This is a genomic window from Pantoea sp. UBA6567 (genome assembly GCF_002434165.1).
GTDB lineage: Bacteria > Pseudomonadota > Gammaproteobacteria > Enterobacterales > Enterobacteriaceae > Pantoea > Pantoea eucrina.
The window spans coordinates 772,719-830,389 of record NZ_DJJN01000006.1 but is presented as its reverse complement, the minus strand read 5'-3'; the positions used below and the strand labels follow the sequence as shown (position 1 = coordinate 830,389).

55 protein-coding genes, 1 tRNA gene and 1 pseudogene (2 of these 57 cut by a window edge) are annotated in these 57,671 nt (G+C 55.2%); 28 read left to right on the top strand and 29 right to left on the bottom strand.

The window, feature by feature from the left end; all coding sequences use genetic code 11:
• The 5 genes from oppA to oppF all read left to right on the top strand — a co-directional run.
• Positions 1-314 carry the 3' portion of an oligopeptide ABC transporter substrate-binding protein OppA gene (gene oppA, locus B4M48_RS09880; RefSeq protein ID WP_039384646.1) on the top strand. The gene continues 1,327 nt to the left of window position 1, outside the view, so only the last 314 of its 1,641 coding nucleotides appear in the window; its start codon lies off the left edge, out of view; it ends in the stop codon at positions 312-314.
• Between the two features lie 81 nt (positions 315-395).
• Positions 396-1,316, top strand: coding sequence for an oligopeptide ABC transporter permease OppB (oppB, locus tag B4M48_RS09875; RefSeq protein ID WP_039384644.1), 921 nt, complete (start codon positions 396-398; stop codon positions 1,314-1,316).
• A 15-nt stretch (positions 1,317-1,331) separates the two neighbouring features.
• Positions 1,332-2,240 carry an oligopeptide ABC transporter permease OppC gene (oppC, locus tag B4M48_RS09870; RefSeq protein ID WP_039384641.1) on the top strand — a complete coding sequence of 303 codons (909 nt, stop codon included), beginning with the start codon at positions 1,332-1,334 and terminating at the stop codon, positions 2,238-2,240.
• A gap of 11 nt (positions 2,241-2,251) precedes the next feature.
• The gene (locus B4M48_RS09865; RefSeq protein ID WP_039384639.1) at positions 2,252-3,268 is read left to right on the top strand and encodes an ABC transporter ATP-binding protein; all 1,017 of its coding nucleotides are present in this window, start codon (positions 2,252-2,254) and stop codon (positions 3,266-3,268) included.
• Positions 3,265-4,269: a murein tripeptide/oligopeptide ABC transporter ATP binding protein OppF gene (gene oppF, locus B4M48_RS09860; protein WP_039384638.1), complete on the top strand. Its 1,005-nt coding sequence runs from the start codon at positions 3,265-3,267 to the stop codon at positions 4,267-4,269. Before B4M48_RS09865 ends, oppF begins: the two co-directional genes overlap by 4 nt.
• Before the next feature lie 63 nt (positions 4,270-4,332).
• Here the strand turns inward: oppF and B4M48_RS09855 are convergent, their stop codons facing one another.
• Positions 4,333-4,662 carry an HI1450 family dsDNA-mimic protein gene (locus B4M48_RS09855; protein WP_199181676.1) on the bottom strand — a complete coding sequence of 110 codons (330 nt, stop codon included), beginning with the start codon at positions 4,660-4,662 and terminating at the stop codon, positions 4,333-4,335.
• Between the two features lie 35 nt (positions 4,663-4,697).
• Entirely contained in the window at positions 4,698-6,158 is a 1,461-nt protein-coding gene (gene cls, locus B4M48_RS09850) for a cardiolipin synthase (protein WP_039384637.1), read from the bottom strand.
• A gap of 163 nt (positions 6,159-6,321) precedes the next feature.
• Here cls and B4M48_RS09845 point away from each other — a divergent pair, with 163 nt between their 5' ends.
• Positions 6,322-6,495 (top strand): YciY family protein, encoded by a 174-nt coding sequence (locus tag B4M48_RS09845; RefSeq protein ID WP_128083772.1) that lies wholly within the window; start codon positions 6,322-6,324, stop codon positions 6,493-6,495.
• 20 nt (positions 6,496-6,515) lie between these two features.
• Here B4M48_RS09845 and B4M48_RS09840 read toward each other — a convergent pair whose 3' ends face one another.
• Entirely contained in the window at positions 6,516-6,686 is a 171-nt protein-coding gene (locus tag B4M48_RS09840; protein WP_158086426.1) for a hypothetical protein, read from the bottom strand.
• Positions 6,687-6,689: 3 nt separating this feature from the next.
• Positions 6,690-6,986, bottom strand: coding sequence for a YciI family protein (locus B4M48_RS09835; RefSeq protein ID WP_039384635.1), 297 nt, complete (start codon positions 6,984-6,986; stop codon positions 6,690-6,692).
• Positions 6,987-7,190: 204 nt separating this feature from the next.
• Here B4M48_RS09835 and B4M48_RS09830 point away from each other — a divergent pair, with 204 nt between their 5' ends.
• Positions 7,191-7,922 carry an energy transducer TonB gene (locus tag B4M48_RS09830; protein ID WP_108569366.1) on the top strand — a complete coding sequence of 244 codons (732 nt, stop codon included), beginning with the start codon at positions 7,191-7,193 and terminating at the stop codon, positions 7,920-7,922.
• 45 nt (positions 7,923-7,967) lie between these two features.
• Here the strand turns inward: B4M48_RS09830 and yciA are convergent, their stop codons facing one another.
• From yciA to B4M48_RS09810, 4 genes are read right to left on the bottom strand one after another with little or no spacing between them, the layout of a single operon-like run.
• Positions 7,968-8,384: an acyl-CoA thioester hydrolase YciA gene (gene yciA, locus B4M48_RS09825; RefSeq protein ID WP_039384631.1), complete on the bottom strand. Its 417-nt coding sequence runs from the start codon at positions 8,382-8,384 to the stop codon at positions 7,968-7,970.
• 54 nt (positions 8,385-8,438) lie between these two features.
• Complete coding sequence (locus tag B4M48_RS09820) at positions 8,439-8,978, bottom strand: septation protein A (protein ID WP_288656504.1); 540 nt, start codon at positions 8,976-8,978, stop codon at positions 8,439-8,441.
• 59 nt (positions 8,979-9,037) lie between these two features.
• The gene (locus B4M48_RS09815) at positions 9,038-9,772 is read right to left on the bottom strand and encodes a YciC family protein (protein WP_288656502.1); all 735 of its coding nucleotides are present in this window, start codon (positions 9,770-9,772) and stop codon (positions 9,038-9,040) included.
• A gap of 49 nt (positions 9,773-9,821) precedes the next feature.
• Entirely contained in the window at positions 9,822-10,217 is a 396-nt protein-coding gene (locus tag B4M48_RS09810; protein WP_039384623.1) for a YkgJ family cysteine cluster protein, read from the bottom strand.
• 232 nt (positions 10,218-10,449) lie between these two features.
• On the opposite strand from B4M48_RS09810, the gene ompW reads away from it, so the two are divergent.
• Complete coding sequence (gene ompW / locus B4M48_RS09805) at positions 10,450-11,082, top strand: outer membrane protein OmpW (RefSeq protein WP_039384618.1); 633 nt, start codon at positions 10,450-10,452, stop codon at positions 11,080-11,082.
• A 38-nt stretch (positions 11,083-11,120) separates the two neighbouring features.
• Here ompW and B4M48_RS09800 read toward each other — a convergent pair whose 3' ends face one another.
• From B4M48_RS09800 to B4M48_RS09775, 6 genes and pseudogenes are all read right to left on the bottom strand, one after another.
• Positions 11,121-11,435, bottom strand: coding sequence for a BON domain-containing protein (locus B4M48_RS09800; protein ID WP_039384615.1), 315 nt, complete (start codon positions 11,433-11,435; stop codon positions 11,121-11,123).
• A 186-nt stretch (positions 11,436-11,621) separates the two neighbouring features.
• Positions 11,622-12,425 carry a tryptophan synthase subunit alpha gene (trpA, locus tag B4M48_RS09795; RefSeq protein ID WP_039384612.1) on the bottom strand — a complete coding sequence of 268 codons (804 nt, stop codon included), beginning with the start codon at positions 12,423-12,425 and terminating at the stop codon, positions 11,622-11,624.
• Positions 12,425-13,618 (bottom strand): tryptophan synthase subunit beta, encoded by a 1,194-nt coding sequence (trpB, locus tag B4M48_RS09790; protein WP_039384608.1) that lies wholly within the window; start codon positions 13,616-13,618, stop codon positions 12,425-12,427. The genes trpA and trpB overlap by 1 nt, the downstream gene beginning before the upstream one ends.
• Before the next feature lie 43 nt (positions 13,619-13,661).
• Entirely contained in the window at positions 13,662-15,023 is a 1,362-nt protein-coding gene (gene trpCF / locus B4M48_RS09785) for a bifunctional indole-3-glycerol-phosphate synthase TrpC/phosphoribosylanthranilate isomerase TrpF (RefSeq protein ID WP_175540472.1), read from the bottom strand.
• 7 nt (positions 15,024-15,030) lie between these two features.
• A pseudogene (gene trpD / locus B4M48_RS09780) lies at positions 15,031-16,624 on the bottom strand (bifunctional anthranilate synthase glutamate amidotransferase component TrpG/anthranilate phosphoribosyltransferase TrpD).
• Positions 16,624-18,186 (bottom strand): anthranilate synthase component 1, encoded by a 1,563-nt coding sequence (locus B4M48_RS09775; protein ID WP_039384597.1) that lies wholly within the window; start codon positions 18,184-18,186, stop codon positions 16,624-16,626. Before B4M48_RS09775 ends, trpD begins: the two are co-directional and overlap by 1 nt.
• 280 nt (positions 18,187-18,466) lie before the next feature.
• On the opposite strand from B4M48_RS09775, the gene rnm reads away from it, so the two are divergent.
• Both rnm and B4M48_RS09765 read left to right on the top strand, forming a co-directional pair.
• Complete coding sequence (gene rnm / locus B4M48_RS09770) at positions 18,467-19,342, top strand: RNase RNM (protein WP_039384594.1); 876 nt, start codon at positions 18,467-18,469, stop codon at positions 19,340-19,342.
• A gap of 21 nt (positions 19,343-19,363) precedes the next feature.
• Positions 19,364-19,984 (top strand): L-threonylcarbamoyladenylate synthase, encoded by a 621-nt coding sequence (locus tag B4M48_RS09765; protein WP_039384591.1) that lies wholly within the window; start codon positions 19,364-19,366, stop codon positions 19,982-19,984.
• Positions 19,985-20,007: 23 nt separating this feature from the next.
• On the opposite strand, the gene B4M48_RS09760 is transcribed toward B4M48_RS09765, so the two are convergent.
• Entirely contained in the window at positions 20,008-20,649 is a 642-nt protein-coding gene (locus B4M48_RS09760) for a hypothetical protein (protein ID WP_039384588.1), read from the bottom strand.
• A 777-nt stretch (positions 20,650-21,426) separates the two neighbouring features.
• Between B4M48_RS09760 and rluB the strand changes: the two genes are divergently transcribed.
• Positions 21,427-22,302, top strand: a complete 876-nt coding sequence (gene rluB / locus B4M48_RS09755) for a 23S rRNA pseudouridine(2605) synthase RluB (protein ID WP_071668861.1) — start codon at positions 21,427-21,429, stop codon at positions 22,300-22,302.
• Positions 22,303-22,330: 28 nt separating this feature from the next.
• On the opposite strand, the gene cobO is transcribed toward rluB, so the two are convergent.
• Together cobO and B4M48_RS09745 are read right to left on the bottom strand one after the other, a co-directional pair.
• Positions 22,331-22,918, bottom strand: coding sequence for a cob(I)yrinic acid a,c-diamide adenosyltransferase (cobO, locus tag B4M48_RS09750; protein WP_039384586.1), 588 nt, complete (start codon positions 22,916-22,918; stop codon positions 22,331-22,333).
• Positions 22,915-23,679 carry a YciK family oxidoreductase gene (locus B4M48_RS09745; RefSeq protein WP_039384584.1) on the bottom strand — a complete coding sequence of 255 codons (765 nt, stop codon included), beginning with the start codon at positions 23,677-23,679 and terminating at the stop codon, positions 22,915-22,917. Before B4M48_RS09745 ends, cobO begins: the two co-directional genes overlap by 4 nt.
• Positions 23,680-23,854: 175 nt before the next feature.
• Between B4M48_RS09745 and sohB the strand changes: the two genes are divergently transcribed.
• The 6 genes from sohB to acnA all read left to right on the top strand — a co-directional run bounded on the left by sohB (position 23,855) and on the right by acnA (position 33,060).
• Positions 23,855-24,901 (top strand): protease SohB, encoded by a 1,047-nt coding sequence (sohB, locus tag B4M48_RS09740; protein ID WP_039384581.1) that lies wholly within the window; start codon positions 23,855-23,857, stop codon positions 24,899-24,901.
• A gap of 463 nt (positions 24,902-25,364) precedes the next feature.
• Positions 25,365-27,962: a type I DNA topoisomerase gene (gene topA, locus B4M48_RS09735; RefSeq protein ID WP_071668860.1), complete on the top strand. Its 2,598-nt coding sequence runs from the start codon at positions 25,365-25,367 to the stop codon at positions 27,960-27,962.
• Between the two features lie 184 nt (positions 27,963-28,146).
• Positions 28,147-29,121, top strand: a complete 975-nt coding sequence (gene cysB, locus B4M48_RS09730) for an HTH-type transcriptional regulator CysB (RefSeq protein WP_039384577.1) — start codon at positions 28,147-28,149, stop codon at positions 29,119-29,121.
• 492 nt (positions 29,122-29,613) lie between these two features.
• Complete coding sequence (locus B4M48_RS09725; protein WP_071668859.1) at positions 29,614-29,772, top strand: YmiA family putative membrane protein; 159 nt, start codon at positions 29,614-29,616, stop codon at positions 29,770-29,772.
• A gap of 3 nt (positions 29,773-29,775) precedes the next feature.
• Positions 29,776-29,955 carry a hypothetical protein gene (locus tag B4M48_RS09720; protein WP_039384574.1) on the top strand — a complete coding sequence of 60 codons (180 nt, stop codon included), beginning with the start codon at positions 29,776-29,778 and terminating at the stop codon, positions 29,953-29,955.
• A gap of 423 nt (positions 29,956-30,378) precedes the next feature.
• A complete protein-coding gene (acnA, locus tag B4M48_RS09715) occupies positions 30,379-33,060 on the top strand; it encodes an aconitate hydratase AcnA (protein ID WP_071668858.1) in 2,682 nt (893 codons plus the stop codon).
• A gap of 32 nt (positions 33,061-33,092) precedes the next feature.
• Here the strand turns inward: acnA and ribA are convergent, their stop codons facing one another.
• Positions 33,093-33,686: a GTP cyclohydrolase II gene (ribA, locus tag B4M48_RS09710; RefSeq protein WP_039384570.1), complete on the bottom strand. Its 594-nt coding sequence runs from the start codon at positions 33,684-33,686 to the stop codon at positions 33,093-33,095.
• A gap of 225 nt (positions 33,687-33,911) precedes the next feature.
• Between ribA and pgpB the strand changes: the two genes are divergently transcribed.
• The 5 genes from pgpB (at position 33,912) to yciH (ending at position 37,501) form a co-directional block, all read left to right on the top strand.
• Positions 33,912-34,676 carry a phosphatidylglycerophosphatase B gene (pgpB, locus tag B4M48_RS09705; protein ID WP_039384568.1) on the top strand — a complete coding sequence of 255 codons (765 nt, stop codon included), beginning with the start codon at positions 33,912-33,914 and terminating at the stop codon, positions 34,674-34,676.
• Positions 34,677-34,800: 124 nt separating this feature from the next.
• Positions 34,801-35,106 carry a LapA family protein gene (locus B4M48_RS09700; protein ID WP_039384565.1) on the top strand — a complete coding sequence of 102 codons (306 nt, stop codon included), beginning with the start codon at positions 34,801-34,803 and terminating at the stop codon, positions 35,104-35,106.
• 6 nt (positions 35,107-35,112) lie between these two features.
• Complete coding sequence (gene lapB, locus B4M48_RS09695; protein ID WP_039384563.1) at positions 35,113-36,282, top strand: lipopolysaccharide assembly protein LapB; 1,170 nt, start codon at positions 35,113-35,115, stop codon at positions 36,280-36,282.
• A gap of 188 nt (positions 36,283-36,470) precedes the next feature.
• The gene (pyrF, locus tag B4M48_RS09690; RefSeq protein ID WP_039384561.1) at positions 36,471-37,178 is read left to right on the top strand and encodes an orotidine-5'-phosphate decarboxylase; all 708 of its coding nucleotides are present in this window, start codon (positions 36,471-36,473) and stop codon (positions 37,176-37,178) included.
• Positions 37,178-37,501: a stress response translation initiation inhibitor YciH gene (gene yciH, locus B4M48_RS09685; RefSeq protein WP_039384559.1), complete on the top strand. Its 324-nt coding sequence runs from the start codon at positions 37,178-37,180 to the stop codon at positions 37,499-37,501. Before pyrF ends, yciH begins: the two co-directional genes overlap by 1 nt.
• 62 nt (positions 37,502-37,563) lie before the next feature.
• Here the strand turns inward: yciH and osmB are convergent, their stop codons facing one another.
• A complete protein-coding gene (gene osmB, locus B4M48_RS09680; protein WP_039384556.1) occupies positions 37,564-37,782 on the bottom strand; it encodes an osmotically-inducible lipoprotein OsmB in 219 nt (72 codons plus the stop codon).
• A gap of 316 nt (positions 37,783-38,098) precedes the next feature.
• On the opposite strand from osmB, the gene araD reads away from it, so the two are divergent.
• Both araD and B4M48_RS09670 read left to right on the top strand, forming a co-directional pair.
• Entirely contained in the window at positions 38,099-38,794 is a 696-nt protein-coding gene (gene araD / locus B4M48_RS09675) for an L-ribulose-5-phosphate 4-epimerase (RefSeq protein WP_039385955.1), read from the top strand.
• A gap of 313 nt (positions 38,795-39,107) precedes the next feature.
• The gene (locus B4M48_RS09670; protein WP_039384553.1) at positions 39,108-39,974 is read left to right on the top strand and encodes a crotonase/enoyl-CoA hydratase family protein; all 867 of its coding nucleotides are present in this window, start codon (positions 39,108-39,110) and stop codon (positions 39,972-39,974) included.
• Between the two features lie 15 nt (positions 39,975-39,989).
• On the opposite strand, the gene pdeR is transcribed toward B4M48_RS09670, so the two are convergent.
• From pdeR to B4M48_RS09645, 5 genes are all read right to left on the bottom strand, one after another.
• On the bottom strand, positions 39,990-41,972 hold the full coding sequence (gene pdeR, locus B4M48_RS09665; protein WP_039384551.1) for a cyclic di-GMP phosphodiesterase: 1,983 nt from the start codon (positions 41,970-41,972) through the stop codon (positions 39,990-39,992).
• A 153-nt stretch (positions 41,973-42,125) separates the two neighbouring features.
• On the bottom strand, positions 42,126-42,422 hold the full coding sequence (locus B4M48_RS09660; RefSeq protein ID WP_039384547.1) for a YbdD/YjiX family protein: 297 nt from the start codon (positions 42,420-42,422) through the stop codon (positions 42,126-42,128).
• Positions 42,415-44,481 carry a carbon starvation CstA family protein gene (locus B4M48_RS09655; protein WP_288656495.1) on the bottom strand — a complete coding sequence of 689 codons (2,067 nt, stop codon included), beginning with the start codon at positions 44,479-44,481 and terminating at the stop codon, positions 42,415-42,417. The genes B4M48_RS09660 and B4M48_RS09655 overlap by 8 nt, the downstream gene beginning before the upstream one ends.
• A gap of 180 nt (positions 44,482-44,661) precedes the next feature.
• Positions 44,662-46,596: an exoribonuclease II gene (locus B4M48_RS09650; RefSeq protein ID WP_113655177.1), complete on the bottom strand. Its 1,935-nt coding sequence runs from the start codon at positions 46,594-46,596 to the stop codon at positions 44,662-44,664.
• Between the two features lie 124 nt (positions 46,597-46,720).
• The gene (locus tag B4M48_RS09645; RefSeq protein WP_039384537.1) at positions 46,721-49,030 is read right to left on the bottom strand and encodes an FdhF/YdeP family oxidoreductase; all 2,310 of its coding nucleotides are present in this window, start codon (positions 49,028-49,030) and stop codon (positions 46,721-46,723) included.
• Between the two features lie 242 nt (positions 49,031-49,272).
• Between B4M48_RS09645 and B4M48_RS09640 the strand changes: the two genes are divergently transcribed.
• Both B4M48_RS09640 and B4M48_RS09635 read left to right on the top strand, forming a co-directional pair.
• Entirely contained in the window at positions 49,273-50,862 is a 1,590-nt protein-coding gene (locus tag B4M48_RS09640) for a PTS transporter subunit EIIC (RefSeq protein WP_039384533.1), read from the top strand.
• Between the two features lie 723 nt (positions 50,863-51,585).
• A tRNA-Lys gene (locus tag B4M48_RS09635) sits at positions 51,586-51,660 on the top strand.
• Positions 51,661-52,635: 975 nt separating this feature from the next.
• Here the strand turns inward: B4M48_RS09635 and B4M48_RS09630 are convergent.
• The 3 genes from B4M48_RS09630 to B4M48_RS09620 form a co-directional block, all read right to left on the bottom strand.
• Entirely contained in the window at positions 52,636-53,121 is a 486-nt protein-coding gene (locus B4M48_RS09630) for a hypothetical protein (protein ID WP_224144702.1), read from the bottom strand.
• Between the two features lie 549 nt (positions 53,122-53,670).
• Positions 53,671-53,877 (bottom strand): hypothetical protein, encoded by a 207-nt coding sequence (locus B4M48_RS09625; RefSeq protein WP_288656491.1) that lies wholly within the window; start codon positions 53,875-53,877, stop codon positions 53,671-53,673.
• 24 nt (positions 53,878-53,901) lie between these two features.
• A complete protein-coding gene (locus B4M48_RS09620; protein WP_039384526.1) occupies positions 53,902-54,219 on the bottom strand; it encodes a hypothetical protein in 318 nt (105 codons plus the stop codon).
• Between the two features lie 523 nt (positions 54,220-54,742).
• Between B4M48_RS09620 and B4M48_RS09615 the strand changes: the two genes are divergently transcribed.
• The gene (locus B4M48_RS09615; RefSeq protein WP_158448517.1) at positions 54,743-54,907 is read left to right on the top strand and encodes a hypothetical protein; all 165 of its coding nucleotides are present in this window, start codon (positions 54,743-54,745) and stop codon (positions 54,905-54,907) included.
• A 273-nt stretch (positions 54,908-55,180) separates the two neighbouring features.
• Entirely contained in the window at positions 55,181-56,077 is an 897-nt protein-coding gene (locus B4M48_RS09610; RefSeq protein ID WP_039384523.1) for a LysR family transcriptional regulator, read from the top strand.
• Here the strand turns inward: B4M48_RS09610 and B4M48_RS09605 are convergent.
• Positions 56,068-57,189: a CMD domain-containing protein gene (locus tag B4M48_RS09605; RefSeq protein ID WP_039384520.1), complete on the bottom strand. Its 1,122-nt coding sequence runs from the start codon at positions 57,187-57,189 to the stop codon at positions 56,068-56,070. The two genes, B4M48_RS09610 and B4M48_RS09605, sit on opposite strands and share 10 nt — an antisense overlap.
• 194 nt (positions 57,190-57,383) lie before the next feature.
• On the bottom strand, positions 57,384-57,671 hold the final stretch of the coding sequence (gene fabI, locus B4M48_RS09600) for an enoyl-ACP reductase FabI (protein WP_039384517.1). 501 nt of this gene lie beyond the right edge of the window; only the last 288 of its 789 coding nucleotides appear in the window; its start codon lies off the right edge, out of view; the stop codon is at positions 57,384-57,386.

The following is a 57,671-nucleotide window of genomic DNA, read 5'->3' as shown; positions in this document are numbered from 1 at the left end:
CGGCCTGGTGCGCGGACTATAACGAACCGACCTCCTTCCTGAACACCATGCTGTCCGACAGCAGCAGTAATACAGCGCACTACAAGAGCGCTGATTTTGACAAAGTGATCCACGATGCTGTGAAAGCTGCCGATGAAAAAGCGCGCGTGGCTGACTACCAGCAGGCAGAGCAGATTCTGGATAAAGACAGTGCCATCGTGCCGGTCTATTACTACGTCAACGCCCGTCTGGTTAAGCCTTATGTCGGCGGCTATACCGGTAACGATCCGCTGGATAAAACGCTGGATAAGAACCTATACATCATTAAGCACTAATAGCACACAGGCTATCGACAGTGGCGGTGCTGCGGCACCGCTTTTTTGATTTTGTGAAGCAACAGCCTGGCAGGTACGGCAATGTTAAAATTTATTCTGCGTCGGCTTCTGGAAGCGATTCCGACGCTCTTTATTCTGATCACCATCTCGTTTTTTATGATGCGTTTAGCGCCGGGCAGCCCGTTTACCGGCGAGCGCACGCTCTCCCCTGAGGTGATGGCCAATATTGAAGCCAAATACCATCTCAACGATCCGATTGGCAAACAGTACCTGAGTTATCTGGGGCAGCTGGCGCACGGCGATTTTGGTCCTTCGTTCAAATATAAGGACTATTCGGTTAACTATCTGGTAGGGCACGCCTTCCCGGTCTCCGCGAAGCTGGGACTGGCGGCCTTTTTCCTGGCGGTGATCCTGGGCGTAACCGCTGGCGTTATCGCGGCGCTGAAGCAGAACAGCCTGTGGGACTACGCCGTCATGGGGGTGGCGATGACCGGCATTGTTATCCCGAGCTTTGTTGTGGCGCCGCTGCTGGTATTAATTTTTGCCATTACGCTGCGCTGGCTGCCGGGCGGCGGCTGGAACGGCGGGCAGTGGAACTACATGCTGCTGCCGATGGTGGCGCTCTCGCTGGCTTATATCGCCAGCATCGCCCGTATTACGCGCGGTTCCATGATTGAGGTCATGCACTCAAACTTCATTCGTACGGCTCGGGCAAAAGGGTTGCCGCTGCGCCGTATCGTGCTGCGCCATGCGCTCAAGCCTGCGCTTTTGCCGGTGCTCTCCTATCTGGGGCCTGCCTTTGTCGGCATCATTACCGGTTCGATGGTAATTGAGTCGATCTATGGCCTGCCCGGTATCGGCCAGCTGTTTGTTAACGGTGCGCTAAACCGTGACTATTCGCTGGTAATGAGCCTGACGATTCTGGTCGGCGTGCTGACTATTCTGTTTAATGCGATCGTTGATGTGCTTTACGCCGTTATTGATCCCAAGATTCGCTATTAAGGGTGGAGCACGCTCATGATGTTAAGCAAAAAAAACAGTGACGTGGTGGATGCCTTCAGCGAAAAGCTCGAGGTGGAGGGGCGCAGCCTGTGGCAGGATGCACGCCGCCGCTTTATTCACAACCGTGCGGCGCTGATCAGCCTGCTGGTGCTGCTGCTGATTGCCCTGTTTGTGGTGTTTGCGCCGATGCTGGCGCAGTTTAACTATGATGATACTGACTGGGCGATGATGTCGTCGCCGCCGGATACGGTTTCAGGCCACTGGTTTGGAACGGACTCCTCCGGGCGCGATCTGCTGGTGCGGGTGGCGATTGGCGGACGTATCTCACTGATGGTGGGCATCGCCTCTGCACTGATTGCGGTGCTGGTGGGAACGCTCTATGGCTCGCTGGCGGGCTATCTCGGTGGCAAAATCGACTCGGTGATGATGCGTATTCTGGAGATCCTTAACTCCTTTCCGTTTATGTTTTTTGTGATCCTGCTGGTGACCTTTTTCGGCCGCAATATTCTGCTGATCTTTGTCGCCATCGGCATGGTCTCCTGGCTCGATATGGCGCGTATTGTGCGCGGTCAGACGCTGGGACTAAAACGCAAAGAGTTTATCGAAGCGGCTCAGGTAGGGGGCGTCTCCACGGCCAGTATCGTGCTGCGCCACATTGTGCCTAACGTACTGGGCGTCGTAGTGGTCTACGCCTCGCTGCTGGTGCCCAGCATGATTCTGTTTGAATCTTTCCTGAGCTTCCTGGGTCTGGGGACGCAGGAGCCGCTCAGTAGCTGGGGCGCGCTGCTGAGTGACGGAGCGAACTCGATGGAGGTTTCTCCGTGGCTCCTGATGTTCCCGGCCGGCTTTCTGGTGGTCACGCTATTCTGCTTTAACTTTATCGGCGATGGTCTGCGTGATGCCCTCGATCCGAAAGATCGCTAAGGAGTTTCCCGATGAGTTTTGAAACCACAACGCCAGCGCGTGCTGTGCCGGCGGGAAGCCCGGAGCTGCTGCTGAATGTGCAGGATCTGCGCGTAACCTTTACCACGCACGACGGCGACGTTACCGCCGTCAACGATCTCAATTTTTCACTGCGTGCCGGGGAAACCCTTGGCATTGTAGGTGAGTCAGGCTCCGGCAAATCGCAGACGGCGTTTGCGCTGATGGGGCTGCTGGCAAAGAACGGCCGCATTGACGGATCGGCACGTTTTAACGGGCAGGAGATCCTGAACCTGCCCGAAGGCAAGCTGAACAAGCTGCGTGCGGAGCAGATTGCCATGATATTTCAGGACCCCATGACCTCGCTCAATCCCTATATGCGGGTAGGGGAGCAGCTGATGGAAGTTCTGCAACTGCACAAAGGCATGAACAGCGCGCAGGCTTTTGAAGAGTCGGTACGCATGCTGGATGCGGTAAAGATGCCGGAAGCGCGGAAGCGGATGAAGATGTATCCGCATGAATTTTCGGGCGGGATGCGCCAGCGCGTGATGATTGCCATGGCGCTGCTGTGTCGTCCTAAGCTGCTGATTGCCGATGAGCCCACCACTGCACTGGATGTAACGGTTCAGGCGCAGATCATGACGCTGCTTAATGAGCTGAAACGCGAATTTAACACCGCCATCATTATGATCACGCACGATCTTGGCGTCGTAGCCGGGATCTGCGACAAAGTACTGGTGATGTATGCCGGGCGCACCATGGAGTATGGCCGTGCCCGCGATGTGTTTTATCAGCCGGCGCATCCATACTCTATCGGGCTGCTGAATGCGGTACCGCGACTCGATGCAGAGGGTGAGTCTCTGACGACCATTCCCGGCAATCCGCCAAACCTGCTGCGGTTGCCGCAGGGCTGTCCGTTCCAGCCACGCTGCGCTTATGCAATGGAGATATGTGCCGCTTCGCCGCCGCTGGAGCCGTTTGCCGACGGACGCCTGCGCGCCTGCTTCAAACCGGTGGAGGAGTTAGTATGAGCACCGTTGTGGAAGAGAAAAAAGTACTGCTGGAGATAGCCGATCTTAAAGTGCATTTTGAGATCAAAGATGGCAAACAGTGGTTCTGGCAGCCGCCGAAGACGCTGAAAGCGGTGGATGGTGTCAGCCTGCGGCTGTATGAGGGCGAGACGCTGGGTGTAGTAGGCGAATCGGGCTGCGGTAAATCGACGCTGGCGCGCGCTATCATCGGGCTGGTGAAAGCGACCGAAGGGCGTGTCGCCTGGCTGGGACGCGATCTGCTGGGGCAGAGCGCGGAAGAGTGGCGTCAGGCCCGCAGCGATATTCAGATGATTTTTCAGGACCCGCTGGCGTCACTGAACCCGCGTATGACCATTGGCGACATTATTGCTGAACCGCTGCGCACCTATTATCCAAAAATGCCGCGTCAGGAAGTCAGAGACAAGGTCAAAGCGATGATGATGAAAGTCGGCCTGCTGCCGAATCTTATCAACCGCTATCCGCACGAGTTCTCTGGCGGCCAGTGTCAGCGTATCGGTATTGCGCGCGCGCTGATCCTGGAGCCGAAGCTGATTATCTGTGATGAGCCAGTCTCGGCTCTGGATGTCTCTATCCAGGCGCAGGTGGTGAATCTGCTGCAGAAACTGCAGCGCGAGATGGGGCTGTCGCTGATATTTATTGCGCACGATCTGGCGGTGGTGAAACATATCTCCGATCGCGTGCTGGTGATGTATCTGGGCCATGCCGTTGAGCTGGGTACTTATGATGCGGTGTACAACGATCCGCAGCATCCCTATACCCGGGCGCTGATGTCGGCGGTGCCGATCCCCGATCCTGACCTGGAGAAGAATAAACAGATCCAGCTGCTGGACGGAGAGCTGCCTTCGCCAATCAATCCGCCTTCAGGCTGCGTGTTTCGTACCCGCTGTCCGATTGCCGGGCCGGAATGTGCCAAAACCCGTCCGCTGCTGGAGGGCAGTTTCCGCCATGCGGTATCCTGCCTGAAGGTAGATCCGCTCTGACGTCAGTCAGCAGGCTCTGAATAGCAAAACGCCGGGCAAAGGCCCGGCGTTTTTATGGCTGACTTATTCGCGCCAGAGAATATGGCAGAGCTTATGATCCTTCTCACGGCAGAGCAGCACGCGGGCAAACACATCCGTGATAGGTTCGCCATCGGCCTCACCCAGACCAATCACAACCTCTGAGAAAAAGTCGGGATTTAAGTCAAAATCAACATGTTCCTGCCAGTCTTCCGACGGGTCAAACAGCTCTGCGCCGCCACGCTCTTCAAACTGCAGGTTAAACAGAATAATATCAGCCGGATCGAGGTTATCGCCCGCCAGCTCCAGAAAAATATCGTAGGCCTGCTCCAGCGTTTCATCATCGGTCAGGCGGTTGTCTAAATCCATGGTCATGTGCTTATCCTGCGGCGGTAATCTTTCCGCTCGTTTTACAGTAATGGACTAAAGAAGTAAAACAGTCGTTCAACGATGCGCTGCCACCAGGCACGTTTCGCCCAGCGGGCGTTGTCCAGCAGGCGCGAACGGGCAATATAGTCATCCTGCACGGTAGCGAGATCGCTGCCAAAACCATCATCATCTACCACCAGGGTGATCTCAAAATTGAGCCACAGGCTGCGCATATCAAGGTTCACCGTGCCCACCAGGCTGAGCTGCCCGTCAACCAGCACGCTTTTGGTATGCAGCAGGCCATCTTCAAACTGGTAGATTTTTACGCCCGCTTCCAGCAGTTCCGTAAAGAATGCCCGGCTGGCCCAGCCAACCAGCAGTGAATCGTTGTGACGCGGGACAATAATACTGACCTCTACGCCGCGCAGCGCAGCCGTGCAGATAGCGTGCAGCAGATCGTCGCTGGGAACAAAATAGGGGGTAGTCATGATCAGCTGCTCGCGCGCGGAGTAAACCGCGGTCAGCAGCGCCTGATGGATCATATCCTCGGGGAAACCCGGCCCGGAAGCGATAACCTGAATAGTGTGGCCGCTCTCCTGTTCAAACGGCATGATGTTGCCGTCTGGTGCCGGAGGCAGAATACGCTTACCGGTCTCAATCTCCCAGTCGCAGGCGTAAACGATCCCCATTGTGGTAGCAACAGGCCCCTCCATCCGCGCCATCAGATCGATCCACTGCCCGACACCGGCATCCTGCTTAAAGAAACGCGGATCGACCAGGTTCATGCTGCCGGTGTAGGCGATGTAGTTGTCGATGAGCACGACTTTGCGGTGCTGCCGCAGATCCATACGCCGCAGGAAGACACGCAGCAGGCTGACCTGCAGCGCCTCAACCACATCGATCCCGGCGTTACGCATCATATTTGCCCATGGGCTACGGAAAAAGGCGACGCTGCCGGCAGAATCGAGCATCAGACGACAGTGCACGCCCCGGCGTGAGGCTGCCATCAGCGACTCCGCCACATCGTCAGCCAGGCCGCCTGGCTGCCAGATATAGAACACCATCTCGATATTATGACGCGCCAGCTGAATATCACGGATTAGCGCCTGCATCACCTCATCGCTGCTGGTCAGCAGCTGCAGCTGATTGCCTTTGACGCCAGCGATCCCCTGCCGGTGCCGGCAGAGATCAAAAAGCGAGCGTGCAACGTCGCTGTGCTCGGTGGCAAAGATATGCCGGCACTGCCTGAGGTCGGTGAGCCACTTAGCCGTAGAGGGCCACATGGTGCGGGCGCGCTCGGCCCGGCGCTTGCCAAGATGCAGCTCCCCGAACGAGAGATAGGCGATAATCCCTACCAGCGGCAGAATATAGATGATCAGCAGCCAGGCCATAGCTGAGGTCACTGCGCGACGTTTCATCAGAATACGCAGCGTTACACCCGCAATCAGCAGCCAGTAGCCAAACAGCAGTAACCAACTGATCAGGGTATAAAAGGTGGTCATTGAGTGGACATCCTGTTCGCGCATTTATAGGCAAAGTTTACGTGCTGATGCGCTGTAGCGAAACCTTAATCTGCCCTGAGATTTATCGATAAAGGTTTCGAATTGGCATTTCTGTGCAGATCACTATAATGCGTGCCGAAATATGCCGGACTGAGAGAGTGTCATGAGACGAAGCAGAAATGAAGTGGCCCGCTGGAGAATGTTACGCCAGGTGCATCGCCGTCGTGCCCGCTGGCTGGAGGGCCAGTCGCGTCGCTATAAGCGCATCCATGCCATTCGTCACCAGGTTGCGCAGCAGCAGCGCCGTTCAATTCTGTTTATTACGCAGAATATGTGAGACCGGCGCGGCTGGGTTCGTTAATGGCCGCGCAGCATCAGCGTAATGTTGACGATCTGCGCCGCCGCCGCCAGGACTATCAGCATGACAATCTGCTGGCGCGCCTGAAGCCAGCCCTGACGGCGCCAGATCCAGAGCGCACGACCGGTAAGCAGCAGTGCCACCAGTAGCAGCAGCAGTGATAACATCACGAATTAAAATACCCGCTTAAACGGCTTAACGGTAACTTTTTCGTAAACGCCAGCGGCGATATAGGGATCGTCCTGAGCCCAGGATTGCGCCGCCTCCAGCGAATCAAACTCTGCGACAATTGCCGAGCCGCTAAAGCCAGCGGGGCCTGGATCGTTGCTGTCGACCACCGGTAGCGGGCCGGCAACAATCAGTCGTCCCTCATCCTGCAGCAGCTGCAGACGAGCAAGGTGCGCAGGGCGCACGCTGTTGCGTTTTTCCAGTGAATCTGCGGTATCTTCCGCGTAGATGAGGTAAAGCACGATGGGATACTCCCGTTAGACTGGCCGAAATTGCGAGACACGTTAAGGGATCGCCCGGCAGAGTGCAAACGAAACCTCAGGGCAATCGGCGCCAGCGCAAGCGGGGTTAAAAAAAAGAGGAAACGGAGCACTTTTACGCTGCTTATTGAAACTGATTGCTATTTGCATTTAAAATCATCTTCTCACTCAATGACCACAGCCGCTATGACGACATTGACTACGCCTTTTCCGACCCGTACGCCTGTTTCACTGATCCTCTCCGTGGTACTGCACGGGTCCGTTATTGCCGGCATTCTCTATGCCTCGTGGCATCAGTCCCGTGAGCTGCCTGCCGCGTCTCAGCCTATCGCCATCACCATGGTCGCGCCTGAGGTGCAGCCGGAACCTGCGCCGGCTGTGGTAGCACCGGCACCGCAACCTGAGCCTGAACCCGAGCCGCAGGCCGCCCCGGAGCCGCCAAAAACGGAGCCGGTTCCTATTGCAAAACCGGAGCCAAAGCCGAAACCTAAGCCGAAGCCAAAACCAAAAGCAGAAAAAAAACCGGCGCCAGCCCCCCGTCAGCCGGCACCGGACCGGGCCGATCCGTTCAGGCAGGAGACCGCAGCAGCTCAGCCCCGGCCCGCCACTGCACCAAAAGCGGCCACTGCTCCGGCACCGGTTAAAGCGAGCGGACCGAAAGCGCTCAGCATCAGCAAACCAGCCTATCCGGCACGCGCGGCCGCGCTGCGTATTGAGGGTAATGTACGGGTGAAATTTGATGTCGACAGTGACGGCCGGGTTGGCAACGTCACTATTCTTTCGGCACAGCCGCGCAATATGTTCGAGCGCAGCGTCAGGGATCAGGTTAAAAAGTGGCGCTACCAGCCGGGCCAGCCGGGCCAGGGCATCACCATGAATATTGTTTTCCGTATTAACGGCGGCGCGAAGATCGAGTAGGGCGCAGAGCAGAGCGGCCGAAAAAGCCGCTCTGCTTTTCATCACTCAGTGGCTGCGGTTAGCGCGATCTGCCGGCAGCGGACGCGACTTGCCGCTGTTGTCTACTGCGACGTAAACGAACACCGCTTCGGTGGCGCAGTAGGTCTGGCCTATCGGCTCAGATGAAACCTTTTTAATCCACACCTCAACGTTGATAGTCATTGAGCTGTTTCCGGTGCGCAGGCAGTGCGCATGGCAGCTGACCACATCGCCTACCGCGACCGGCTTCAGAAAACTCATGCCGTCGACCCGAACCGTGACCACGCGACCTTCAGCGATCTCTTTTGCCAGAATTGCACCGCCCATGTCCATCTGCGACATCAGCCAGCCGCCAAAAATATCGCCGTTGGCATTGGTGTCGGCTGGCATAGCCAGCGTACGCAAAACCATTTCGCCCGTGGGCTGCTTATGCTTCTCGTTCATTGCTCAGTTCTTCTGCAGGTGAAAAAAAGCCCGGCTGGCCGGGCGATGGAAAGACTATTTTGATTCCTGCTGGGGCATCTGCCGCCAGATGTAGAGCCCGCTCAGCAGGGTAAACAGCAGCGTCAGCCCTGTCAGGCCAAACACTTTAAAGTTCACCCATACCGGCTGTGGCAACCAGAACGCAACATAGATGTTGGCAAGGCCGCATAGCAGAAAGAACAGCGCCCAGGCGATGTTGAGCCGGCGCCAGACCGTGGCAGGCAGCTGCAGCTCTTTTCCCAGCATGGTCTGGATCAGGGACTGCTGCATGAACCACTGGCTGTAGAGCAGTGCGAGCGCAAACAGCGAATAGATTACGGTGACCTTCCACTTGATGAATTCATCATTATGAAACACCAGCGTCAGGGTGCCGAACACCGCCACCAGGACAAAGGTAAACAGGGTCATCTTTTCCAGCTTGCGATAGAGCACCCAGCTCACTACCAGCGCCAGGCCGGTAGCCACCACCAGCGCGCCCGATGCAACGTAGATGTCGTAGAGTTTGTAAAAAACAAAGAAAACGACCAGGGGGAGAAAGTCGAGTAACTGCTTCATAGCGTTTCCAGTCCGGACAGTAGCCTGTGGTTATAGCGCTCAGCGGAGCGCCGTAACCCTTAACGTAACAGCATATAGAGCCGATACAAATAAATAATCAAAACGGCAGAAACCAGATTGCCCAGCGCGTTAAGCACCACGGAGGCAATATTGGCGGGCAATACCGTCAGCGAAGAGAAAAAGAACATCAGAATAATTTTTGCCAGCAGCCACAGCAGAATAGCGGGTGCAATCAGGCGAATATTTTTCCACGCCAGGCGCAGGCTGGCGCGCATGGCACCGATTACGCCCATTTTTTCACTGACCAGCATCACCGGCGCCAGAGAGAGCAAGATAGCGAGCACGATGCCAGGCACCATCAGCACCATAAAGCCAAGCTGCACCAGCAGCGTGATCAAAAAGGTCTGCAGCAGCAGCTTAGGCAGCAGCGGTGCAGCGGTACCGATAGCGCGCAGGGCACTGACGCGCTGACCGCTGGAGACCAGCGGGATCAGGCAAAGCATGCCGCCGAGCAGCAGCGTATTACCAATCAGCGCCGCCAGGGTTCCTGCTGCGGAAGCGCGCAGCAGTATACGCTGCTGATCCGGAGACATATTCTGTACCAGTTCAAACAGGGAGGATGCGCTGCTGTCACTCTGACTCAGCAGCGACAGCTGCTCATTATCAGGCGTTAACGCATGCCCGATAATCACGGTAATGAATGAGGTCAGCAGCGCCATCAGCATTATAGTGACCAGCTGATGGCGCAAAAAATTTCCTGTGTCACGGTATAACGAGCTTGCCGTGATAGACATGTACACTCCTTGAAAAAAACCGGGTTAATTAACCCGGCGATTGTACATGCTAAGCGGTCAGGCTGGCACCCGGAATACCATAACTTTCTGTCATGTCAGGTAAAGAAGGGTGAAAAAGGGCAGGTAATCCATGGCGGGCGCGGGCACGGTCGCAGGCTTCGTTAACGACGCCATTTTCCCCGGACATCGCAAATTCACGGCAGGGAGAGGGGCGCTGCTCATAGATACCGCAGGAGACGCAGCTACCGGGCTCGCCCTGCAGAGCAACGCAGCGCGGTGTGCGATCGCCGGTGCCGCGCATATTGCGCATCAGCAGGTTTAGCGGCTCGGTGAGTTCGGCTGGCACTGCGCCACCGGCATCATCGGCTTCAGCCCAGTAAAAGGAAACGCGAAAATAGGCGCAGCAGGCGCCACATGTCATACAAGGGTTAGTTATATCGCTCATCTGATCGCCCGCCACTCCTGAGGCATCGAACCAAAATCACTCGGGATCAGCAAAGTAATCACGTTATGAAACTTCAGCAACCTGTTTTTGATCTTTTTTCGCGCTGGCAAATTTGATCTGTGTCAATTCATTGTTAACTAAGCATTTATTCTGCCAGCCAGTTAATGAAATCTGCGCTGAAAACCGTTACATCTGTGCCGCGAAAAATTTTAATTCAGGCAAAGGAGTGATGATGAAACTGGCAAAATGCGCACTGTTCCTGGCGATGGCGATACCACAGCTGGCGCTGGCTCATCAGGCGGGTGACTTTTTTATGCGCGCCGGTACGGCAACGGTCCGTCCGACAGAGGGGTCAGATAATGTGCTGAACATGGGTGAATTCAGCGTCGATAATGATACGCAGCTGGGGCTGACATTCACCTGGATGGCAACCGACCATATCGGAATTGAGCTGCTGGCTGCCACGCCGTTTCGTCATAAAGTCGGTCTTGGTCCGACCGGTAACCTGGCCACGGTGCGTCAGCTGCCGCCCACGCTGATGGCGCAATACTATTTCCTCGACAGTAACAGTGCGGTACGTCCTTATGCGGGCGTTGGCATCAATTACACCACCTTTTTTGACGCAAAGCTGAATCAGACCGCCAGGGATGCACAGCTCAGCGATTTGAGCGTTAAAGACTCCTGGGGCATTGCGGGTCAGGTGGGGCTCGATTATCAGATTAACCGTGACTGGATGCTGAATGCTTCGCTGTGGTACATGGATATTGATACTGAAGTGAAATTCAGACATCAGGGCGTACAGCAGAATATTAATACGCGTATCGATCCGTTTGTCTTTTTCTTTGGTGCAGGCTATCGCTTCTGAGGCAGAAGAAGGGCGACCTGCCGGCCGCCCTTTTGGTATTACTTGATCTGCATATTATTAACAACAGACTTCACGCCTGCCACGCTGCGCGTAACGGAAACGGCGCGGTTAGCCATCTGTGGCGAGCTGACAAACCCGCTCAGCTGAACCTTACCTTTGAACGTTTCAACATTGATTTCTGTAGATTTCAGCGCTTCATCATTCAGCAGCTGCGCTTTTACTTTCGTGGTGATGACGGTGTCATCAATATAACCGCCGGTGCCTTCTTTGGTTGGCGTTGGCGCACAGGCGCTCAGTGTCAGTGCCACAAATGCAGCCATAAAAATTCCCGCAACGACCTTGAACAATTTCATTTGGTTATCTCCCTGTCATAGATGGATTCACACCGTAACGCAACGGCGCATTTAAGTGTGGGTCGGCCCTGAATAATCGGCAACCTGCTGGCAGAGAAAAAGTGAAAAAAGCTGGCGCTCAGGCAGAAAGGATGGGGGTGGCGGAAAAAAGAGTGTGGCCCCGTCGGAGTGACGGAGCCACAGCGATTAGCGGGTGGCCGCTTTCAGGCCGCTGACAAAGGCTTTCAGCTCACGCAGCAGCGTTGCCGGGTCGCGCTGATTTTTCTCAATGATGCGTACAATGGCGGAACCGGAGATCGCTCCCGCTGCGCCTGCAGCAATCGCTTCACGTACCTGCTCCGGCTCGGAGATGCCGAACCCCTGCAGGGCAGGCGGCGCCTGAAACTCACGCAGTTTATCAATCAGATGGTGAAGCGGCTGACTGGCGCGGTTTTCAGCACCGGTCACCCCTGCGCGCGACAGCAGATAAGTGTAACCGCGGCCATGCTGAGCCAGTTCACGCAGCAGGTCATCGCTGGCATTAGGCGGGCAGATAAAAATCGGCGCAATGTTGTGACGCAGCGCAGCCTGGCGGAAGGGGGCTGACTCTTCAACTGGCACATCAGCGACCAGTACCGAGTCGACGCCCGCGGCGGCACACTGCGCATAGAACGTATCGATGCCGCGGCTGAACACCAGATTAGCGTACATCAGTAAACCAATGGGCAGATCGGGGTATTTCTGCCGCACTACCTGCAGCATTTCAAAGCATTGCGCCACCGTGGTGCCGGCCGCAAAAGCCCGCAGCGTGGCGCTCTGAATGGTGGGTCCATCTGCCAGCGGATCGGAGAAAGGGATCCCCAGCTCCAGCGCATCAGCGCCGCCTTCAACCAGCGTATCGATAATCTGCAGTGAGAGCTCCGGAGAGGGATCGCCCAGCGTAACAAAAGGGACAAACGCGCCTTCCTGACGCGCTGACAGGCGTGAAAACAGCTGATTATAACGCTCCATCAAATCTCTCCTTTCGCTTTAAGCAGATCGTGAACCGTGAAAATATCTTTATCGCCGCGACCGGAAAGGTTAACCACCAGCAGCTGCTCTTTTTCCGGATTTGCCCGCATCATTTTCAGCGCATGGGCCAGCGCATGAGACGATTCCAGGGCCGGAATAATCCCTTCTGCGCGGCACAGCGTTTTAAACGCGTCGAGCGCTTCATCATCGGTAATGGAGACATACTCTGCGCGCCCGATGCTGTTCAGATGCGCGTGCTGCGGACCAACTGACGGAAAGTCGAGGCCGGCGGAGATAGAATAAGACTCTTCAATCTGGCCCTCTTCGGTCTGCATCATTGGCGCTTTCATACCAAAATAGATACCAACCCGGCCGTGCTTCAGTGGCGCGCCGTGCTCGCCGCTTTCAATACCGTGGCCAGCGGGTTCAATACCAATCAGGCCCACGCTGCTCTCTTCAATGAAATCAGCAAACATGCCAATCGCATTGGAGCCGCCGCCTACGCACGCCAGCACGGCATCGGGCAGGCGGCCTTCCGCTTCGAGGATCTGCGCTTTGGTCTCTTCGCCGATCATACGCTGGAATTCGCGCACGATGGTCGGGAAGGGGTGCGGACCTGCTGCGGTTCCCAGCATATAGTGTGCGGTCTCATAGCTGCCTGACCAGTCGCGCAGCGCCTCGTTACAGGCATCTTTCAGCGTAGCTGAGCCGCTGTGAACCGGGATCACTTCCGCGCCCATCAACCGCATCCGGAACACATTGGGAGACTGACGCTCAACATCTTTCGCCCCCATATAAATACGGCACTTCATGCCGAGCAGCGCGCAGGCGAGCGCGGAGGCGACACCATGCTGGCCGGCGCCGGTTTCCGCAATGATCTCATTTTTCCCCATTCGCTTTGCCAGCAGCGCCTGACCCAGTACCTGATTGGTTTTATGCGCGCCGCCATGCAGCAGATCTTCGCGCTTCAGATAGAGGCGGGTTTTCGTCCCCTGAGTCAGATTACGGCACAGGGTCAGCGCCGTCGGACGACCAGCGTAATTTTTCAGCAGATCGGTAAACTCCTGCTGAAACTCAGGATCGCGCTGCGCTTCAACAAAAGCAGCTTCCAGCTGGCGCAGAGCCGGCATCAGGATTTGCGGAACGTACTGGCCGCCAAATTCACCAAAATAGGGATTCAATAACGTCGACATAATTGATCTTTCCTCAACGGCCCGCACTGGCGGGCCAGCAACATTAGTAAGCGCGTAATGTGGTAAATACCGCAGCAATTTTGCCGGCATCTTTTATGCCAGGGGCGGACTCCACGCCGGAGTTAAAATCAAGACCAGCGCAGCCCAGCTGGGCTGCCGTCACGCAGTTATCAGCGGCGAGACCGCCAGCCAGCAGCACGTTGTCCAGCGACTTTCCCTGCAGCAGCGACCAGTCAAACTGCTGCCCGCTGCCGCCCTGGCCATTATCAAACACGTAGCGATCAACGTGCGGCCAGTCGCGCGCCGGCAGGCTCTCTTTGACACTCAGCGCTTTCCAGATTTGCGTCTGTGGCGGCAGCGCCTGACGCAGCGTGGCAACATAGTCGCGATCTTCGGCGCCATGCAACTGCACTGCTGCCAGATTCAGCTCTACCGCCAACGTGACAACGTCACCAACCGGCGCATTACGAAACACGCCCACATAGCGCAGCGGCGCTGCGGCCATCACGCGGTGTGCCTGGACAGTATCGATTTTGCGCGGTGAGCCTTCAGCAAAAATCAGACCGCCATACAGGGCTCCCGCTTCACTGGCGGCGCGCGCCGCTTCCGGCTGCGTCAGGCCGCACACTTTATTATCACCCAGCAGCACGCGACGTACCGCAGCTGCCAGGTCAGCCTCTTCCATCAGCGCCGAGCCGATGAGAAAACCGTTAGCAAAGCGGCTCAGCTCACGCACCTGCGCATAATTATGAATACCGGATTCACTGATGACCGTGACGCCGTGACTGAGGCGCGGTGCCAGCTCGCGGGTGCGGTTAAGATCGATCGAAAGATCGCGCAGGTCGCGGTTGTTGATGCCCACCACCTGAGCGTCGAGGGCAATCGCCCGTTCCAGCTCCGCCTCATTGCTGACTTCGGTCAGGATGCCCATGTTCAGGCTGTGAGCCACTGCGGCGAGCTGCCGGTACTGTTCATCATCCAGTACGGAGAGCATCAGCAGGATGGCGTCCGCCTGGTAGTGGCGCGCCAGGTAGATCTGATAGGGGTCGATGATAAAATCTTTGCACAGCACGGGCTGGGTCACCGCCGCGCTGACAATCGGCAGAAAAGCGAAGTCACCCTGAAAATATTTCTCATCCGTCAGTACCGAAATGGCAGACGCGTGATGACGATAGACGGCGGCGATGGCGGCAGGATCGAAATCCTCGCGGATCACCCCTTTTGACGGTGACGCTTTTTTACACTCAAGGATAAAAACGGTGCGGGTGCCGCGCAGGGCGTCATAAAAAGAGCGCGTTGCCGGCTGCAGTTCCGGGTGGAATGTCTCCAGCGGCTGCTGCTGCTGACGCTCTGCTATCCAGATCGCCTTATCCTGCACAATTTTCTCTAATACGGTGCCTTTAATACTCATCTCATCCTCTCGCTGCCAGTGCAACCACGCGCTCATAAGCCTGTCCGCTGCGAATCGCGGCAATGGCCCGCTCCGCGTTGTCGCGCAGGTCTTCATGACCAAACACTTTCAGCAGCATCGCCACGTTAACGGCGACCGCCTGCTCATGCGCGGGCTCTCCTTTACCCTGAAGTAAACGGGTCAGAATGTCACGGTTTTCTTCCGGCGTCCCGCCCGCCAGCGCCTCTTTGTCATGCATGCCAAAACCAAAGTCATCCGGCGTCAGCTGATAGCAGGTAATTTCCCCTTCGCGCAGCTCAGCCACCTGCGTGGCGCTGTGCAGAGCGACCTCATCCATTCCGCCGCCGTGGACCACAGCGGCCCGCTGATAGCCGAGCACCTTCAGCGTTTGCGCGATGGGCAGCACCAGCTCCGGGCTGTACACGCCAATCACCGCCAGCGGCGGTCGGGCCGGATTGATCAGCGGGCCGAGCACGTTGAACAGCGTGCGCGATTTCAGCTGCTGACGCACCGGCATTGCGTGACGAAAGCCGGTATGGTACTGCGGCGCAAACAGGAAACAGACATTAAGATCGTCCAGCGCCTGGCGCGCCTGCTGCGCGGGCATGTCCAGATTAATACCAAACGCTGCCAGCAGATCGGAGGAGCCGGATTTGCTGGAGACGCTGCGATTACCATGTTTGGCCACTTTAAGGCCGCAGGTTGCGGCCACAAACGCGCTGGCGGTCGAGATATTAATGCTGTTACTGCCGTCGCCTCCGGTGCCGACGATATCAGCAAACGCATAGTCAGGACGCGGGAAAGGTTTGGCATCAGCCAGCAGCGCCGATGCGGCGCCGGCTATCTCCTGTGGCTGCTCGCCGCGCACTTTCATGGCAATCAGCGCTGCGGCCAGCTGAGTGGGCTCCAGCTGACCGGTAATAATGGCGCTGAACAGCTGGTGGCTCTCCGCCTGGCTCAGCGTTTGCGCCTGATACAGTTTTTCCAGAATAGTTTGCATCTTTATCTCCCTGTTACTGCGCCAGCGCCCAGGCCAGCGTCTGCTCAAGCAGGCGTGCGCCCTGGGTGGTGAGAATCGATTCAGGATGGAACTGAAAGCCGCAGACGCGATCGGCATCATGCCGCACGGCCATGACCATGCCGTTGTAGCTGGCGTTAACCGTCAGCTCAGCGGGCGTATTACTCCCCACCAGCGAGTGATAGCGTGCCACAGGCAGCGGATTACTCAGGCCGCTGAACATCGCGCTGCCGTCATGCTCTACCGCAGACGCCTTACCATGCAGAATTTCACCCGCCTGGCCCACGTGGCCGCCATACGCTTCAACGATAGCCTGATGACCCAGACAGATACCGATAATGGGCAGCTGGCCGCGCAGCGCCTGCAGCAGGGCTGGCATACAGCCCGCATCAGCCGGCGCGCCAGGACCGGGTGACAGCATCAGCACCGGATTTTCCATCTGCTGCAGCCGCGCAATCAGCGTCTCAGCCGGCACGCTGTTGCGGTAGATCACTACGTTGTGACCAAAGCTGCGCAGCTGATCCACCAGGTTATAGGTAAACGAGTCGATATTATCGAGCAGCAGGATATCAGCCATCAGAACATCTCCTTGCAGTGGTGCGCGGTTGCGATAGCGCGCAGAACTGCGCGTGCTTTGTTGCGGCTTTCATCCGCTTCAGCCTGCGGGACAGAATCCAGCACCACGCCGGCACCCGCCTGCACGGTAGCCACACCTTCTTCGACCCAGGCGGAACGGATCACGATGCAGGTATCGAGATCGCCGGTCGCCGTGAAGTAGCCTACGGCACCGCCGTAACTGCCGCGCCGCGTGCCCTCTTTTTCAGCAATCAGCTGCATGGCGCGTACTTTAGGCGCGCCGCTCAGCGTGCCCATATTCATACAGGCGCGGTAGGCGTGCAGGACATCCAGATCGTCACGCAGCGTGCCGACCACGCGGGAGACCAGATGCATAACAAAAGAGTAGCGGTCAACTTTGGTCAGATCGGCAACGTAACGACTGCCGGGTTTGCAGATACGGGCAAGGTCGTTACGCGCCAGATCCACCAGCATCAGATGTTCGGCCAGCTCTTTATGATCGGTACGCATCTCCAGCTCGATACGGCTGTCGAGATCGCGATCCAGCGAGCCGTCGGCATGGCGGCCGCGCGGGCGGGTGCCGGCAATGGGGTAGATCTCAATCTGGCGCGACTGCGCGTCATACTTCAGCGAGCTTTCCGGTGAGGCACCAAACAGGGCGAATTCCCGATCCTGCATAAAGAACATATAGGGGCTGGGATTGCTGTTCTTCAGCGTTTCATAAGCGGCAAGCGGTGACGGACAGGGTAGCGAGAAGCGGCGCGACGGCACGACCTGGAAAATTTCACCGATGCGGATAGCCTGCTGCAGCGACGCCACCACCTCGCAGTAAGCATCATCGCTCTGGCTGGTGCTGAGCGTCATCTGTTCCACGCGCTGCACCGGCAGGGCGGGCGCCGGCTGTGTCATCTGGCCGTGCAGCTGCTCAATACGGCTCTGCAGACGCTGAAACTCACTGGTTGACGGCGTAAACAGGCTCGCCTGCAGGCGGGCTGAACCCTGCTGGTGGTCGATAATCAGCAGCGTTTCCGCCAGATAGAAGCAGTAGTCGGGACAGCGCTGGTCGTTGCGCAGCGCCGGCAGCGCTTCAAAGCCGGCGACCAGGTCGTAAGCAAACAGTCCGCCCAGCAGCATCGCTTCACGCTCATCGGCAGGTGTATTAACCAGTTGCGGAATCAGACGCAGCGCATCAAACACCGAGAAGGCTTTTAGCCGCGAATCTTCATCCTGTACATCATTCGCCGTAGCAAAATGCAGCTCACGACCATCCGGACGAACGTCGATTTTTACGCTCTCAGGCAGAGCGGCATCCAGCAACGGCAGCAGGGCACGGCCATTTTCAGAGAGCGCCTGTAAAGTCACGGTCTGACCAAGGGCGCTGATGCGCAGTGCACTATCAACAATCAGCAGGCTTTTCAGATTTTTTTTGCTGTCGATGTCCGCAGACTCAAGCAGCAGAGTGGCCGGACGTGCGCCGCACAGTTGATGAAACACCGCGGCCGGATCTTCGCGATAGGGTGCGTTTCCGGTAATCAACTTCAATGTAGGTTTCGCATTTGCCATGATAATTTCTCTGAAATTCGCTCAAAAAAAAGCCCGCATGGTGGCGGGCTCAGGTATCTGCACAGCAATCAGGCTTGTGCACAATAACGCCACCCGTTACAGGAAGACGTACGCCAGCTATCTGTTAACCGCATTGCTACCTGACTCATGGCAGATACCCACTGTGTGTGAACTTGTGTACTAGTTAACTGGTTCGGGTGAAAAATGTCAATACCCTTTCTCAGTTAACAACAAAATCGCTATCATGCCCGCTGATTTTTAGCCGTGCTCCGGAGTTACTTTGTCAGATATCAGCCGTTTCCCGCTTTACGATCTTCACAGCCATACCCGCGCCTCCGATGGATTGCTGACCCCAGCGGCCCTGGTTCAGCGCGCGGTTGATAAGCAAGTTGGCGTGCTGGCCATTACCGATCACGATACGGTCGCGGGCGTTGCTGAGGCGCAGGCGTTTGCACAGGAGCAGAAACTGCCGATAAAAGTGCTGGCCGGTCTGGAAGCGTCCACGCTGTGGGAAAATCACGAAATTCATATCGCAGGCCTGAATATCGATTGCGATCATCCGGCACTTAAGGCCTTTCTGGCAGCGCAGCACCAGTGTCGTTATGAGCGGGCGCTGCAGATTGCTGAACGGCTGGAGCGGGCCCGCATCCCCGACGCACTGGCGGGCGCACAGCGGCTGGCACAGGGTGGGGTGATTACGCGCGGTCATTTTGCCCGTTATCTGATTGAACAGGGTAAAGCTGAGAATATGGCCCAGGTGTTCAAACACTATCTGGCGCGTGGCAAAACCGGCTATGTGCCACCACAATGGTGTACAATTGAACAAGCTATTGAAGCTATTCATCATTCCGGCGGCGTCGCGGTGCTGGCGCATCCGGGACGCTACGGCCTGTCGGCAAAATGGCTGAAGCGGCTGATTGCCTTTTTCGCACAAGCGGGAGGCGACGCGATCGAGGTGGCGCAGTGTCAGCAGCCGCCTAACGAACGCACCCAGCTGGCAGGCTATGCGCGCGATAATCAACTGGCAGCATCGCAGGGGTCCGACTTTCACCAACCCTGTCCCTGGATTGAGCTGGGGCGTAAACTCTGGCTGCCGGGTGGCGTTGAACCCGTCTGGGAACGCTTTCCCGCTCTGGCCCCCGCTTCAACTGCCTGAGACAGATGACAAGAGGTTTTTATGAGTCAACGTTTTCACATTCATCCTGATAACCCGCAGCCGCGCCTGATTAATCAGGCGGTGGATTATCTCAATAAAGGCAGCGTCATTGTCTATCCCACCGACTCCGGCTATGCGCTGGGGTGCCGGCTGGAAGAAAAAAACGCGATGGAACGTATCTGCCGTATCCGTCAGCTGGATGGTAACCACAACTTTACGCTGATGTGTCGCGACCTCTCAGAGCTTTCGGTTTACTCTCAGGTCGACAACTCAGCCTTTCGTATCCTGAAAAACAACACCCCAGGTAATTACACTTTTATTCTCAAGGCGACGAAAGAGGTGCCGCGCCGCCTGATGAATGACAAACGCAAAACCATCGGGCTGCGCGTGCCTTCGCATCCGGTTGCGCTGGCGCTGCTTGAGCGACTGAATGAGCCGATGATGTCGACATCACTGATGCTGCCCGGTAATGACTTTACGGAATCCGATCCGGAAGAGATCCAGCACAGCATCGGAAAACTGGTCGATCTGATCCTCGATGGCGGCACGCTGGGGCAACAGCCGACGACGGTTGTCGACCTGACGGAAGACACGCCGGTCGTGGTGCGCGCAGGTGCCGGAGATACGCGGCCATTTAGCTAATCGCCCGGCCAGGCCAGGTGTCGCTACGTGACAGGCGCCTGGCTGAGATTGCGCTCAAGCCAGCGCTTAAAATCGCCATAGGGAATATAGAGTGACACATCTTTAAGGATCACTTTTCTGCTACGTCTGTTCGCAATTTCATGACTGTATCCCACAATCACTCCGGCAATGGTTTCATCACTGTTATAGACCGCGCCGCCTGACATTCCCTGAGTCACACCCGCATTAGATGCCATTGCCATACAGGGTTTTTTATTCCAGCGATTAGTAATAGCCGTGCGCGCCAAATTAACGCCGCTCGATTCAACCGGCATGGCAGAAATAAAACTGTAGCCATACATTTTAATCGCTTCTCCGGGCGCGCTGGTACGAAACCTGGCCAGCGTATCAGGACTATTTTTGTGATAAATAATCGCAACGTCGCAATAAGGATGATAGGCCTTAACGCGCTGCACAGACGTTTTAGCAACGTGCGCCGCTGTCAGGCTGTACTCCGGCGTAAGGGGAATAGTTGTACCGAGAACACCCAAACCCAGCACTGTCGGCACGCCTGTTACGCTCATATCAACATGTTCAAGCGCCGCTTTGCTGTATTCAGTCTGTCCAACGGAACAACCGGTTAGCGCAAGCGCGAACAGCGCCGGGCAAAGTACGGTTATTTTCATTGTTACGATCTTCTTTAAGGCGCGTCAGTAACATCCCTGGTGAGGAGAGCAGACACGCTAATTAATTATGTCAGCATGTACGGGCATATAGACGGGATATTTTCCGTTAAAACAGCCGTCATGCAGAGTGACGTTAATAATTTGTTATAAATAGCTTTAGGCTTAATAAAATAATATTTCTTCGAATCTACATCTGGCCTGCTGCTTTATTTTACACCGCTTTTATTTATGCACAAATTCAGCGCGCTAATAGATGGCAATAAAACAGAATATAGAGCCTTAAACCAACCTGTAGCGCGGATCATACGCACAACCCACTCAGGGCGAGGTGAAATTTTGTTTTAAGCTGGTTGGGTAGATGATTGTGTGGTTTTCGTAAGCGATAGCACTATTTTGCCGTGCAGCCGGGGCCTGAACGGTTTTAGCGGGTTCATTGCTTTAAAGCGATTTTCCCGGTCGGGCTCATCAGGCATCAATATAATACGAGCTTCTCTATCGCCAGGTCATTGACCAGGCTATAAACAGGAGAGTGTCAGGGATAAAAACGCCTGTCGTCATGAACGGCAAAACCGGCAGAGGCGGGAAAACGCCGGCCGGCTATTATCGGCAGCAAAGTTAAAGGTGTTAACGCAACCTTAGCTGGTGTAAAATCGCAGGCCGTTTGCATCCGGTCAGATTGATGCGCAACGTTAACAGTTTCTGACAGAGGACGTGGTAATCCCGCTGTCTTACCCATTCTTACCACGACGCCTGGGAAGGCGACAACGAGGCAGCTCCATGAGCGAAAAATTACAGAAAGTATTAGCGCGCGCCGGTCACGGCTCGCGCCGCGAAATCGAAACCATGATTTCCGCCGGACGCGTCAGCGTAGATGGCAAACTGGCCACGCTGGGCGATCGCATTGAAAATGACAAAAGCCTGAAAATTCGTATTGATGGTCACCTGGTCTCTATTGCCGAGTCCACTACGGAAGTGTGCCGCGTGCTGGCTTATTACAAGCCGGAAGGGGAGCTTTGTACCCGTAACGATCCGGAAGGGCGCCCAACCGTGTTTGACCGCCTGCCGCGCCTGCGTGGATCGCGCTGGGTGGCAGTGGGTCGTCTGGACGTTAACACCTGCGGTCTGCTGCTGTTCACTACCGATGGGGAACTGGCTAACCGTCTGATGCATCCAAGTCGCGAAGTTGAACGCGAATATGCGGTGCGTGTTTTTGGCGAAGTGGGTGACGATAAAGTGCGTCTGCTGAGCAAGGGCGTTCAGCTGGAAGATGGCCCGGCTGCCTTTAAAACCATTAAGTTTGCTGGCGGTGAAGGGATCAATCAGTGGTACAACGTTACCCTTACCGAAGGACGCAACCGCGAAGTGCGTCGTTTATGGGAAGCGGTAGGCGTTCAGGTTAGCCGCCTGATGCGCGTGCGTTATGGTGATATTCAGCTGCCAAAAGGCCTGCCGCGCGGCGGCTGGATGGAGATGGAGCTGCCGGCGGTAAACTACCTGCGTAAGCTGGTGGGCATGCCGGAAGAGACCGTTACCAAAGTTGCCGTTGAGAAAGATCGCCGTCGCACCAAAGCGAATCAGATCCGCCGCGCAGTGAAGCGTCACAGCAGCGCCGGCAATACCACTCAGCGCCGCAGCAGCAAACGCGGCGCCTGATGGCTGTGTGCCGCTGCCCCGGCAGCGGCTACCAGTCAATTCCCTGTTGCGCCTGGATGCCGGCATCAAAGGCATGTTTTACCGGGCGCATCTCAGTCACGGTATCTGCCAGCTCCAGCAGGCGCCGGTGACAGCCGCGTCCGGTAATAATCACGCTTTGCGCAGACGGACGCTGTTGCAGAGCAAGCATCAGCGCCTCCAGATCCAGATAATCCATGCTCACCATATAGGTGATTTCATCAAGGATCACCAGGTCAACATCGCTATCAGCCAGCATGCGTTGTGCCTGCTGCCAGACCTGCTGGCAGGCGATCGTATCCGTGCTGCGGCTCTGGGTCTCCCAGGTAAATCCGGTGGCCATTACCTGAAACTCAACCCCGTGCTGCGCCAGCAGATTACGCTCGCCGTTGGGCCACTCCCCCTTAATGAACTGTACCACTGCCACCTTTTTTCCGTGGCCGCAGGCGCGCAGCGCCGTACCGAAAGCCGCCGTGGTTTTTCCCTTACCGTTACCGGTAAATACCATAACGATACCGCGATGTTCTGTCGCCGCAGCGATGCGCGCGTCAACCTGCTCTTTCAGGCGCTGCTGACGTTGCTGATGGCGATCGCTCATGCGCTGGCCGGACCCGCTTTACGTCCGGGCTGAGCATCGAAGCTCATGCCCGTTTTACGCCGGCTATCATCGCCCATCAGGTAGAGATAAAGCGGCATTAAATCGGCCGGAGTTTTCAGCAGGTTTGCATCCTCCTCCGGAAACGCGCTGGCGCGCATCTTCGTACGCGTGCCGCCGGGATTGATACAGTTTACGCGCAGGGCGTGGTTTTTATACTCATCGGCGAGCACCTGCATCATGCCTTCAGTGGCAAATTTAGAGACGGCGTAAGCGCCCCAGCCGGCGCGCCCGGTGCGGCCTACGCTGGAGGTAGTGAATACCAGCGATCCCGCCTCTGATTTCAGCAACAGCGGCAGCAGAGCCTGCGTCAGATAAAAGGTGGCATCGAGGTTGATCTGCATCACCTCGCGCCAGAGGGCCGGCTCAAGATCGGCCAGCGGAACAATTTCACCCAGAATACCGGCGTTATGCAGCACGCCGTCCAGACGCGGCACGCGCTCAGCAATCTGCGCGGCCAGCTGCTGACATGATTCAGGCGTGGCGGTCGCGAGATCCAGCAGGTATGAGCTGGCGGGCTGCTTATTAAGCTGGTTAATCGCCGCTTCTGTCTGCTGCAGGGTAACGGCGTTACGTCCGAGCAGGATAACGCGGGCGCCGTAGCGGGCATAGGTCAGCGCCGCTTCCCGGCCAATGCCGTCTGATGCGCCGGTAACCAGAATAATGCGGTTTTCGAGTAGATCGCCTTTAGGCTGATAGTGCACAGCAATCTCCTTCAGTCAGTGGTAGAGGTTTCTGGCTTTATGCCTGAATTCGCCAGCCGGTGCAATGCTACAGAGGAGCATTCTGTGCCGCCTGCGGGCTTTTCAGGCGACGAACCGGGTTAAAGCAGTTACACTCAGCTGTTAATTGTAATTCACTGTTTAATAAGGCGGCAGAATGGATTTTTTCTCCAGCTATGGGCTCTTCCTGGCCAAGGCTGTCACGGTAGTGATCGCCATTGCGGCCGTAGTATTTATCATACTGAATGCTGCGTTGCGCAAACGTCATCACGCCGGTCAGCTGCAGGTGACGCATCTGGATGATGAGTATCGTCAGATAAAAGAGGATCTGCAGCTGGCTAAAATGAAGCCGCAGGTACAAAAAGTCTGGCTGAAACAGCATAAAAAAGAAGAGAAGCTGAAAGCGAAAACAGAGAAGCGCAACGCAAAAAACGGCGTCACTGAAACCGCGAAGCCGGTACTCTATGTGCTTGGCTTTAAAGGCAGCATGGACGCGGGTGAAGTCGCCTCCCTGCGTGAAGAAGTATCCGCTGTACTGGCCGTAGCGCAACCGGGTGATGAAGTCCTGCTGCGGCTTGAAAGCCCGGGCGGGGTGGTGCATGGCTACGGTCTGGCAGCGTCGCAGCTGCAGCGCCTGCGCGACGCGGGTCTGCGCCTGACCGCCGCCGTAGATAAAGTGGCCGCCAGCGGCGGATATATGATGGCCTGTGTGGCAGATCGCATTGTCGCCGCGCCGTTCTCCATTATCGGTTCAATCGGCGTTGTGGCGCAGATCCCCAACTTCAACCGGCTGCTGAAGCGCAATGATATTGACGTGGAGCTGCATACTGCAGGCCAGTACAAACGTACCCTGACGCTGTTTGGTGAAAATACCGAAGAGGGGCGTGAGAAGTTCCAGCACGATCTGGATGAAACGCATCAGCTGTTTAAGGGCTTTGTGCAGCAAATGCGTCCGTCGCTGGATATGAACCGGGTAGCGACCGGCGAACACTGGTATGGGCAGCAGGCGCTTGAACTGGGTCTGATTGATGAAATCGGCACCAGTGATGCCCTGATTATCCGGCATATGGAGCGCTTCACCGTGCTGGGCGTACAGTATGCGCGTAAGAAAAAGATGATGGATCGTTTTACCGGCAGCGCCAGCCAGGCGGCAGAACGGCTGTTGCTAAAAATCTGGCAGCGTGGCGAAAAGCCTCTGCTGTAACAGAAACCCGGCTCCGGCCGGGTTTTTTATGCTTAGCAACGGGTGAGTCCCATTTACTTCGGCCGGGTTGTGAAATGAATTCCATTTTTGTCCCGAATTATCCGACTTTTTTTGACAGCGCATTTTCTCCTTCTATATTACCTGCCATTCTGTTGCCACTTATCCGTGTTCACGCCTGCAGCTGGCGCAAAATTAAACAGAGTGCTATTTAAGTTGCGTATCAGATTTTATCAGGTAGAGTGTGGGCGATTCAGCTTTCAGGGAGTTCACACCAGGATGTGTGATGATGTCAGGCGGAAAAAGTGTAGTTAATCATAAGGTTGCGCACACCGTTTTAAACTGAATAGTGGCAGTCCCCGCCAGCTTGAAAATCAGATTGCTGGCAGCAATATTAAACCCACTGGGTTTTGGGGCATTAATCCTCTCCCGTTTATCAGGACGTTTCAATCAGGTAAAGGTACATATGGGTAAAGCACTCGTTATCGTTGAGTCCCCGGCAAAGGCCAAAACAATCAATAAATACCTCGGTAATGACTACGTGGTGAAATCCAGCGTCGGTCATATCCGCGATTTGCCGACCAGTGGTTCAACGACCCGTAAAAGTACTGACGGTGAGAAGGTAAAAACCGGGAAAAAAGTTAAAAAAGATGAAAAGGCGGCGCTGGTCAACCGAATGGGTGTTGATCCGTGGCATGGCTGGGAAGCTGATTATCAGATCCTGCCAGGCAAAGAGAAGGTTGTGTCTGAACTTAAGAGCCTGGCCGCTGACGCCGATCATATCTATCTCGCAACCGACCTTGACCGCGAAGGAGAAGCCATTGCCTGGCACCTGCGTGAAGTCATTGGTGGCGACGACAAGCGTTTCAGCCGGGTGGTGTTTAATGAAATCACCAAAAATGCGATTCGCCAGGCGTTTGAAAAGCCGGGTGAACTGAATATCGAGCGGGTTAATGCCCAGCAGGCGCGCCGTTTTATGGATCGCGTTGTGGGGTATATGGTTTCGCCTCTGCTGTGGAAAAAGATCGCCCGCGGTCTCTCTGCCGGACGCGTTCAGTCGGTAGCGGTACGTCTGGTGGTTGAGCGCGAGCGCGAAATCAAAGCGTTTGTGCCAGAAGAGTACTGGGAGATCGACGCAGATTTTGCTACGCCAAAAGGCGATGCGCTGGCGATGCAGGTGACGCATCAGGGCGACAAAGCGTTTCGTCCGGTTAACCGCGAGCAGACGCACGCGGCGGTCGCGATACTGGAAAAAGCGCGTTATGAAGTGCTGGATCGTGAAGATAAACCGACCAGCAGCAAACCTTCTGCACCTTTTATTACCTCAACGCTGCAGCAGGCTGCGAGCACACGTCTCGGCTTTGGCGTGAAGAAAACCATGATGATGGCGCAGCGGCTTTATGAAGCGGGTCACATCACCTACATGCGTACTGACTCCACGAACCTGAGCCAGGATGCAGTGGCCATGGCGCGCGACTATGTCGCCAGCGAGTTCGGCAAAAAATACCTGCCGGAAGCGCCGGTGACCTATACCAGCAAAGATAATTCGCAGGAAGCGCACGAAGCGATTCGCCCGTCAGATGTCAACGTAAGCGCTGAGCAGCTGAAAGATATGGAAGCGGATGCGCAAAAACTTTACCAGCTTATCTGGCGCCAGTTTGTGGCGTGTCAGATGGTCCCGGCTAAATATGACTCCACCACGCTGACCGTAGGCGCAGCCGAATTCAGGCTCAAGGCAAAAGGCCGCACGCTGCGTTTTGATGGCTGGACGCGCGTTATGCCGGCGCTGCGTAAAAACGATGAAGACAGGACGCTGCCGCCAGTAGCGGTAGGGGAAATACTGGATCTGACTGCGCTGCAGCCGAGCCAGCATTTTACCAAGCCTCCGGCGCGATTCAGCGAGGCGTCGCTGGTGCGCGAGCTGGAGAAGCGCGGTATTGGCCGTCCCTCAACCTACGCGTCTATTATTTCTACTATCCAGGATCGTGGTTATGTACGCGTTGAGAACCGTCGTTTTTATGCTGAGAAGATGGGTGAGATCGTCACCGACCGGCTGGAAGAAAATTTCCGCGAGCTGATGAATTACGATTTCACCGCTCATATGGAAAACAGCCTCGATCAGGTAGCCAACAATCAGGCGCAGTGGAAAGGCGTTCTCGACTCCTTCTTCAGTGACTTCAGCCAGCAGCTGGAGCAGGCTGAAAAAGATCCGGAAGAGGGCGGCATGCAGCCGAATCAGATGGTGCTGACCTCAATCGACTGCCCGACATGCGGTCGCAAAATGGGCATTCGTACGGCCAGCACCGGCGTATTCCTCGGCTGTTCGGGCTACGCCCTGCCGCCAAAAGAGCGCTGCAAGCAGACCATCAATCTGATCCCGGAAAACGAAGTGCTGAACGTGCTAGAGGGTGACGACGCGGAAACCAACGCGTTACGTGCCCGCCGCCGCTGCGTTAAGTGCGGCACCGCGATGGACAGCTATCTGATTGATAACAGCCGCAAGCTGCACGTCTGTGGTAACAATCCAGAGTGCGATGGCTATGAAATTGAGCAGGGCGAGTTTCGCATCAAGGGCTATGATGGCCCTATAGTCGAGTGCGAGAAATGCGGGTCGGAAATGCACCTTAAGATGGGACGCTTTGGCAAGTATATGGCGTGTACCAACGAAGAGTGTAAAAACACCCGTAAAATCCTGCGCAATGGCGAAGTCGCGCCGCCGAAAGAGGATCCGGTACCGCTGCCTGAGCTGCCGTGCGAGAAGTCAGATGCCTGGTTTGTGCTGCGTGACGGAGCAGCCGGCGTCTTCCTTGCGGCTAATACGTTCCCGAAATCGCGCGAGACCCGCGCGCCGCTGGTGGAAGAGCTGAAGCGCTTCGCTGACCGTCTGCCGGAAAAGCTTAAATATCTGGCAGAGGCACCGGCAGCCGATCCGGAAGGAAATAAAACCCTGGTGCGTTTTAGCCGCAAGACAAAACAGCAGTACGTTTCGTCTGAAAAAGAGGGTAAAGCAACCGGCTGGTCAATGTTCTATATTGACGGTAAATGGCAGGAAGCGAAAAAATAACTCTCCGGGGCTGGCATCTGCCAGCCCCGTTTACTTTCCCCGCCTTATAACCTAACGTTCTTTATTCGATTAAAAACTGATATAGTTGTTATAGTTTTTCTATTCTCAATTCGCTCTGTTCCTCACATCTGCATCATGGGCGGCTGCCGGCACGCACGTTAGTCGCTAACGGGAAGATATAACTATGAAACTGCAGCAGTTGCGCTATATCGTGGAAGTGGTCAATCACAATCTCAACGTCTCATCAACCGCTGAAGGTCTCTATACCTCACAGCCTGGCATCAGCAAACAGGTACGTATGCTTGAAGATGAGCTGGGAGTGCAGATATTTGCCCGCAGCGGCAAACATCTGACGCAGGTTACGCCAGCCGGTGAAGAGATTATCCGCATAGCACGTGAAGTATTATCAAAAGTTGATGCGATTAAATCCGTAGCGGGCGAACACACCTGGCCTGACAAGGGATCGCTTTATGTCGCCACCACGCATACGCAGGCGCGCTATGCGCTGCCGGGCGTAATCAAAGGATTTATCGAGCGCTACCCTCGCGTTTCACTGCATATGCATCAGGGCTCCCCTACGCAGATTGCTGAAGCGGTATCCAAGGGCAACGCTGACTTTGCCATTGCTACTGAAGCCCTGCACCTCTACGACGATCTCATCATGCTGCCCTGTTACCACTGGAATCGTGCGATTGTGGTAACGCCCGACCATCCGCTGGCAGGCAAAGACAACGTGACTATAGAGGAGCTGGCCGATTTCCCACTGGTAACCTACACCTTTGGTTTTACCGGCCGCTCCGAGCTCGATACAGCGTTTAATCGTGCAGGTCTGACCCCGCGTATCGTGTTTACCGCAACTGACGCAGATGTAATTAAAACTTATGTACGGCTTGGCTTAGGTGTGGGTGTGATTGCCAGTATGGCGGTTGACCCGGTAGCCGATCCGGATCTGGTTCGCATTGAAGCTTCAGAGATTTTCACCAATAGTACGACCAAAATAGGCTTCCGCCGCAGCACCTTCCTGCGCAGCTATATGTATGATTTTATTCAGCGATTTGCACCGCATCTCACGCGTGATGTGGTAGACACCGCTGTTGCTCTGCGCTCCAATGACGACATTGAAGCGATGTTCCGCGATATCAAACTCCCTTTCAAATAATTCGCCAAATCATGAATTTACCGGGGTGTCCAGTGGGCACCTTCAGGTTTCCCCTCGCTTAGCGCCATCAGTAGTTCAACAAAAGCTGACATTTTTCTGTAAATAAAACATGCATCACAGGTTTTTTCATTGTTATTAATTAATTGAGAAACAGTACACATTTTTCGGTTCACTTCTTTGCACACTGCCAGGATTATTCCCATACTCCAGTTAACACCTGATGAAGAAGGGCTTTATTACTGAGGTTTCTTATTTAACTCAAATTTAAATTGGTACTAATTGTTGTTTAACCCAAATTTCGGTCGCCGTTTTTTTAATAGTTCTGAGGTCTGTGTTTCAATAAGGCTAATCAGTTTTCGAAGCTTTGATTAATAGCGTTAATCGTTGTGCTCAATAAAAATAACTGGATTTTTGGACTTAAGAAGTTTAGGATTCATCCTAAATCTTAATCGTTGTTATCAATCGTTTTGTTGAGAGTGATTATCAAAAACTATGGCTACGAGAATAACTGTACAACCCGACTTCCGGGCTAAGAGCACCAAGGTTCAGCGTACCGGTAACACCCGTCGCAAAGCCTGGTTGGCTGTCTTCGCTGCTTCAGCGCTGTTCTGGGTAGTGGTGGCATTAATGATTTGGCGTTTATGGGGCTAAGCCATGTGGGCAAACTCACTCAGTCGTAAATATCCGGTCACTGCACGGCAGCCAAATACACCTGCGTGCAAAGCAAAAGAAGCTCCTGCTGCTGAGCAGTCTGTAGCGATTCCTGCTTCCTGGGATCTGAGTGACAAGCAGCGCAGCTTTATCGAATCTTTTATGGATCCAAAACTCAAATAATTGTTGTTGCACTTATTTTTAGCATCTGATGTTGCTTTGATTTTTTTCCGGTTATTCCGGCGGGCCAGCAAAAAGCCCATGACCTTACACTGCAAATAAGCGTCGACAGTAGATTACTGAAGATTAAAGAAAATTTAGCCCGAGAACCGGGAAGGAGTGACGAATGAATACAACCACTTTTTCATGGCTTAGCGTTTATGCTTTCTCATTTGCCTTCTGGGCAGCGGCAGCCTGGGCTCTTATGTAACCGACGCTTCTTATCACCGAATTTATGGAAATGCCCCGACTCAGGTCGGGGCATTTTTGTTTGTAGCACCCAGTGCCCTTTCGGGTTGTTATCAAAACGTTAACGAAAATGTGGTCTATCTTTAAGCTAAACCTTGCACTCTCTGAGGTTTAGCCTAAGGAATTAAAGGAGGAGACATGTCGTTAACATTACGCGAGCAAAGTCAGGATACGCTGGCGGTCGGGGCACACACCTATCATTATTACAGTCTGGCTAAAGCCGCACAGCATACCGGCAATATTGATCGCTTACCGAAATCGATGAAAGTGCTGCTGGAAAACCTGCTGCGCTGGCAGGATGGCGAGTCCGTTACCCTTGAAGATATTCAGGCGCTGGCAGACTGGCAGCAAACCGCCCACGCTGACCGGGAGATTGCATATCGTCCGGCACGCGTGCTGATGCAGGATTTTACCGGCGTACCCGCCGTGGTCGATCTTGCCGCTATGCGCGAAGCAGTCGCACGACTGGGCGGAGATGTGGCAAAAGTTAACCCTTTGTCCCCGGTGGATCTGGTTATTGACCACTCCGTAACCGTCGATCGCTTCGGTAACGATGACGCCTTTGGCGAAAACGTCAGGCTGGAGATGGAACGTAATCACGAGCGCTACGTTTTCCTGCGCTGGGGACAGAAAGCGTTCAACCGGTTCCGCGTGGTGCCGCCGGGTACCGGCATCTGTCATCAGGTTAATCTGGAATATCTGGGTAAATCCGTCTGGCATGAAGAGCTGGAGGGCAAAAACGTTGCCTGGCCTGATACGCTGGTGGGTACCGACTCGCATACCACGATGATCAATGCGCTGGGCGTGCTGGGCTGGGGCGTTGGCGGCATCGAAGCGGAAGCGGCTATGCTGGGGCAGCCGGTTTCAATGCTTATTCCCGATGTGGTTGGCTTTAAGCTGACTGGCAAACTGCGTCCGGGCATTACCGCGACCGATCTGGTGCTGACCGTTACCCAGATGCTGCGTAAGCATGGCGTTGTCGGCAAATTTGTCGAATTCTACGGTGACGGGCTGGCCGATCTGCCGCTGGCCGATCGCGCAACGATCGCTAACATGGCACCCGAATATGGTGCCACCTGCGGTTTCTTCCCGATTGATGACGTCACCCTGAGCTATATGACGCTGACCGGGCGCGATGAGCAGCAGGTTAAATTGACGGAAGCGTATGCGAAGCAGCAGGGCCTGTGGCGAAATGCGGGCGACGAGCCGATCTTTACCAGCACGCTGGCGCTGGATATGGCTGACGTCGAATCGAGTATCGCAGGACCTAAGCGCCCGCAGGATCGGGTGGCACTGGGCGATGTGCCCGCCGCGTTTGCCGCCAGTAATGAGCTGGAGATCAACCACGCACAAAAGCCGCATAAAGCGGTCAGTTACCGCGACAGTGAAACCCGCCAGTCGCATCAGCTTGATGATGGTGCGGTAGTTATTGCCGCGATTACTTCCTGTACCAATACGTCAAACCCCAGCGTGCTGATGGCCGCCGGCCTGCTGGCAAAAAAAGCGGTTGAGCGCGGGCTGAAGCGCCAGCCGTGGGTAAAAGCTTCCCTGGCCCCCGGATCAAAAGTGGTATCTGACTATCTGGCCACAGCCCGTCTCACGCCTTACCTGGACAAACTCGGTTTCAACCTGGTGGGGTATGGCTGTACAACCTGTATTGGTAACTCAGGGCCACTGCCGGATGAGATCGAAAGCGTTATAAAAGAGGGCGATCTGACCGTTGGCGCCGTGCTCTCCGGGAACCGTAATTTTGAAGGCCGTATACATCCGCTGATTAAAACTAACTGGCTGGCTTCACCCCCGCTGGTGGTGGCCTATGCGCTGGCCGGCAATATGAACATCAATCTGCAGAGCGAGCCTATCGGTCAGGATCAGACCGGCAAAGATGTTTATCTCAAAGATATCTGGCCATCACCGGAAGAGATCGCCGCCTCGGTGCAGCTGGTTAACAGCAGCATGTTCCGCAAAGAGTATGCGGAAGTGTTTGACGGGACGCCGGACTGGCAGCAAATCTCCGTGAGTGAAGCGGCAACCTACGACTGGGATGAAGGATCGACCTATATCCGCCTTTCACCTTTCTTTGATGACATGGAGAAAACGCCAAAGCCGGTTGAAGATATTCGCGGCGCCCGTATTCTGGCGATGCTGGGTGACTCAGTCACCACTGACCACATTTCGCCTGCGGGGAGTATTAAGGCTGAGAGTCCGGCGGGACGCTATCTGCTGGCGAAAGGCATAGAGCGTAACGACTTTAACTCCTACGGGTCGCGCCGTGGTAACCATGAAGTAATGATGCGCGGTACCTTTGCCAATATTCGTATCCGCAATGAAATGGTGCCCGGTACGGAAGGCGGCTACACCCGGCATTTTCCGGGTAATGAAACGCTGGCTATTTATGATGCCGCAATGAAATATAAAGAAGAGGGCGTGCCGCTCGCCGTGGTGGCCGGGAAAGAGTACGGTTCAGGTTCAAGCCGCGACTGGGCTGCTAAAGGACCGCGCCTGCAGGGAGTACGCGTCGTGATCGCTGAGTCTTTTGAGCGTATTCACCGTTCAAACCTGATTGGTATGGGGATCCTGCCGCTGGAGTTCCCGGCGGGCGTTACCCGTAAGACGCTGCAGTTAACCGGTGAGGAGCGGATAGATATTGCTGACCTGACGCAGCTGACGCCGGGCTGCACGGTCAATGTTACTCTGACCCGCGCAGACGGCAGTGAGGAGCAGGTGGCCGCACGCTGCCGTATCGATACGGCAACGGAACTGACTTACTACCGCAATGACGGCATACTGCACTATGTTATCCGCAATATGCTGAACTAAAAAAAAGCCGGGCTTGCCCGGCTTCTTTTCTCTCAGGATTTCGGCAGCAGATGCCCCATCTTTTCCGCTTTGGTATCGAGATAGTGGGCATTTTTTGGATTGCGCCCGACGATCAGCGGCACGCGCTCAACAATATTAATGCCCGCTTCGCTGAGGATCTCAACCTTGCGCGGATTATTTGTCAGCAGGCGCACTTCATCGATACCCAGTAATTTGAACATATCAGCGCACAGGGTGAAATCACGCTCATCAGCGGCAAAGCCCAGCTGATGGTTCGCCTCGACGGTGTCATAGCCTTTATCCTGCAGCGCATAGGCGCGGATTTTGTTCAGTAAACCGATATTACGGCCTTCCTGACGGTGATACAGCAGCACCCCGCGCCCCTCTTCAGCAATCGCTGTTAACGCCGCTTCAAGCTGAAAGCCGCAGTCGCAGCGCAGACTGAACAGCGCATCACCGGTCAGACACTCAGAGTGGACACGCGCCAGCACCGGCGTATGATCGCTGATATCACCGTAAACCAGCGCCACATGATCGTGGCCGGTTGCCAGTTCTTCAAAACCTACCATCAGGAAATCTCCCCATGGCGTGGGCAGTTTAGCTTCTGCTACCCGTTTAAGCTGCATGTGATTCTCCAGAACCTTCAGAGGATGCGCTATCATCTTGATAACGCACGGGCCGACTGACCCGAAAATTGTGTCTATTGTGCCATATCCACAAGCAGGCCCGCTAATCAGTCAGAAAGATTGTAGTGATAAAGCACGATTATCCAAGCCGCTTTAGGTATGTTATTCTTTTTTCAGCTAAAGTTATTCAGCAAACGCATTATAACCCGCAGGAAAAGCCAAAGTATGTTGAAAATAGTGCAGCGCACGACTCTGGGTGCCTTTTTATTAATTGCGATGCCACTCTGCGTCTGGCTGTCGGGCTGGCAATGGCAGCCGGGTGAAAGCGGGGGAGTGCTGCGCTTTTTGTTCTGGATGACGGAAACCGTCACCAGCCCGTGGGGGATTATCACCAGCAGCGTGCTGAGCGCCTGGATGCTGTGGTGTCTGCGCTTCCGCCTTAAGCCTGCTATCCTGCTGCTGATTATCATGAATGGCGCGATTCTCGCCGGGCAGTACACGAAGTCATGGATTAAAGAGCAGGTGCAGGAGCCGCGACCCTATGTGGTCTGGCTGGAGCAGCAGCATGGCATCAGCAACGATGAATTTTATCAGCTGAAACGGCAACAGCGGGGCGAGATGGTTAATGGGCTGCTGGCCAGCGATACGCAAATTCCCCGCTGGTTAAAGCAGCACTGGGCATTTGAAACAGGATTTGCTTTTCCTTCCGGCCATACTATGTTTGCTGCCAGCTGGGCGCTGCTGGCAATGGGCCTGCTCTGGCCGCGTCGCCGGGTGGTGACGCTGGTGGTGCTGTTCAGCTGGGCCATTATGGTGATGGGCAGCCGGCTGGTGCTGGGTATGCACTGGCCGCGCGACCTGATTGTCGCAACCCTTATCTCCTGGCTGCTGGTGACCGTCGCGACCTGGCTGGCGCAGCGCTTTTGCGGTCCGCTTACGCTTCCGCCTGATGAGCAGCGCGAAGTCAAAGCGCGCGACGACGGATTGTAATCAGCCGAACTGCCCCCATATAGCTGATTACGCTTGCGCAAAGCCAGCTAACTGATAACGTGAAAGCAGCATGGTACACGCTTTTTTGGCATACTCTATTGGAAACTCTACGACAGGACGCATTGTGAAATATTTGCTGATTTTTCTGGTGGTACTGGTCATTTTTATCATTTCAGTGACGCTGGGTGCTCACAATGATCAGGTGGTGACGTTCAACTATCTGCTGGCGCAGGGTGAATTTCGTATCTCCACGCTGCTTGCGGTGCTGTTTGGCGCCGGTTTTTTACTGGGCTGGGCAATCTGCGGACTATTCTGGTTACGCATCCGCGTTTCACTGGCACATGCTCAGCGTAAACTGAAGCGTATGCAGGCGCAAAACGAACACGCTTCGGCAGCCACCACCGTATCGACTACAGGTCGTCGGGATTAATGTTCAATGCATGAATTGCTGTTTCTGCTTCTCCCGGTCGCAGCGGCCTATGGCTGGTATATGGGACGACGCAGCGCGTACCAGAATAAGCAACAGGAAGCGAACCGCCTGTCACGAGAGTATGTGGCCGGGGTAAACTTTCTGCTTTCAAATCAGCAGGATAAAGCCGTCGATCTATTCCTCGACATGCTGAAAGAAGACAGTGGTACGGTTGAGGCGCACCTGACGCTCGGTAATCTGTTTCGCTCACGCGGCGAGGTAGATCGCGCTATACGTATTCACCAGTCGCTGATGGAAAGCGCCTCGCTTACCTACGACCAGCGACTGCTGGCGATTCAGCAGCTTGGCCGCGACTATATGGCGGCGGGCCTCTACGATCGCGCAGAAGATATGTTCAGTCAGCTAACGGATGAAACCGATTTTCGCATTGCCGCTCTGCAGCAGCTGCTGCTGATTCATCAGGCAACCAGCGACTGGCAGAAAGCGATCGACGTTGCTGAGAAGCTGGTAAAACTGGGAAAAGAGAAGCAAAAAGGCGAGATTGCGCACTTCTATTGTGAGCTGGCGCTGCAGGCGATGAGCAGTGACGATCTCGATCGCGCAATGTCGCTGCTGAAAAAAGGTGAATCGGCCGATCATCAGAGCGCGCGCGTTTCCATCATGATGGGACGCATCCTGATGGAGCAGGGGGAGTATGCGAAAGCAGCACAGCGTCTGCAGCGGGTGCTGGATCAGGATAAAGAACTGGTCAGCGAAACGCTGCCGATGCTGGAAACCTGCTATCAGCGGCTGGCGCAGCCAGAGGTGTGGGCCGGTTATCTGCAGCGCTGTACCGAAGAGAATACCGGTGCCGCCGCTGAGCTCTATCTGTCAGATATTCTGGAGCAGCAGCAGGGGCCGGAAGCGGCACAGCTCTATATTAATCGCCAGCTGCAGCGTCATCCGACCATGCGTGTCTTCCACCGGCTAATGGACTTTCACCTGCATGAAGCGGAAGATGGCCGGGCAAAAGAGAGTCTGATGGTTCTGCGCGATATGGTTGGTGAACAGATCCGCACCAAACCGCGCTATCGTTGCCATAAATGCGGTTTTACCGCCTACGCACTTTACTGGCACTGCCCATCCTGCCGGGCATGGTCTTCAATAAAACCGATCAGAGGACTTGACGGGCAGTAACAGTTATTTTTAAAAAAAACAGGAAAAATAGTTACAACGTACTTTTTTAATAATCGCCTTATCGCGCATCAGACACCGACATATGGCTCAACAGGTCACGTATCCCGGGCGTAAGATTGTTCTGCCGCAGCATGGCAGGTAGAATGCAGGCCGTTTGTTGCCCCTGTGCCTGCTTATGAGGAAACGTTATGTCTGTAACCCCTTCACCCATTCTGGTGGCGCTCGACTACAGTAATCTGGATGACGCACTGCGATTTGTGGACCGTATTGATCCTGCTCAGTGTCGCCTCAAAGTAGGCAAAGAGATGTTCACGCTGTTTGGTCCGTCAGTGGTCCGGACATTGCAGGCACGCGGATTCGATCTCTTTCTCGATCTGAAATTTCACGATATCCCCAACACCACCGCACATGCCGTAGCCGCTGCCGCAGAGCTGGGCGTCTGGATGGTGAACGTGCACGCCAGCGGGGGAGCACGCATGATGCAGGCTGCACGCGAGGCGCTGCTGCCTTTTGGAAAAGATGCACCGCTGCTGATTGCTGTAACCGTGCTGACCAGCATGGATGAAGAGGATCTGCGCGGACTGGGCATCACCCTGTCACCGGCGCAACAGGCAGAGCGGCTGGCGCGCCTCACGCAACAGTGTGGCCTGGATGGTGTCGTCTGCTCAGCCCATGAAGCGGCTGCATTCAAACAGGCGTTCGGCAGCGAATTTGCGCTGGTCACGCCCGGTATCCGACCGGCAGGCAGCGACGCTGGCGATCAGCGCCGTATTATGACGCCTCTGCAGGCGAAGCAGGCCGGGGTTGATTATATGGTTATCGGCCGTCCGGTTACGCAGTCAGCCGATCCGGCTGCCACGCTGCAGCAGATTATTACATCGTTACAGGAGGCGTAATGGCGCAGGACAATCCACTGGTTTACTCCACCGACAGCGGGCGTATTGTGCCGGCAGAGGAGAAGCCACAGCGACCGCGCGGCGACGGTATTGTACGCATTCAGCGTCAGACCAGCGGACGTAAAGGCAAGGGCGTCTGTCTGATCACCGGTATCGATCTGGACGACAGCGCGCTGGCTACTCTTGCCGCAGAACTGAAGAAAAAGTGCGGCTGCGGGGGGGCGGTAAAAGAGGGCGTGATTGAGATTCAGGGGGATAAACGTGACCTGCTCAAAACGCTGCTCGAAGCCAAAGGCATGAAGGTTAAGCTGGCGGGCGGTTAATGAAAGCGGGCCACGCATTGTGGCCCGGACAAAAGGGTGTCTGCTGTGTAGCCTGCAAAAAATTAACGGTCGATTTGATGGCCGATAATACCGCCCACCGCCGCGCCGCCCACGGTACCCAGGCCACTGCCGTTGGTCAGGACTGAACCACCAATAGCACCGGCACCGGCACCAATTGCCGTGTTGCGATCGCGTTTAGACCAGTTTGAACAGCCGCTCAGCGCAACAACTAATGTTGCTGCCAGCACGGCAACGGATACACGTTTCACTGTTGTAGTCATAGATATCTCCTTGATGATTGGCTCAGAGGCAACAGCAATAAGTATAGATGCCCGACGGCAAAGTTCTTTATTCCCGGATGGAAAAGTTGGGCCAGGCCGCCGGGTTTATGCTGTCTGCCAGCGTAAATATCCTGAAACCGAATGGTCCTGTTTAATTTTAAACGCTGCGGCGCAGTCGTCAGACAGAAAACGCTGAATCTGCGCCGCATTTATGACGAGACAGCGACTTTCCACTGAGCATTCAGCCATTCTTTCCATAACATCCGATCCCCTCTCTGCGCACAATCTCTCTATCACAGACTGGTGGAGAACAATGATGCTGGAAGCGCTAAAGCAGCAGGTACTGGAAGCGAATCTCGATTTACCGCGCTACAACCTGGTCACGTTCACCTGGGGCAACGTCAGCGCCATTGACAGAGAGCAGGGTGTACTGGTGATCAAGCCTTCAGGGGTGCGATATGAAAAGATGCAGCGGGATGACATGGTAGTGGTAGATCTGGAGAGTGGTGCGGTGATCGAAGGCGCGCTACGACCCTCATCGGACACGGCCACGCATCGTGCGCTTTATCAGGCGTGGCCCGATATTGGCGGTATCGTTCATACGCACTCGCGGCATGCAACCATCTGGGCACAGGCAGGACGCGACATACCCGCCTGGGGCACGACCCACGCGGATGATTTCTACGGCACGATCCCCTGCACCCGCGCCATGCTGCGCATGGAGATCGAGCAGGAGTATGAGTGGAATACCGGACAGGTCATCATCGAAACTTTTGCCCATCGTAATATTCAGCCCGCCGCAATTCCCGCAGCGCTGGTTAACTCTCACGGGCCTTTCGCATGGGGCAGCGATGCGGCGGCGGCAGTACACAGTGCGGTGGTCCTGGAGGAGGTCGCCTATATGGCGCTGCATACCGAACAGCTGCGAGCTGAACTCCCGCCTATCTCGCAAAATCTGCTGGATCTGCACTACCTGCGCAAACACGGTAAAAATGCGTGGTATGGACAATAAGGCTGTTCTTACAGCCTCAGGCGCCTGCGGGCGCTTTTTTTATCGCTGCATCAGTAAATTCCTGGCTAACGATGCGTGATTCACGCGCGTGCAGTGTGCTAAATCGTCTTTATTCACAACGCGTTAGGCGATCTCATGTACTCTGGCTTTCGCTCTGCTCTATCCTGAAATGGCGCTAATGATTTTTCCCCCCCCTGTTCAGGGATACTTCTGGATTTTGCTTTATAAATCAATCTCTCATTTGGTCTGGCCTCACTCTGCATTACGCTGATGTGGCGTTAAACGCATCACATAAATATTAGAGGATGAGACTATGACCGTTATTAACCAACCAACCTGCCGCCTGTTTACCGAAGCGGGACAGACCACCCAACTTGTTGCTTACTACGAGGAAGGGCGTCGCACCATGTGGATGATGTTGCGGGCTCAGCCACGCCCAAGCTTCAACCATGAATTAATCGAGGAGATCATGAACCTGAGCTATACGGCTCAGCGCTCCGGACTGCCGATCGATTTCTGGGTAACCGGCTCTTTAGTCCCACAGATGTTCAACGCCGGTGGCGATCTGCGCTTTTTTGTTGAGTGCATTCGCAACAACCGTCGCGAAGCGCTGCGTGCCTATGCCCGGGCCTGCGTCGACTGCATTCACTCGGCGGCTCGCGGGTTTGATACTGGCGCGGTAACGCTGGCGATGATTGAAGGCAGCGCTCTGGGCGGAGGCTTTGAGGCCGCGCTGGCGCACCATTTCATTCTGGCACAGAACAGCGCGCGTCTCGGTTTCCCGGAGATTGCGTTTAATCTGTTCCCGGGAATGGGTGGCTATTCGCTGGTCGCGCGTCGTTCCGGTATGAAGCTGGCAGAAGAGCTGATCTGTGAAGGGGAGTCGCACAGTGCGGAGTGGTATGAGACGCGCGGCCTGGTCGATAAAGTGTTCCAGCCGGGTGAAGCGTACCGCGCGACGCGCACCTTTATCGATACCTTACGGCCGAAGCTGAATGGCGTGCGTGCCATGCTGAAAGCGCGCCAGCGCGTACTGCAGCTGTCACGTGCTGAACTGATGGATATTACGGAGGACTGGGTAGATTATGCCTTTACGCTTGAACCCAAGGATATCGCCTATATGGAGCGCCTGGTGCAGTTACAAAATCGCCACAGTGCTTCATTACGTAAAGCCGGATAACACTTCCGCGCAGCGTTAAACACGGGCAGGATGCTTCAGCCAATGCCCGAGCTGTTCTGCGGGCATTGGTTTGGCGTAAAAATAGCCCTGGCGCCCATCCACACCGTTAGTGAGAACAAATTTCTCTTCCGCTTTGGTTTCAATACCCTCTGCAATCACCTGCAGCTCAAGGGCTTTGGCAACCGCCACAATCGCGCGCACTAAAGATTGCGAAACCGGTTGTTTGTTGATATCCCGGACAAAACTCTGATCCAGCTTAATGGCATCAATGGGTACCCGTGCCAGCTGAGAAAGGGAGGAGTAGCCGGTGCCAAAGTCATCAAGATGTACCTGCGCCCCAAGCTCCTGAAACTGTTTCATGAGCTTAAGCGCACCCGCTTCATTCTCAATCAGGCAGCTTTCAGTTAATTCAATATCGATCGGGGATTCCGTCAGCCCCGCTTCGCCCAGCGCATTTTTCAGATCGCTGTAGATGCTCTGATCGATAAGCTGTTTCGCGGAGACGTTGACGGCAACGCGCAGAAAAATGCCTTCACTGCGCCACTTTATAATCTGCTGCAGCACATTAAGCATGACCCAGCGGCCCAGCGGGACAATGAGACCGGACTCTTCGGCATAGGGGATAAAGTCGCCGGGCGAGACCATGCCGCGTTCCGGAGAGTTCCAGCGTACCAGCGCTTCGGCGCTGCGCACCTCGCCGTCGCGATCGACCTTAGGCTGGTAATAGACCACCAGGTGATCCTGCTCCAGCGCTTTACGCAGATTGGTATCGAGCCAGAGGTATTCAAAGACCCGCTTGTTCATTTCGCTGGTGAAGATGCAGAACTTGCCGCGGCCATTCTCTTTGGCATGATACATGGCCGTATCCGCATTGCGGATCAGGCTTTCGCGATCTTCGCCATGCAGGGGAGCCAGTGAGATCCCGATAGAACAGCCGCTGTAAACCTCAATAAGCCCGATGCGAAAGGGCTGCCGCAGCCGCTCAAGGATACGCGACGACATCGCCTCCAGCGCCGCCTGACTGGTATGCTCAGCCAGCACCACAAATTCATCGCCGCCAAGACGCGCCAGCGTCTGATCTTTGCCCAGGCAGCTGAGGATAGCCAGCGATACCGCCTGCAGCAGCTGATCGCCGAACATATGACCGTAAGCGTCATTTACCTTTTTAAAATTGTCGAGATCGAGGTAGACCACGCCGGTCTGAGAACCGTTCGCCAGCTCCAGTGCCAGGCTAATTTGCTGGTGAATAGCGTTACGATTAGGCAAACCCGTGACCGTATCGGTATTTGCCAGCACCCGAAGCCGCTCCTGTGCCCGTCGCTCTTCGGTGATATCCGTACCGGAACAGATGAGGAAAATTTCATTTTTCCCGCTGCCGCTGTGAACGAACTTATTACGGAACAGAAACAGTCGCTGACCCTTTTTGGTTTTGACCCAGCGCTCAACTTCATACGAATTTCCGTCGCGGAAAAAACCGGTGATATTACGGCGTGAAGCCTGCGCCTCCTGCCGGGTCATAAATAGCTGAAAGACGTTACGACCGATAACTTCCTGCTCTTTCAGGCCGGTATACTCTTCACTCAAACGATTAAAGCGCTGAATGTTACCGCGCTGGTCGAGGATAACGATAACCGAGTTAGCTTCAGATACCACCTGTTCGGCGAAAGAGAGTCCCTGGGTGAGATCGCGGGCAACCGACGACGTATCACCCCATGCAGAGGCGGTGCCGGCCCAGGTAGACTGGTTCACTTTACGTCCGACAAAGTGCATTGGCACCGGGGTTCCGTGCAGCGGCAGAGTAAGATTAATGCTGGAGGTGATCACCGTCATCGCCCGTAACAGACTGGCCTGCGCCGGAGTAAGCGAAACGGCCAGATTGGTATTGGCATTTTCATCTTCGGCAAAATGCAGTGCGTCACTGTCAGAGGTTAACCGCCAATGGGGGCTGGTGGTGCCAAACAAGGCATACAGCAAGGTTTGCCCCTGTTCATCGGTCATTTAAACTTCCTCCGGCCATGTCTCTAAGACTCTATCTCATTATTTTAGCAACAGTATTCAACCTCCTGCGTAAGCACAAGATGCAAACCGAATATATTTTTGTTTTTATTAAAGAATGGCACGAAAAAGCCCCGAAAACGGGGCTTATAATCATCAGCAGGGACATCTGCCGGGGTTTCCAGCCTGGCTCGGAAAGCGGGCATTGAGACAGTGCCGGTGAAAAGTGCGCTCATCCATGGGCGGCGTTTCAGGATGATGGAGGCGCATATGCTTCAGATAAGTTTGATAATCGTGCACGCCAACCATTAAACGAAAGCTCTGCTGCAATCCGCGCCAGATTTGCTGCCAGCGGGAGAGCGGCGGGGTATCAGCGGCACTCACTATCAGTAAGCAGCGCTTTATCTGCCAGCCTGCGCCGGGAGGCGTCCAGCGATAGATGGACTCAGACATGGCGTACCTCCTTACGCAGTGAAACCTCGGCTTCGCGCACGGTCGGTGCGGTGCTGCGGAGCGCACGACGAATAACAAAGAAGGCGGCAACCAGCATGGTGGCTGCAACCAGCATAAAGAAGCCGCACAGCGCCGCGTTGATCTGATTGCTGAAGATAATGGTCTGCATATCCGCCACGCTTTTGGCCGGGGCGATCACGATGCCATTGTCGATGCCCTGCTGAAATTTGCGCGCCTGAGCCAGAAAGCCGATGGCGGGTTTTTCATGAAAAATCTTTTGCCAGCCCGCGGTCATCGAGGTGATAAATAACCATGCGGTAGGGAGAATAGTGACCCACGCGTAGCGCTGTTTTTTCATCTTAAACAGCACCACTGTCCCGAGGATCAGCGCCATTGAGGCGAGCATCTGGTTACCAATGCCGAACAGCGGCCACAGCGTATTGATCCCGCCCAGCGGATCGACCACCCCCTGATAGACAAAAAAGCCCCAGCCGGCAACGGCAACGGTGGTGCCGGCCATATTCCCCAGCCAGGAGCGGTTGCTGCCCATTGCCGGAACCACGGTACCCACTAAGTCCTGCACCATAAAACGGCAGGCGCGGGTGCCGGCATCCACGGCGGTCAGGATAAATAAGGCCTCAAACAGAATGGCAAAGTGATACCAGAACGCCATCATCGCGCGACTGTTGAATACCTCGGTGATGATGTGTGCCATACCCACGGCGAAGGTGGGTGCGCCACCGGCGCGTGAGAGCACCGTACTTTCACCGACGTCACGTGCAATGCCGCTCAGCATCTCCGGCGTGACAACAAAGCCCCAGCCATTAATCACCTGCGACGCGTTCTCGACGGTGGTTCCAATCAGCGCAGCCGGGGAGTTCATGGCGAAGTAGACGCCCGGGTCCAGTACCGAGGCGCAGATCAGCGCCATAATAGCCACGAACGACTCCATCAGCATGGCGCCGTAACCGATAAACCGGATATGGCTTTCGCGCTCTACCAGTTTAGGCGTGGTGCCGCTGGAGACCAGCGCATGAAACCCGGAGATAGCCCCGCAGGCAATAGTGATAAACAAAAACGGGAAGAGCGCACCGGAGAACACCGGGCCGGTGCCATCAATGAATTTTGTGACCGCCGGCATTTTCAGCTCCGGCATAGCAAACAGAATTCCTATTGCCAGCCCGACAATAACGCCAATCTTCAGGAAGGTGGAGAGGTAGTCGCGCGGTGCCAGCAGCAGCCAGACCGGCAGCGAAGAGGCGACGAAACCGTAGATCACCAGCACCCACGTCAGCTCTGTGCCTTTAAGGGTAAAGAAGGGGCCCCAGTAAGGATCGGCGGCCACATCGCCTCCATAGATAATCGCTGCCATCATCAGTACAAAACCGATAAGGGAAACCTCAGCAATTTTTCCCGGACGCAGAAAGCGCATATAGACGCCCATAAACAGCGCAATGGGAATGGTAGCTGCGATGGTGAAGAGTCCCCACGGGCTGTTAGCGAGTGCTTTAACCACCACCAGCGCCAGCGCAGAGAGAATAATGATCATCACGCCCAGCGCACCGAGCATCGTCACCACGCCGGCAAAAGAGCCCAGCTCCTGGCGCGCCATTTCACCCAGCGAGCGCCCGTCACGGCGGGTAGAGATAAACAGGATCAGGAAGTCCTGCACCGCGCCGGCGAGCATCACCCCTACCAGGATCCAGATAGTGCCCGGCAGAAAGCCCATCTGTGCGGCCAGAATCGGTCCGACCAGCGGTCCTGCACCGGCAATGGCGGCAAAGTGATGACCAAACAGCACCCATTTGTTGGTCGGAACATAATCCAGACCATCGCTGAGGCGCTCTGCCGGCGTACGGCGGCGATCGTCAAGTTCGAAGATGCGGCGGGCGATAAACAGGCTATAGAAGCGGTAGGCGATGCTGTAGCAGGCGACCGATGCAATAACCAGCCAGACCGCATTGACATGTTCGCCGCGACTGAGCGCAAGCATGGCAAATGCGCCAGCACCGATTAACGCCACTGCTAACCAGACGATGCCGGTTTTGACGTTGTTCATGAGTTAACTCCTTGTAGAGGCCGGAAAAAAAGGCAAGCGAAATACAACGAGTTAAAAGTAAGGTAAAAAAATGTTAACGAAAGGTAGTAAAAGCAGAAGTGTGAAGCGCGATACAAATTTTAAAGCAGAGCAGAAAAGAAGAGGCGGGATAACATCTGTTATCCCGCACTATGAGCGCCGTCAGGCTGCCGGGCGGGCAACCACGCTGCGGGTCTCCATGCGCACTTCGGCGATGGTGACATCAATAATATCGGTGACGCGATACACCACTTCACCTTGAACCTGCACCGTGCCGCTCTCCTGCGAGCAGACCAGCTCATCGCGTACCGCATGAATAAACGGCGCCGGAATAAAGGCCACCGCACCGTTCTCCTGCAGGCGTACGCGCATACCGCCGCGCGATACATCAATGATCTCGGCGCTGAATTTGCGCTCGCTGCCGGCGAAAGGCGTCAGGAAACGCGCATAAAGCCAGTCACCCACATCGCGCTCAGCCATCCGGTTAAGGCGACGACGCTCACCCATAATAACCGTAACGTCACTCTGCGGACGGGCAATGCTCTCACCGCGCACAATAGCTTTCAGCAGGCGATGGTTGATCATATCGCCAAACTTACGGATCGGTGAGGTCCACGTCGCATAGGCATCCAGACCCAGACCAAAGTGCGGGCCGGGTTCGGTGCCAATCTCAGCAAAGCTCTGGAAACGGCGAATGCGGCTGTCGAGATACTGTGTCGGCTGCGCGTCGAGTTCGCGACGCATCTGACGGAACCCTTCCAGTGTCGTAATGGCCTGCGGATCGACGGTAATGCCGTGACCAGCCAGCACGCCGGCTACCTGTTCAGCGTTGGCCAGATCGAAGCCGGTGTGCAGATTGTAGATGCCAAAACCCAGTTTTTTCTGCAGCACGTTCGCCGCGCAGATGTTGGCCAGAATCATCGCCTCTTCAACCATGCGGTTAGCGATACGACGATGTTCAGCGATAATATCCAGCACTTCGCCTTTCTCTCCCAGCAGGAAGCGGAAATCGGGGCGATCTTTAAATACCAGCGCATGGGTCTGACGCCATTCACTGCGCGCCAGGCAGAGACGATGCAGCAGACGGATCTGCTCAGCAATCGCCTCATTTTCCGGCTGCCAGCTGCCGCTGTTTTCCAGCCAGTCTGAGACGTTGTCGTAAACCAGTTTGGCTTTGGATTCAATCCAGGCTGCAAAGAAATGCACGTCGTCAGCGAGTGCGCCATCCGGCTGGACCGTCACCCGGCAGGCGAGCACCGGACGTTTCTCATGCGGGCGCAGCGAACAGATATTATCGGAGAGCTCGCGCGGCAGCATAGGAATGTTAAAGCCGGGAAGGTAGTTGGTAAACGCGCGCCGGGCGGCCAGCTTATCAAGCTCGCTGCCTTCCGCTACGTAAGCGGTCGGATCGGCAATAGCGATGGTCAGCAGCAGGCTGCCATCCGCCTGCGCTTCCGCATAGAGCGCATCGTCCATATCCTGCGTACTGGCGCTGTCGATGGTGACAAAGTTCAGCGCGGTGAGATCTTCACGCGTCAGCTGCTCATCCAGCATTCCGCCGCATTCACTCTCTGGCGCTTCGCGCTCCAGGTTATGGCGCGACAGCGTGACCCACCACGGCGCCAGGTGGTCGTCTGCGGTAACGATAAATTCAGTCAGCTCAGCATAAAAGCCGCGATCGCCTTTCAGCGGATGGCGACGCATTTCAGCCACAGCCCAGTCACCGTTCTGGAAATCGTGCGTCAGACCGCGCACGGCGCGACACTGAATGGCATCTTTCAGCAGCGGATGATCCGGCACGATGGCGAGACGATCGTCTTTTTTCTGCACCCGGCCGACGAAGCGCGTCAGAAACGGCTCAATCAGGGTATCCGGCTCTGCACTTTCACGATCTTTATCGGTGTGGATTACCGCGGTGATACGATCGCCGTGCATCACTTTCTTCATTTGCGGTGGCGGAATGAAGTAGCTTTTCTGAGCATCAACTTCAAGGAAGCCAAAGCCTTTTTCTGTGCCTTTCACAACGCCTTCGGCGCGCGGAGTCTGCGCGTGAAGCTTCTCTTTCAGCTGCGCGAGCAGCGGGTTATCCTGGAACATAATTTAGTCAGTTTCGTGGCCTAAGAGCGGTGGACAGTTTTACGCGAATCAGGGGCGCGCGGCAAGGTTAAAACGGGTTAAAAAGCCGCAGAGCGCGGCTTTTGTTTCAGAGAATAACGCGTAATCAGGCGATACGCTGCGTGGGCAGGGCGGCGCTAAGCGTGAGCTTCACCGGCACCGATTTAGAGGTCGGCGTTCCGCTGATATCGCCGTAGCTTGAGAGCGGTACCAGCGGGTTGGTTTCCGGATAGTAGGCTGCGAGATTCCCGCGCGGAATGTTGTAAGGCACCAGTTTAAAGCCGCTGACGCGACGGGTCAGGCCATCATTCCAGAGAGTTTCAATATCCACCTGCTGGCCTTCGGTAAAGCCCAGCGCCGCCATATCCTCAGGATGAATAAACACCACTTCACGCTGACCATAGACGCCGCGATAGCGATCGTCGAGACCGTAAATCGTGGTGTTGTACTGATCGTGTGAACGCAGCGTCTGTAGCGTAAACGGCACGGTCACGTCGCTGCCGAGCTGAGGAAACAGCGAGTCGGGCAGGGCGGACGCGCTGAATTCAGCACGCTGCGATGGCGTATTAAAGCGCAGCTCTGCCGCCGCGTTGCCGAGATAAAAACCGCCAGGCTGGTCGCACTTTGTATTGAAATCAGCAAAGCCCGGGATCGTTGCGGCGATATGATCGCGGATAATATTGTAGTCCGCCGCCATGCCGAGCCAGTCGATATGATCGCTGCCCAGCGTCGCGTGGGCGATACCTGCCACAATGGCGGTTTCTGAACGCTGCGTCTCCGCCAGCGGGATGCCCACGCCTTCTGAAGCGTGAACCATACTGAATGAGTCCTCAACGGTAATGAACTGATTACCACCAGCCTGACGATCGCGCTCGGTTCGGCCCAGCGTAGGCAGGATCAGCCCTTCATGACCCGGCACCAGATGACTGCGGTTGAGCTTGGTGCTGATATGCACCGTCAGACCACAGTGCTGCAGCGCGGCTTCCGTAACCGGAGAGTCGGGCGCTGCCGCCGCCAGATTGCCACCGAGAGCAATCAGCACTTTCACTTCATCACGCAGCATGGCGCCCAGCGCTTCAACGGTATTGTGACCGGCATTACGCGGGGGTTCAAAACCAAAATGGGCGCCCATGGCATCAAGGAAAGGCTTAGAAGGCTTTTCATCGATACCCATGGTGCGGTTGCCCTGCACGTTGCTGTGGCCACGTACCGGGCAAAGGCCGGCACCTTTTTTACCCAGCTGACCAAACAGCAGCTGCAGGTTGACGATTTCGCGTACGGTGTCGACGGAGTGCTTATGCTGCGTGATCCCCATCGCCCAGGTGATAATCACCCGTTCCGCGCTCTGATAAATGGCCGCCGCTTCGCGGATCTGCGCTTCGCTCAGGCCTGACTGCTGCACAATCTGCTGCCACGAGGTGTTATCTACCGCGTCCAGATAGGCCTCAACGCCCTGCGTGTTTGCGGCGATAAACGTCCGATCGAAAATGCCCGGCTCACCGGCGGCAAGGCGCGCGCGCTCCACTTCCAGCAGCGCTTTCACCATGCCGCGCAGGGCAGCCATATCGCCACCGAGGTTGGGCTGATAGTAGGCAGAGCTAATGGTACCAGCTTTTGATGTGACCACTTCCAGCGGCTTTTGCGGATCGGCAAAGCGCTCCAGACCACGTTCACGCAGGGTATTAAATGTCACAATTTTTGCGCCGTGATCGGCAGCGTGACGCAGGCTGTGCAGCATGCGCGGATGGTTGGTCCCCGGGTTTTGCCCGAGCACAAAAATGGCGTTAGCGTGATCGAAATCGTCGAGACGAATGGTGCCTTTTCCGACACCGATGCTGCGTTTCAGGCCGCTGCCGCTGGCTTCATGGCACATGTTGGAACAGTCAGGGAAGTTATTGGTGCCCATCACACGACCAAACAGCTGATAGAGCCAGGAGGCTTCATTGCTGGCGCGCCCGGAAGTGTAGAGTTCCAGCTGATCGGGATGGTCCATCGCTTTCAGGTGCTGAGCAATCAGCGCAAACGCCGCATCCCAGCTGATGGGTTCATAGTGATCGGTGGTGCTGTTATAGCGCATCGGGTGCGTCAGACGCCCCTGATACTCGAGAAAATAGTCGCTCTGCTGATAGAGCGTGCTGACGCTGTGCTGAGCAAAAAACTCAGGCTCGACCACGCGTCGCGTCGCTTCCCAGGTCACCGCTTTGGCGCCGTTCTCACAGAAGCTAAACGTACTTTTATTATCATCGCCCCAGGCACAGCCGGGGCAGTCGAAGCCGCGCGCTTTGTTCATGCGCATCAGATTACGCATATTTTTCAGGGCAGCTTTGCTGTCAAATACGAAACGGGTGGTCGCTTCCAGTGAACCCCAGCCGCCGGCAGCAGCGCGGTAAGGCTGAATTTTACGTTTAAATTTCATGGTAGTCGCAGGCTTATTGTTTATGAGTTGTTATCAGAATATGTCTTCTGTTGAAAAGAAGTGTGCGACTGAGAACAGAGGTTGTCTAATTGATTGACTTAATTGAGCGATAGGCGGCGTTTATCGCCATGGCGGCAAACTGTGATCTACTTCAAATTACCTCAGCTCTGAGAGACACGCGGCTGCGTAAGCAGCGTAATAGTGGCTAATAATTGCTCTTTCACCGTGTGAAGGAGCGCGTCATGAAACAACTCACCAGCCAGATCCACGCGTTTGGTAAAGCGCTGATGATGCCTATCTCGGTTATCGCCGCCGCTGGCATATTTCTCGGACTGGCCGCTGCGCTGCAGAACCCGGCGATCACCGGTGAAGCCTTTGCACAGATGCAGGTGCCACAGCTGATCATCGGCTTTATCCGCAAGGTTGCCGGTGCACTTTTTGCCAACCTGCCGCTGTTCTTTGCCGTTGCCAGCGCAATCGGGCTGGCGAAAGCGGAGAAACCCACGGCCGCTTTTGCCGCCGTCATTGGTTATCTGATGATGAACACAGGCATCAGCGCCACCCTGGCAGCCAAAGGGCTGACCGCCGCAACCACCACGCCGCAGGCGCTGCAGCAGGCGGGGATGGATCAAACCAGCGCGATGATGCTGTCGGCAGAATATATCCAGATGCTGGGCATTTTTACCTACAACATGAGCGTACTGGGCGGGGTGATTGCCGGGCTGCTTACGGTAGTACTGCACAACCGCTTTTATACTCAGCAGCTTCCGGTGGCGATCAGCTTTTTTGGCGGACGCCGTTTTGTGCCGATTATTACCGTGGTTGTGCTGCCGCTGGCGGGCGTGCTGCTGGCGCTCATCTGGCCAACTATCGGAGCCGGTATTGCCTGGGTCGGAGAGATGATTGGTAAAAGCGGGCAATATGGCGCCTTTCTGCTGGGAGCGTGCGAACGGCTGCTGATCCCGACCGGCCTGCACCATATTCTGAACGAGACGGTGCGCTTTACTCCGATTGGCGGGATGGCCACCGTCGAGGGACAGAGCGTCGTCGGCGCGCTCAATATCTTTAACAGTTCGCTGACGCATCCGGGGGCGATTCCGGATGACACCGTACGCACCGCCACGCAGTTTCTGGCGCAGGGCAAAATCCCGGTCATGATGTTTGGTCTGCCGGCCGCCGCCCTGGCGATCTACCATACGGCCCGTCCGGAGCATAAGCAGCGGGTAAAAGCGCTGGTGCTGGCGGGGGCGCTGACCTCATTTACCACCGGTATTACTGAGCCGCTGGAGTTCTGTTTTATCTTTGTCTCACCGGTACTTTATGTGCTGCATGCGCTGCTGACCGGCCTCTCGTTTATGCTGATGTCGATGCTGCACCTGATGATTGGCAACGTGCAGGGCGGCGCTATCGATCTGGTGGTATTCGGCATTCTCGGCGGCAGTAAGACTCACTGGTGGTGGACGCTGGTGCTGGGTGCCTGTTACGCGCCGCTTTATTACTATCTGTTTCGCCTGGTCATCACGCGTATGGGGGTAGAGACGCCGGGACGCGAGAGTGAAGATGAGCAGAAAGCGCCGCAGGTCACGGCAGACGAGCGTACCAGAGTCATTATCAGCGGTCTGGGCGGCGAAGCGAATATAGAGGAAGTCGATTGCTGCTTTACCCGCCTGCGGGTACGCGTCAAGGCAATGAATGAGGTAGTTGATCAGACGCTGCTTTCCACCGGAGCTAACGGCGTTAACCGCGTGACGGAACATGATGTGCAGGTGATCTATGGCCCGCAGGTTGAAAAAATTGCGAATGAAGTCAAACAGGCGCTCGGGGTAAGCTGATTTGTAAGCCTGCTAATAGTGAGGATCGCAATCATTGTTAAAAGCGTCGGGCGGATATTTGCGATAGTAACGCTGCCCTTTCAAGAGCTAAGCCATTGCGAGTGCCGGAGATAAGCGCCGGGTAGGGCATTACCCTGAAGCTGCCTGCGGGCAGCTTTTTTGTGCGCAGCGCTTACCGGTTATGAAGCGCAGAGTGCATAAAAAAACCCACCTGTCGGTGGGCTGGCTGAGAACAACGCTGGCTCTTTATCCTGTAAACGCACTTACAGGAATCAGTAACACGTACCGCCAGCATGGTGCGAGCCGGTACCGCCGTGAGGGTGGGTCCCTTTAGGACAGGCAACCGCTGCCGTTGAAAAAACAAATGCTGCAGTTAAAACCAGAAGCGTGGCGACTTTTTTCATTTTTATAGTCCTTTTGCTGTGTGCAATCTTTGCACACCTAATGTATCAGAATAATCCTATAAGTAAATGTTTATTTATCATTAATGCTTATGAGTTATCCCCCAGCCCGTATCGCTTACCGGCTCAGGCAGAGCCAGCTGACAGCTGGCCAGACCGCGCTTGCCCCTCTATTTTGCTCTGCCCCGGCATCGTCGGGTAACCAATATGTTATAATCAGGTCATACGTTAAATTGCCTTCGCGGGCAGTATCAGTTTGCCATCGGGTAAGGCTCACCAGCTGCTTTAACAGCAATCTGAAAACGTCTGGCACCGCAGTTATCCGCCGTTAGCTCATTGGACAGAGCGCTGGCTACTTAGGGCAGAGAGCGGGGTTAAAATCCCCGACGGCGGTCCAGCCCGATTCGTTGATCACCGAAGCTCTGCATCAGCCGCGCTTTTATATTGCCGCCGGCAACGTCTTCAAAGTTTGCGCTCATTACCTCAAACAGATGATCACTTCGGGTCGTACATAAACGTTATAACGAAGGATTTGGCCCTGCATAAGTTATTGACAGGTGAAAAAGAGGTATAAAAGAACAAATTTACCTCTGTAGTCATTAATTTAATAACAGGCTCTCTTTATTATCCCTTAATATCCCGGGCACTAAGGGCTTAAGCCTTATTTATTGCCCTGACCTGCCCCTCATAATGCCGGCAATTCGTACCTGAATCCCTGAAATCAGTACATAACATCGGGTACTTTGAGTAATTAAAATCTATGTACTAACCGTAAAAAATAGCACTTACAGATACTTAATCATGGTCGTTCATGGGTAAAGAGCATGAAAAGGTTTCTGAGAAAACCGATCGTGACGAGCTATCCGTACGGATTTGCAAAAAGGGCAAAGTGGTTTTTCACATGCACTACCGGTTACTGATAAACAGCGGCAAGTTGACGCGGGCGGCTATCCGGCACTCAGCCTTAAAGGGGCCCGTGAAGAATCAATCAACATCGGGCGTGAACCGGAAGAGGGCATGGATATTTACACGTACCCTGCTGCGCGCTATAAAAAAATGTCACAGCTATGACTGCTGAAAAGCTTATACGGGGATGGGACAGGGTTTACGCGCGGGCTAACCTGAAAGATGCTGCCGGAATTCTCCGTTCGTTTAAAATTCGTATGTCTCTGAAAACCGGCCATTTACCTCATGAGTCTGCTGGCAGGCATACATGGAGTGAGTTAATCAGGGAGATACCCAGGAACGTTCCGGGTATTACCAGGCGAATAGTGACATTTCATGAACCGGCACATTCATGAGTTGTGCGCCAGGATGGCAGAAGCGACCCCGGTACAATCCCTGAAAGCGAACGATTTTGGTATAAAGAAGCTTACGAAGCGTGTTCCTGATGATGACGAAATCCGGACCATTTATGGAGCGTTTGACAATACTGCAATGCGGCGTAAACCAAAGCGCCCTCAAAGTCATACCCAAAAGCATGTGCGTAATCGAGGATGCGGATAACGGCATCAGCCAGTTTAACCTCTGCTATCTTGCGATACGGCAGGTGGCCATCCATAAGATTTTTACGCTCTCCCTCTATGGCTTCACTCATTTCTGAATGAACTAAACACAGCAGCGTGCCTTTCTCTCGTGGGTTATCACAGTAACCGGCCTCTCCATTCTGCTGATGAGTTACTTCTGAAACGCTTTTATAGCCGTAACACCTTCTCACGCAGAGCGTGATAAAGATTAATGAGTGGGTAGTCCGATTTGGGCTAACAGGTACGAAAGATAAAAGTGGTATTTCTAATGCAATATATTTGCTTTTGATTTTTTTTGGCCTACAGTTGATAGGCTTTACTTTATCCTCCAAAGATATACGGCGGTCTTTTAACCTTTCAGGAACAGAGTGGACACACACACAGCCGTATCAGCTCAATTGTCCGAGCTAATTCAATTCCTTACGACTAGCGAGAGAGTAACAGCTAGTGCAGAAAATAATGAAGAGATGATGGAAATGTACCTCGTTTTGGGTGCACTTCTGCAATGGACATATCAGGTGAAAATTAAAGCCTAATTTTCGAACCACTCGACACAATGTTGAACGCAGCAGGCCCACCAGGTGCGGGTCTGCTGGACGTTTCACATATTCCTCTCCGGCTCGTCTTTGGTCAGATAACTTCATGCTCTTCTCTGCATTCCCGGCTGCGGTAGCTGTATCCATCGCGGGAAGGTTCCCCGCAGTCCCCATTACGGCAGAAGGGGGACCGCGGCTCCGGGCGTGGCCGGTTAGCCATAGCAATTTCTGCATTGACTATCTCAGGGTCTGACGCATCATCTGCAATGTCGGATATTATGATTCTCCGGATATCAGATATAAAAAAAACCGCCTCAGGGACGGTTGGTTAAATCTTATCCGGTGTTATGCAGGCCTTACTGAAGCCTTTGCTGGATGTCCATCAGGGCCATAATCATGAGTGTGGTCTGGGTCAGGCCCGATGATAACTATAAAATCTTCTCCTTTCCCATTACGCATCAGCGTCACCAGATCCCCGGCGCAGGGTTTGGTATCAAAATCATGTACCTCTTCAGCGCCGGTATCCTCGAAAACCACGTTAATTTTCATCATTCAGCTTCCTTTTGATAAACCGCCTTAGCGAGCAGCTTCTGCGGCTTTTTTAGCGTCATATTTTCGTCGTATATCAATCATTCTGATATAGAAGTCATACAACTCTTTGCGCATATGCTGCTTCATTTCATCAGGCAATGGCTCTTGCAACTTCATCCACTCATTAAGTTCAGGCTTGCATTGTGCGTAAGCATCATCAACGACTTTCTTCGGCGGGATACGGGTCTCAATGAAGGGGATGGTGTGGTCATTCAGGCATCGAACCTCTGGAGTATAGAAGCTTTGACCGTCCGCCATGACTGCGCTCGAAACTAAAATTCCTGATAGTAAAATCCATTTCACAACTTATTTCTCCTCGTTCTGATAAACCGGGTCCGTACTGCGCGGGAACTGCAGGGCGGCGTTCCTGTAATGCTGCAGGCATTAGTGATTTGATTAATGTGCTCTGACACAGGTCAGCCTTGATTAATCTGGCGCGGCGTTATGCCGCAACTATGTGTATGCACTGGCTGTCATTGGTCGTCATGCCGGAAAGCAGCATTGAAGAATATACCTCTGACGTATCCTGATCAGATCCACCGTTCGATACTGCTGTGTCTATACACAGTTATCATCAGAGCAGGATTTGATCATGCTACCGGGTAGCAGATTAAAGAAGCATTCATCAGTTTCATGAAGCGCGCGCCATCAGACCGCTGCATCGTCATCACTGGCGACGTTGCAGAGAGGCTGGGGCGCGTTAACTGGCACCTCACAAAGCAGCCAATGACCGGGTACGGAGCGACACGACGACCTTCCGCGACGCTTCAACGCAGGAGGGTGAGCATATGACGTGGTTCCGGTTCAACGCTGACGGTGGCCTCTGATGGGATTCACTTCACCGGCACACGACTCCATAGAGCCGCGGCTCAGCCTCAACCCGGTATTCATCTCCAACCCGGCGACCACGTTCCGCGTGGATATCCCGGATGGTTTTCTGCTGGTTGACTCAGCCGCGAAGGTAAAACCGGGAAACAGGATTGCGTATTAGTGGAACGGCTACTCCGGGCTGGGGAAAATATACCGCAACAGCCTGGTGACAGAAGAGGTCGAGGTGATCGAAAGTGAGCCGCTGAATGATGTCATCGTAATGAGAAGGTAACGTGCGAGATGCGGAACAGAGATGTTTCATTTTGACATTCATGCTGAGCTACCTGATGATCCGCACTCTGTATCTGAGCAATTTTTTATTTATTACGCAGGTTAGTACATAATAATTTTATCAGATGTTTTATAGTTCATAAGTCATTGATAGGTAATCAAAATAGACATAAAACAATTAATTTACCTGTGTAATCTTGAGCGGGAGCGCCATTTTGGTCGGGCGGCAGAAGCGAGTTTTGTCAGCCAGCCCACGCTCTCAATGCGGCTCAAAAACCTCGAGCGTGAGCTGGGGTTATCGCTGATTAACCGCAGTAATAACTTTGACGGCTTTACCCCGGAAGGTGAACGGGTGCTGACCTGGGCGCGGGAAATTGTTTCCGTCTATCAGGGACTGAAGCTGGAGGTTGAATCTCTCAAACATGGCGTAAACGGCACGCTGCGGCTGGGCGTGATGCCGCAGTGCAGCGTGGCGCTGCCGGCGCTGCTTAAAGCGGTCGAGACGCGCTATCCTCAGCTGGACTATCGCGTCGCGGCGATGAGCGCCGATCAGCTACTGGAAGCGCTAAACAGCCATACCGTCGACGGCGGGATCGGCTTTTTTGAGCTCACCGCTCTGCGCGAACTGCATTTTCAGACGGCACTGCTGAACGACGGCGGGGTGGAAGCGATTTTTAACCCGCAGCACTTTCCGGCGCTGCTGAAGCAGCAGCGGCTCTCACTGCATACCCTGGCGGCGCAGCCGCTCTGTCTGGCTGAACCCACGCGCTATTTCCGGCGCTATCTGGACGGGCAGCTGCGCGAAACCGGCCTGCTGCCGCGTGTAATAGTTGAGAGCGCATCCATTATGCAGCTGCTGCAGAGCGCGCAGGTTGGCCTCGGCGTGATGGTTTCACCGTGCGGGCATCTGCTGCCCGAACTGTTGCAGAACCTGGCGCGGCGCCCGATCGATATGGCACCAATGGGACGACAGGCTGCGCTGGTAATCGCAGAGCCGGGACGTGCCTCACCGCTGGCGCAGCACTTTTTTGATGAGGCGCGCCGCCATCTTCATGACTGACGCGTCTCTGCCAGCGCCATAGTAAGCCGGTCTTCCCAGCTGGCCAGCGCCACTCTCTGCAACAGCGTAAACAGGGCGGTATGATCCCAGCCGCTGTTGATCAGCGGCTGCAGGTGGGCGGCACTAAACCGATCGGGCTGACGCGTCAGCTGCCCGCTCAGCGCAGCCACCGCGTCGCGATTATGCGCAGCGTCAGCCAGTAACACTTCCCGCCGCTCACCGGCATAGCGTGTAAAACGCTGACGACAGCCGTGAATACGCGCGCTGACCGCCAGCGCCAGCGCCTCCGCCTCAGGGTTAACCGGCATCAGCTGCTGTTTCAGGCGCTGCAGGCCGCTCAGAACCGGCGCATCATACATCAGCAGCCAGCTCAGCGGCTCCAGATCGCTATCGTTCAGACAGTCAGCCTGCGCGCTCAGCTGCTGCGGGCTGGCGTAACGTCGCTCCAGCGGCTTCAGCCCGGGCGAGCAGAGATTATCTTCAGCAAACAGCGTGGCGCAGGCGTCGGGCGGCACTGATGCGCCGGGGATCCAGCGTACCGGCTGTGCCAGCAGCGCCTGCACGCCAGCCACCATCCGCGCCTGGAATCCTGTGAAACCGATAATCTGGGTCAGCGTAATGATATCGGGCTCTGTCAGTCCCACCGCCTCCAGCGCGCCGAGGCTGTGAGCGTTAATCAGCGCCGGCTGCATCGCCAGCTGACGAGCATACTGCGTCATCTGCGTCAGGCGATTGTTGCTCTCGCGGGAAGAGTCGGGACCGGGGAGCGGGTTGAGGCGCGCTGAGTAGTGATTGCACAGGCGCTGAACGCCCGCTACCTGGGCGACCGTCAGGGCCGCGCTCAGCCGGTCGTAGAGTGTCAGCGTATGCGTGTGCGATGCCGTCAGGCTGTCAGGAAACAGCAGCTGGCTTACATCGCGAGCCGCCAGCAGCGCCGGCTGAAAATGGCGAAACAGCGGCTGTAAAACCGTTGCTTCCTGCTGCAGGCCGAGCAGGAATCGATCGTTAACCAGGGCGGCCTCGGGGACCAGCGGGGCGGTGGTGGAGGTGTATGGGCGAGCCTGGCTTTCATACAGCCAGAGGTTATGGCCGGTAAAACGGCGTTGTTCCATAATCCATCCTTTCGCTAAATTCGGGCTGAGCGTACGACGGGAAATTCTGAAAAGCGTGTCGCCACTCGGGGGCAGGCTTATCGTCGCTGATGGTCATGCGCAGGCAAAAGAATGAAGGGGAATAATTAATATCGAATGGGTATATAGTGCGGTCAGAGAGGGAGTGGGGCGAGTCAGGCTCGCCCCTGCAGAACTTATTTCAGTTCCAGCTCGTTCATTGCAGCGATGCTAAAGCCGCCATCAACGTGAACAACTTCACCGGTGATACCACCTGCCAGGTCGGAGCACAGGAAGGCCGCAGAGTTACCTACGTCTTCAATGGTCACCGTACGGCGAATCGGGGTAACCGCTTCACAGTGGGAGAGCATTTTACGGAAATCTTTGATGCCGGAGGCAGCCAGGGTACGGATTGGACCCGCAGATACGGCGTTGACGCGCACGCCTTCCGGACCCATTGCGTTAGCCATGTAGCGTACGTTAGC

Coding starts and splice junctions, on each gene's coding strand:
- oppB (WP_039384644.1), top strand. CDS start 396: ATGTTAAAATTTATTCTGCGTCGGCTTCTGGAAGCGATTCCGACGCTC.
- oppC (WP_039384641.1), top strand. CDS start 1,332: ATGATGTTAAGCAAAAAAAACAGTGACGTGGTGGATGCCTTCAGCGAA.
- B4M48_RS09865 (WP_039384639.1), top strand. CDS start 2,252: ATGAGTTTTGAAACCACAACGCCAGCGCGTGCTGTGCCGGCGGGAAGC.
- oppF (WP_039384638.1), top strand. CDS start 3,265: ATGAGCACCGTTGTGGAAGAGAAAAAAGTACTGCTGGAGATAGCCGAT.
- B4M48_RS09855 (WP_199181676.1), bottom strand. CDS start 4,662: ATGACCATGGATTTAGACAACCGCCTGACCGATGATGAAACGCTGGAG.
- cls (WP_039384637.1), bottom strand. CDS start 6,158: ATGACCACCTTTTATACCCTGATCAGTTGGTTACTGCTGTTTGGCTAC.
- B4M48_RS09845 (WP_128083772.1), top strand. CDS start 6,322: ATGAGACGAAGCAGAAATGAAGTGGCCCGCTGGAGAATGTTACGCCAG.
- B4M48_RS09830 (WP_108569366.1), top strand. CDS start 7,191: ATGACGACATTGACTACGCCTTTTCCGACCCGTACGCCTGTTTCACTG.
- yciA (WP_039384631.1), bottom strand. CDS start 8,384: ATGAACGAGAAGCATAAGCAGCCCACGGGCGAAATGGTTTTGCGTACG.
- B4M48_RS09820 (WP_288656504.1), bottom strand. CDS start 8,978: ATGAAGCAGTTACTCGACTTTCTCCCCCTGGTCGTTTTCTTTGTTTTT.
- B4M48_RS09815 (WP_288656502.1), bottom strand. CDS start 9,772: ATGTCTATCACGGCAAGCTCGTTATACCGTGACACAGGAAATTTTTTG.
- B4M48_RS09810 (WP_039384623.1), bottom strand. CDS start 10,217: ATGAGCGATATAACTAACCCTTGTATGACATGTGGCGCCTGCTGCGCC.
- ompW (WP_039384618.1), top strand. CDS start 10,450: ATGAAACTGGCAAAATGCGCACTGTTCCTGGCGATGGCGATACCACAG.
- B4M48_RS09800 (WP_039384615.1), bottom strand. CDS start 11,435: ATGAAATTGTTCAAGGTCGTTGCGGGAATTTTTATGGCTGCATTTGTG.
- trpA (WP_039384612.1), bottom strand. CDS start 12,425: ATGGAGCGTTATAATCAGCTGTTTTCACGCCTGTCAGCGCGTCAGGAA.
- trpB (WP_039384608.1), bottom strand. CDS start 13,618: ATGTCGACGTTATTGAATCCCTATTTTGGTGAATTTGGCGGCCAGTAC.
- B4M48_RS09775 (WP_039384597.1), bottom strand. CDS start 18,186: ATGGCAAATGCGAAACCTACATTGAAGTTGATTACCGGAAACGCACCC.
- B4M48_RS09765 (WP_039384591.1), top strand. CDS start 19,364: ATGAGTCAACGTTTTCACATTCATCCTGATAACCCGCAGCCGCGCCTG.
- B4M48_RS09760 (WP_039384588.1), bottom strand. CDS start 20,649: ATGAAAATAACCGTACTTTGCCCGGCGCTGTTCGCGCTTGCGCTAACC.
- rluB (WP_071668861.1), top strand. CDS start 21,427: ATGAGCGAAAAATTACAGAAAGTATTAGCGCGCGCCGGTCACGGCTCG.
- cobO (WP_039384586.1), bottom strand. CDS start 22,918: ATGAGCGATCGCCATCAGCAACGTCAGCAGCGCCTGAAAGAGCAGGTT.
- sohB (WP_039384581.1), top strand. CDS start 23,855: ATGGATTTTTTCTCCAGCTATGGGCTCTTCCTGGCCAAGGCTGTCACG.
- topA (WP_071668860.1), top strand. CDS start 25,365: ATGGGTAAAGCACTCGTTATCGTTGAGTCCCCGGCAAAGGCCAAAACA.
- cysB (WP_039384577.1), top strand. CDS start 28,147: ATGAAACTGCAGCAGTTGCGCTATATCGTGGAAGTGGTCAATCACAAT.
- B4M48_RS09725 (WP_071668859.1), top strand. CDS start 29,614: ATGGCTACGAGAATAACTGTACAACCCGACTTCCGGGCTAAGAGCACC.
- B4M48_RS09720 (WP_039384574.1), top strand. CDS start 29,776: ATGTGGGCAAACTCACTCAGTCGTAAATATCCGGTCACTGCACGGCAG.
- acnA (WP_071668858.1), top strand. CDS start 30,379: ATGTCGTTAACATTACGCGAGCAAAGTCAGGATACGCTGGCGGTCGGG.
- ribA (WP_039384570.1), bottom strand. CDS start 33,686: ATGCAGCTTAAACGGGTAGCAGAAGCTAAACTGCCCACGCCATGGGGA.
- pgpB (WP_039384568.1), top strand. CDS start 33,912: ATGTTGAAAATAGTGCAGCGCACGACTCTGGGTGCCTTTTTATTAATT.
- lapB (WP_039384563.1), top strand. CDS start 35,113: ATGCATGAATTGCTGTTTCTGCTTCTCCCGGTCGCAGCGGCCTATGGC.
- pyrF (WP_039384561.1), top strand. CDS start 36,471: ATGTCTGTAACCCCTTCACCCATTCTGGTGGCGCTCGACTACAGTAAT.
- yciH (WP_039384559.1), top strand. CDS start 37,178: ATGGCGCAGGACAATCCACTGGTTTACTCCACCGACAGCGGGCGTATT.
- osmB (WP_039384556.1), bottom strand. CDS start 37,782: ATGACTACAACAGTGAAACGTGTATCCGTTGCCGTGCTGGCAGCAACA.
- araD (WP_039385955.1), top strand. CDS start 38,099: ATGCTGGAAGCGCTAAAGCAGCAGGTACTGGAAGCGAATCTCGATTTA.
- B4M48_RS09670 (WP_039384553.1), top strand. CDS start 39,108: ATGACCGTTATTAACCAACCAACCTGCCGCCTGTTTACCGAAGCGGGA.
- pdeR (WP_039384551.1), bottom strand. CDS start 41,972: ATGACCGATGAACAGGGGCAAACCTTGCTGTATGCCTTGTTTGGCACC.
- B4M48_RS09660 (WP_039384547.1), bottom strand. CDS start 42,422: ATGTCTGAGTCCATCTATCGCTGGACGCCTCCCGGCGCAGGCTGGCAG.
- B4M48_RS09655 (WP_288656495.1), bottom strand. CDS start 44,481: ATGAACAACGTCAAAACCGGCATCGTCTGGTTAGCAGTGGCGTTAATC.
- B4M48_RS09650 (WP_113655177.1), bottom strand. CDS start 46,596: ATGTTCCAGGATAACCCGCTGCTCGCGCAGCTGAAAGAGAAGCTTCAC.
- B4M48_RS09645 (WP_039384537.1), bottom strand. CDS start 49,030: ATGAAATTTAAACGTAAAATTCAGCCTTACCGCGCTGCTGCCGGCGGC.
- B4M48_RS09640 (WP_039384533.1), top strand. CDS start 49,273: ATGAAACAACTCACCAGCCAGATCCACGCGTTTGGTAAAGCGCTGATG.
- B4M48_RS09625 (WP_288656491.1), bottom strand. CDS start 53,877: ATGATGAAAATTAACGTGGTTTTCGAGGATACCGGCGCTGAAGAGGTA.
- B4M48_RS09615 (WP_158448517.1), top strand. CDS start 54,743: ATGGGATTCACTTCACCGGCACACGACTCCATAGAGCCGCGGCTCAGC.
- B4M48_RS09605 (WP_039384520.1), bottom strand. CDS start 57,189: ATGGAACAACGCCGTTTTACCGGCCATAACCTCTGGCTGTATGAAAGC.